Here is a 43,927-nt window from a genome sequence, read left to right as displayed (position 1 = left end):
TCTCGCAGCGGGTGTACGTGATGGGTCACGGCGCGATCGTGTTCGAAGGCACGCCCGACGAGCTGCGCGCGAATGCGGCCATCCGCAAGGAATGGCTGGAAGTGTGAGAATCCGACGTGCTCTACGCTGCTGAATCCGGATTGCTCAAGGTGTCGCAGGCAGTTCGGATACTTCAACGGCAAGGTTTGCCGGTGTGATTGGCAGGGCTCTCGAACCGGTTGTTCATGCCAGCCAAACGAAAGGGCTTTCCCTGACGAGGATTGCCCACAAAAACGAAAAGGGCTGAACTCGCGCTGTCGCAAGTTGAGCCCTCCTCTGAATACGGTACCACGCTCGGATTGTACATTTACAATCAGAAAATTAACAAGGCTCTATCGCAGTATTTGTTCGCGCGATTGAAAATTTTTTCGCCGAACAGGGAATCGGGAAACTTCGAGGTCTCACTGCCACAGCTCGGCGTGGATGCTCGTCACGTGCCGGGTATCGACGGCCCCATTTTTTGCCAAACCTCAAATTCACGCGGGACTCCGCGCAAGTGCCTTTTTCAGGAACGGTCCGGTCCGGCTTTGCTTCGATGCCGCGATTTTTTCAGGCGGACCTGCAGCCACGACGCGGCCACCTTCATCGCCCGCACCCGGCCCGATGTCAATGACCCAGTCGCTCGCCGCCAGCACACGCATGTCGTGTTCCACGACAATGACCGTGTTGCCCGACTCGACCAGGCGGTCGAGCTGCAGGATCAGCCTGTCGACATCCGCCGGATGCAAGCCTGTCGTAGGTTCATCGAGGACATAAAGCGTCTTTCCGCGCGAGGCACGCTGCAGTTCAGTTGCCAGCTTGATGCGCTGCGCTTCTCCGCCCGACAGTTCGGTTGCCGGCTGACCAAGGCGCAAATAGCCTAAGCCGACTTCACGCAAGGTGTTCAAGGGGCGCTGTATAGCCGGTTCGTCCGTGAAAAATTCATGCGCGGCGTCCACCGTCATGGCCAGAATGTCTGCGATGCTCTTGTCACGGTATTTGATCTCCAGCGTTTTGGCATTGAAACGCGTTCCATGACAGGTCGGGCAGGGCGCATACACGCTGGGCAGGAAAAGCAGTTCGACCATGACGAAACCTTCGCCTTCGCAATTCTCGCAGCGGCCCTTAGCCACGTTGAAGGAAAATCTGCCTGCGTCATAGTGCCGCGCGCGCGCGGCGCGAGTGGAAGCAAACAATTTCCGGACATGATCGAACAGACCGGTGTAGGTGGCGAGATTGGAGCGCGGCGTCCTTCCGATTGGCTTTTGGTCGACCGTGACAAGCCGTTTGATCTCTTCCATTCCTTCCGTTATCCGGCCGTCCAACGTGACGGGAAGCGCATCCTCCAAGGCGTCGCCGTCCACGGATTCGGACGCAGGCTCGTGCCCCAGTTGCCCCGCAACCAGGTCGACCAGCACCTGGCTGACCAGACTGGATTTTCCGGAGCCGGACACGCCGCTCACGCTGGTTAGCACGCCCAGGGGAAACGCGACATCGAGTTTCTCAAGGTTGTTGCGGGTTACCCCGGACATGCGCAGCCAGCCTTTTGGAGCACGGACGCTGCGCGGATCAGGGGCGCCGTCCGCGAACAGATATCGCCGCGTATGCGATTCACTGACTTTCGCCAAGCCCGCCGGAGGTCCGCTGTACAGGAGCCGGCCGCCATGTTCGCCCGCCTCCGGGCCGACATCGACGATCCAGTCGGCCTGGCGGATAACCCCTAGCGCATGTTCGACGACGAACAGGGAATTCCCCGCCTGCTTCAAGCGGCCGAGCGCTTCGAGCAATGCCTGCGTATCCGCCGGATGAAGTCCTGCCGAGGGCTCGTCCAGCACATACACCACTCCGAACAGATTGGAATGGACCTGAGTCGCCAGCCGCAGCCGCTGCAATTCGCCGGGAGACAGGGTCGGCGTGCTCCTTTCCAGGTTCAGGTAGCCAAGCCCCATTGCGAGAAGGACCGACAGTCGCGCGACAAGGTCCGCGGCAATACGCTGGGTCACGATGGCCTTTTCCGGGTTCATTGCAGCCATCTTTTCCCGGCCAGCGTTTCTTCCTTCCGCATAGGCGCCGAGTATCGCCACCAGGTTCTTGAGCGGGATCCTGGAGAATTCGGCGATGTCATAGCCGGCAAACTTCACGGAGAGCGATTCGGGCCGGAGCCGTTTTCCCTTGCACAAGGAACACTCGGTGCCCACCATGTATTGCGACACCCGTTTCTTCCTTGCCGGGCTTTCCGTGTTGGCAAAGGTGTCGAGCACATACTTCCTGGCGCCGGTGAACGTTCCCTGGTAGCTCGGCGTATCCTTGCGCTTCAGGGCGCGCCGCACTTCCTCCAGGCTGAATCCCGCATACACCGGCACGACAGGCTGTTCATCGGTAAACAATATCCAGTCGCGATCCTTCTTTGAGAGTTCGCGCCAGGGACGATCGATGTCGAATCCCAGCGTGGTCAGGATATCGCGCAGGTTCTGTCCATGCCAGGCGGTCGGCCATGCCGCAACCGCGCGTTCGCGTATGGTCAGCGAATCGTCCGGCACCATCGAGCGTTCCGTCACCTCATAAACCCGCCCAAGCCCATGGCAGGTGGGGCAGGCCCCTTCCGGCGTATTGGGCGAAAACGATTCGGCGTAGAGAAGCGCTTGCTGCCGGGGATAGTCGCCGGCGCGCGAGTACAGCATACGCAGCGAGTTCGACAGGGTGGTGACGCTGCCCACCGAGGACCTCGTGGTTGGAGCGCCGCGCTGCTGCTGCAGCGCAATCGCCGGGGGCAATCCGTCAATGCTGTCCACTTCCGGGACGGGCATCTGGTGAAAGAGACGGCGGGCGTAAGGGGATACGGATTCGAGATAGCGTCTCTGGGCCTCGGCATAGAGAGTTCCGAATGCCAGCGAGGACTTGCCCGATCCCGATATGCCGGTGAAGACCACGAGCGAATTTCTGGGAATGTCCAGATCGATGTTCTTGAGATTGTGCTCGCGCGCTCCCCGCACGCGAACATGGCCGGATATTTCACTTCCGGCAGGCGTAACTTCAATCTGACTATCCTTTTTGCGCATGCAAGTTAATCCTGATGCTGATGTAAAGCTGACAATGAAAATGGGACTGTTGAAGCCGTGAATTAGTTCTTGGCTATACCGGTACCTTCCGAAGGCTGCCGGACGGTTACGCAGGAGTAAACATGACAAAGTGTGCGGCATTGCACTTTATACAGACCGGCGCTCCGCTTAAGCCCGACGTCCGCCATTCAGCGATGGTCCTCCCGCGCCACAATTAGCGCATGTCTGGGAGCGTTCTAATTTGGCCTGGATTTTGCTCTGTCCATTCCTGTACTTGAACGCTATCTCATGCATTTTTCACAGGAGCAATAGATGGGACTGATTTCGACAATTCTTATCGGCTTTATTGTAGGTTTGCTTGCTCGGGCCCTCACTCCAGGCAAGGACCCGGGCGGCTTCATCGTCACGACTCTCATCGGAATCGCCGGCTCTTTGCTTGCAACGTTTCTTGGAAGATCGCTCGGCTGGTATCAGATTGGGCAATCCGCAGGTTTCTTCGCAGCTCTGATCGGAGCGATCATCCTGCTCGTCGTGTATAGAATGTTCCGTCGAAAATCGTACTGATTCTTGCTCGCTGTCGATCCGCATCCGCGCGGACTGATCCTCAAGCGCGTTCGGCGTTTTCGCTGCGCCGGATTATGTATCAATAGAAGTGCATTCGACTCCTTATCGGCTTGGCTGAAGGCATGGCCGATATTCGGCGGCGGCGTCTAATACATGCTACGCAAGGAGGGACTGCCCATTGAGCGTGGCGTCGTTGTGGAGCATGTAAGGTTTGCATTTGCCGGGTGCGGATATTGAGCTGCGATTTCCAGCGTGGCGGGAACTGACATGCAAACAAAGAAATTCATCGACCGGAACGGCGATGAACCCGGAATCCCCGTTCCTACTGCAATGGAGGCACTCCAGATGCTGCGCGTGATCATACGTGCGGCACAGCGCCATTCCTCCCTGATCGAACAGCATTGCGGGGTATCGGGTGCTCAGTTGTGGGTGCTGCAGGAAGTGCATGAACGGCCCGGCTTGAGAATAAGGGACGTCGCGGAGCGGCTCGCCATCCAACAGGCGACCGCAAGCAACCTGGTGGATGGCCTGGTCAAAAAGGCGTGCATCGACAAGCTGCGCGATCCCGATGATCTCCGCGCTACCAAGCTGGTGCTGACCAAACACGGCAAGACGGTGTTGGAGTGCGCTCCTGTTCACCAAAAAGGCTTGCTTCCCGATGCACTTGCGAAGCTCAACGATGATCAGTTGCTACATCTTGTCAAGGGACTGCACGCGTTGCTGCTTACCATCGACGACCAGGACTACAGCACCGCGCTAATGCCGCTTCCGTTTACACTTTGACTTGCAGCGTGCGGTAAAGGCTTTTGCATGGCCATGTATTCCAATAAGGAGCCGAAGTTTGGTTGCGGCATGCTGAAACAACGGATTTCCGCTCAGCCGGCCACCGCGACTTGTCGGAACTATAGGCTTTGTCCGCACCGATGTCGTGCTTATTCGATGAGCACGATCGATGCAGCAATAATGGCGGGCTTGCCCGTGTATCGTTCGGCCAGTCCGGTTCCTGAATCCCGGGATGCCTCGTGCCTGAAGTCCTCCGCTTGCAGGATACGCACCGTCCCTGTGACTTTCACTGTCCGGTCGCGCCATGCGCGATCAAAACCCAACAATGCCAGAGGCTCATTGGAAACCACGAGAATGTCGTTGTCTATTCCTCCGGCAAAAAGCTGTTGCTCGTCCAACCGAATGGACCAGGGCGAATAGATTTCTTCCACCTTGCTGTTGACCGCAACGTTTCGTCCTTCATATCCTCGCGGGTTACGCGCGATATCGGCCACCGTGGTGTTGATCGCCGTATCGACAGGATCGGGAGACGTCTTTTGGGAAACGTGGAGGCTGGTTCTCTCGGATTGCGCACTGGAAGGTTCCACGCGGGCGCCTGTCCGGGCCTGCGCACTTAGCGGTTGTCCCGCGAATGCGAGGGCAAGATAGGCTGCCATCGCGTTAAAGACAACCGCATGCCTGTGTGGGGACTGAAACATGGATTTCTCCGGCTTTTCAGGTTCGTATCGAATTGGACATGTGATTTGCGCGGCGAAGTCGGGGCGGGGCCCTGCATCGGTCCTCGCTTCATCCATCACTCCCTGTCTTCTTGCACGGAGGCAGGCAATGTTTTGCTGCAAGACAGGAATCCGCGTTACAACCGTTTGATGACAAGAACGAGTGTATGAGTGTATAGAGACCGAATTAAGCGAAAGTTAAACGGTAATGATGCTCCGCGCGCGTTGCCCTGTTGCCCTGGGCTCGATCAGCCCCCTACGGCAGGCAGCAATATCTTCAGACGCGCAAACGCCTTAATTTTCATTTAACGGAGCATTCGTATGCTCTTACCGTGCAGCTTGGTTGAAACCCGATGCCGGCCGCAATCGCATTACTTGCCGTACTCGCGATACATGCAAGGTCCTGCCTGCACAGGACCCCGGCAAAATTTTCCTGAACCGTTCATTGATCTAGGAGGATGTCATGAGCAAGTCATTCAAACACCGACGCTTCTCGTTGCCTGCTTCATTGGCCGCACTCGCACTATCCCTTGTGTCCGTGCCGGGGTGGGCGCAGGGCAGCGGGGCGTCGGGCGCGAACTCCGGCGCTGCGGGCGGGTCCGCAGCGGTTTCAGGCACGCTGGTCTATCCAGCTTCACAGCCCGATCCATTACTGAACAATGGCTGCTGGGTGCAACTGATGGATAATGTCGACAAGCCGAAAGGCCGCGAGTACCTGACGATCGTCGGCGGCAAATATATGCCGGCGCTGGAGACTGCATCGGGTAAGAACTGGGCCGGACGCGCCGACGGAATCAGCGTCGGCCCCAATGCAACTGCCAAGGTCTATGCGGGACACGCCTATACGGGCCTGTCCGTGGTGCTTGAGCCAAACCAGATAGTCCAGGACTTGCGTGCCGACCTTGGTCCGGTGGATTCGATCGATTCCATGCAGATCGAGTGCCAAAACTCCTAGCGGGGTGAGTTGGAAATTTGTTGAAGGCAAATTTGACGGAATCGCGTCGAGACAGGGAAACAGGCGCAGCAAGGCCGAGGCCTTGAGCGCATTGTTGACGCCGTATCGACGCGATTCTCGTTCATCATCTGATCAAGAAATTCATAATTCGCGCCGCTAGAGCGTTTTCGCCCTGACCGGCCTAGCCGAGGCCGAGGCAGATTGCCGCTGGAACAGGGCGTGACGACGCGACATGGCCAAGCCATGGCAAGGAGTCACAACGCAGTACCGGCGGCAATCTTTGCGGGATCGGCAGGCAGCTCAGGATGAAAACGCTCTAAGGTTTCAAACGACTTTCTTCCGTCGACTTCCCGCTGGCGGCCGACGGCACCGATCTTCTCTCGCCAAGCGAATCGAAACGCCGGTTGTAGAACAGGTTGAGTCCCGCCACCGTGCCGCCGCGCAGCACGATCTGCCAGTATCTAGTCAATTCGTAAGTAAGCTTGAGCACGCTCTCCGCACCCGATAGGCTTTGTTCATAGCCGATGAACAGGCGATCGGTGAGTTCCTTCCCCAGATTGACGACCTGATCGGAGCCGAGACCCGACTCGCTGGCGCCAATGGAAAATTCGTCCAGTCCGAAGCCCTTGGCGATGCGCGCTCCGCCGAACTTGTTGAGCAGGCCGAGTGCGGCACCTTTCGCGGCACTCTGGGCCTGGCCTTGCGCACCGCTCCCGCCGCTGCGGCCGAAGATGAGCCAGGAAAGCTTTTCTTCCTCTGCAACGTTGGGTTCGGATACCAGCTGCACCCGGGGTTGCGAGACGGTGCCGGTGACCTGCACCCCGGCGGCGACCTCCTGATTGCGCCGCATGGCGAGAATGTTGAGGTTGGGATTGGCGAGCGGCCCCTGGAAAGTGATGATGCCCTGCTCGACTTCAAGCTCGGTGCCGAACGCCTCGTAGGTTCCCTCGACGATACGCACCGTTCCAAATGCCTGCGGCGACTCGCTCGGCTCGCCGACTACCCGCACCGTTCCCACCAGACGAAGGTCGGCTCCCGCGCCGGCGAAACGGAAGTTGTCGCCCAAACCGACAGTCACATCGATGCGGGGCGCATAAGGACTGGCCTTCGGCGCTTCCCCGGCCACGGGTTTTTCCGGCGGGGGCTCGTCGCCGCGAATCACGACGACGTCTCCATCAAGCTTGGGAGCGGATTTTTCCGGGAGGCTGAACAATGCGCGGTCGACGATAAATTTGCCGGTAACCTGCATCTGCTCGTTGAGCCGTGCTGCAGTGGCTTGCCCCGAGAGGGTCAGCTGGCCCGATGGGCTGGCCAGCAGCTGCAGCTTGTCGGCGGTAATGTTGGCTTGCAGGCCCTGGCTTTCATCGAAAAGGGGAATGCGCCCGGTCATGGTCAGCGTGCCGTCGCCGCCGCGGAATAGCACCTGCTTCAGGTCGATCACATTGTCGTCCACCACGATGCGTGCGATACCGTCACTCAGGCTCACGCCCTGCTCATACAAGTTCAACGCCAGCTGATCGCCGTTGATGGTGCCCGACAATCGAGGCTCGGCCAGCGACCCCTTGATGCCGATATCGAAGCCGACCTGGCCGTTGAGCGCGATCCGCGGGCCGGCCAACGCGGCGATATCCGACAGCTTCGGAATCGATGCGGTGACACGGCCTTCGACCGCGGCGTCGGGTGCCACGGTCCAGCTTCCGTCCTGCTGCTGCAGTGCGATCGTGCCATTGCCTTCCAGCGAACCGATCCGGCGCGCCCTGGCTTGCGTCGTCAGGGCGACTTTCTGTCCCTGCAGGTCGGCGCGCAAGGACAGTGCTTCCAGTCCCAGCGTGCGGCCGGCAACCGGCCCTGGCAGGTTGATGTCGCCGCTGCGCCGCTCGATTCGCAGATAGCCGCTGGCCGTATCTGCCAGGGCGAGATCCCAGCTGCCGTCAAGAACAAGATTGGTCTGCAGAGGCGGCTTGTTGCCGGTAATCTGCTGCTGCAGCGCGAGCACGCGTCCCACGTCCAGCGCGGAAAAACCGCCTTCGCTGCGCAGGCGGCCATTGGCGTAATCGAGGCCCTGCAGGTCGATGCGGGCCTGGGCGAACGTCAGGCGGGCGGCACCGACCGTAACGCGGCCTGGCGCGACGCTGAGTGTCACCGGCGACTCGAGCAGGAGCGCGGGCAGTCCGCGGTTTTCCATGGTACGGACCGTGCCGTCCCACAGGTAACCCTGATTCCCCCGCTGAAGATTTCCCTGCGCCGCCAATGTCATGTCGAGCCGCGCTCCGCGCATGCGGCCGTCAGCCTCCAGCCGCGCCGTGTGCTGCGTATAGCGGCCATTGACGGCGGCATTGATACTGTCGAGACGGAGTTCGCCGCTGCGCAGGTCACGCGCCGTAAGGTCGAGCACGATGCCGGCATCCGGCGCCGATCCGGGAAGCCCGTTGACCTTCGCGCTGCCGTCCAGCAGGGCCAGCCTGTGCGCTCCGGCAGTCAAACCCTCGGCGTGATAGCGGGCGTCGACACGGGGATTCTCGATTGTGCCGCCCAACTCGCCGCTGGCGCGCAGCGACCCCGACAAGCCATAGCCCAGCCGTCCGAGATGCGGCGCATCGGCATTGAAGGCAAGCCGGTCCGATGGCTGCCCGAAACTGCCTTTGAGGCTGACGTCATTGCCCGCGATCGATATCCGTGCATCGCTGGGCAGGATACGCTTGCCCTCGAATTGCACCAGTCCGCCGCCGGTGAGGGGCAGGCCTGCGTAGCGGCTATCCTGTACATCGAAGCTGACCTTGGCCGCCGGTTCCGGCGACAGGCGGCCGTCGGCCTTGAACTGCATATTGATGTTGGCATCGATTTCCGCTACCCGGGCGCGGGTCTTCGCGTCGATCTGCGCAGGCCGGACATTGGCCAGCACCAGAGCCGGATCGAACTTGCTGAGCGAGCCGGTGAACGAGAACGTCGAGGGCTCGCTGCGGGCCAGGCTGCCCTTGATCGCCAGCGCGGCCGGACCGGTGCCCAGCCGTGCGGAGTGAAGCGTGACAGTACCCGGATCGAGCGTCGCGTCGGCGCGTGCCGACAGCTTGGGCCCGACGAGGTCGAGCCGGACTGTCTGGGTTTCGTCCTTGAGCCCGATATCGATGGGCCCGGACATCGCCGTGGTGACGAGGGCGCCGTGCAAGGCATGCAGATCCAGTCCCGAAGCGCGGAATGCGAATTCGCCGTTGCCGCCGCTGCGCAGTTCGCCGCTGCCCTCCAGCGTGGCATCGCCGGACAGGCTGGCCTGGAAACGCTCCAGCCTTTGCCGTTCGGCGTCCAACCGGACGTCGGCGCGCAGGGACTTGAGTGGCACGCGCGCTGCATCGATCGGTCCCGCTTCGGAATTCCTTACCTCGACCGGCCCCGCCACCACGAGTCCGGATTGATTGCCGCTATCCGCCGCTGGCTTTAGCGCGGCGTCGACATCAATCTTCGCCTGCGGCCATTCCGGATTCAGCGCGCGCGGGTCGAAACCCCGGATGCGAACCTGCGCCTGCCGCAGCGGCACATCGGCAAACGGGGTTGCCTGAATGTCGGCATTGCCGTCAAGCCCCGCGCCGTTGGCAGTCAGCCTGACCGCGAGGTCCTGCAGGCTGCCATCGAGATTGGTGTTGACTGTCACCGGCTGGTCACGGTATTGGGTAGCAAGGCTTGCCGTACCCTTGATCGGAAACGGCTGTTCCCCGGTCAGCTGGAATTCGCCTTTTGCCGTGCCGTAGGGCGTGACGGCATTCCGCAGCCGCAACTGATGGTGCACCTTGTCGGAACTGGCGCTGAGGCGGATATCCGCATAGCGGCTGTCCGTGCCTCCCTGGTGCAGCAGCACTTGCTGTATCGCTGCCTGTTCGAGTTCGAGCCTGACCGGCAAGGCGATCCGGGCAGGGAGTTTCGTGGGTTCCGTATCGGGAGGAGAGGGCGCCAGCGTCGCGTCCACCGTACCGATCTCCAAGGAGCGGATGTGCAGCCCGGCCGGCGACCAGCTAAAGCGCCATGCGGCGTCGACGCGATCGATTTTTATCTGCTTGCTTTCGTCTCGATAAGCGACATTGCGCAGCCGCAAGCCATCCGACAGCGTGCCTCCCTGGAATTCGCCGCTGAGTTCGCCCGGCACGAACCGCCCGGCGTTCTCCCACAGCGTGCGGGCACCCCATTCGGTGCGCAGCAGCACGAAGGCCGTCGCGGCAAGCAGCACGGCCAGCAGGGCCAGGATCGCCACTATCCAGGTGAAGATGCGGCGCGCGCGTCCGGGGGAAGGTGCTGGCTTTTGCTGGTTGGCGGAAGGAGGATTTGCCGTCGATGACGTGTCTTGGATGCTCATGGTTGGAGGTCAGAAGGCGACGCCGAGCGACAGATGCGGGCGCAGGCGGTTTTCCTGGATGCCGTACGCGAGGTCCACGTTGACCCGCCCGACCGGGCTGCGCCAACGGGCGCCGATACCTACCCCGTGGAAAAAGGAGCGGTCGCTCCAGCGGTCGCTGGCCATGCCGACGTCATAGAACACGGCGCCGCCCCATTGCTCGCTCAACCAATGGACATACTCGACCCCGCCCGTCGCCACGTACCGGGTCGGATAGACGGTGCCGTTGCGCACGTTGCCGATGCTCTGGTAGCCATACCCCCGCACCGACTCGGTGCCGCCCGCACGGAACAGCAAGGAAGCGGGGATGGCGGCATTGCCGCCCTTGGTGATGACGGCGCCGACTTCGGCGCGCAGGATGACGAGATCGCGCTTTCCGATGGGAATGAATTCGCGCCCTCTGGCATAGAGACGGATGAAGGTCTGGTCGGTGAGCAATCCCTTCACCGCTGCACCGGCCTGCCAGGAAACGATGCGGCCCTTGCGTGGATTGAGCGCGTTGTCAACGTCGCGCCTGGTCTTGCCGATGCCAGCGACGAGCGCCTGGTGGTTGCCGGGCTGGACCACGACGTCGGCCGGTACTGGCGCACCGTCGATCTGCCTGAGTTGATCGCGGTAGTAGTCGATGCTGTATGCGGTATCGCGCTTGTCGGTATTGCGCGAACGGCGCACACCCACGCGACGGGTACGCAGATCCACGCCCTCAAGGGTAGTGCGCTCGGCCGACGCCAGCGCGCTGTCCACCCATGCCCCCGGCCTGGGCGGCAAGGCAAGTTCCAGCGAACCAAGCTGCCTGCGCTGCTCGATCCGCGCCTGCGCATTCAGCACCCAGGCGCGCCCGAACAGGTTGTAATGCGAATAGAGGCCGTCGAGATGGGCTCCCGTATCGGTGGTATAGCCGACGCCGCCGCGAATCTGCTGTGTCGGGAATTCGGTAACGCGCACCCGGACCGGGGCCAGATTTGCGCGGGCCGGATCGTTGTCGATGTTGACGACGGCATTGCTGAAGTAGGGCGTCCGCAGGATTTGCCTCTGGAATTCCAGCAATCGCTCCGTCCGGTATTCCTCGCCTGGTTGAAGCGGATTGACATTGCGGATAATGCTTTCCGGATATCGTTCGTTGCCCTCGACTTCCGTATTTCCCAGCGTGAAGACGGGACCGCTGTCATAGCTTATGTCCAGTTCGGCTTGCTGCTTGTCCGCAATAATGCGGGCCTCCGAGCGGGTGATGCGGGCGGCGGCGTAGCGATCCTGCTGCAGGATTTGCAGGCCCGCCTGCTTGGCATCCGCCCATTCTTCCTGGCGAAACGGGTCGCTCGGACGCAAGGGCCATGCATTCCGCAACGCATCCACTTGCTCAGGAGAGCGCTCGGGCGCTGCTCCCGTCACATCGATATTCAGATCCGATACTGTCGTCCGCGGGCCGGGGTCGACCGAGACATGAACAACCTGCGTCCCGCCATCGTCCTTGACGCTGACACGGGTCACAGGGGAAAAGTAGCCTTCGGTTGCCGCGAGACGTTCGACCTGGTCCGGGGTCGTGGCAACCATGAAGTTGAGCTGCGCCTCGTTGATATCATCACGCTCGCGAAAGCGAAACAACTCCAGAAACTCACGCAGCAAGCCCTCCAATGGCCGCGGTGCCTCCAGTTCCACGCGATAGGTCGGTGCGGCAGCCGCGGGCAGTGCGATGCAGGCTGCGCATGCCGCCAGAATCGCTGGCTTGGCGATCATGAAGGCGGTTGATTGCCAGGTAGGGAGATTCGACATGTTCCTCTGATATTGTAGGCTGCCATCGATGCGCGAAACGTGATGGAGCCCTGATTGTTCGAGAATGATGGACGTCATCCCAATAGGACCACGACAGTGCTCGTTGTGTTTAGTGAATTTGCAAGCATCGTTTGAGAAATTCCAAAAGCAATGAAGTTAAAGGCCTGCCGCCGTTCAGGACACGCGGGATGGCTGGCCGCCTGCGTTATCCGGTTCGGTGCGCTCATTTGACGGCCCACGCTTGGCACGAGGTCCCGGAAAAGTACGCGCGTGCGGCAATTGTCCGGCGCATTATTATCATCTGTATCGAAAACAGGCACCTCGGCGATGAGTATAAAGATAGCTGTTTCGGCTTGAACAGCGTCACCGTGGATTGCAAATGCCGAATTCGAGCAGAGGCGGGTGGCCGCATGCGGGCAGCCGGACGCGGTACGCGCAGCACCGTGGAATAGCATGCAACATGCGTAGCGTGCAATACAATGAGGTACATGCAAAATTCGCTGCACGCGGATTGAAACGGCTGCAGCTGCGCATGGTACTGCCCATTATTGAACGAATGCCTGCCAGCTCGGTTGGAGGCCTAGTACGGACGACAGCTGCATCGAACACGGCCAGCGCATACCCGAGCTAGCCATGGAGGTTGAAGTCGTCCAGAACATTTGGAAGGCATGGGCGCCTGGCCCGGAGCGACGATTCATTGCGCCGACGGAAGTGGCTGATTCCTTTGCGCTGCCTTCCCATTCGGCATCTAATCCCTATTGCCGGCGCGCCGGACCGGTCAAGGCCGTTTCTTGAGCTGCAGGTTGTTGACGACTCTGCTAACTCCAGGCACTTCCATTGCCGCCTTTGCCGCAGTATTTCTTTGCTGTTCGGAATCGACAAAGCCCGCAAGCGAAACGACGCCGCGATAGGTATCCACATTGATCATTGCGGCATCGGTAATCCCCGATGCTTTGGCGACTTCCGTCTTGACACGCGCTGTAATGGCCGCATCGTCGAGTGTTTGTCCGGTGGAACGCGAAGTCTGGCTAGGTGCACAGGCGGCCATCAGCATGGCCAGCAGCAATGCAATGAGCGGTTTGAGCATGTACATGTCGGTGTCCTTTAAAAATGGTGAGTGGTTTGGATACACGAAGCTTTTGGTACGCATCCAGCGTCTTGTTTCTTGTTATCGGCCGACACGGCGTTGCACTTTTCGTACCATCCAAACCTGCAGCGGTAACATGCCGATTCATTCCCCTGGTCGTCTCACTGAAGAAAATAGCACGTCGGCATTCAGCTGCGGTCGGCTGCAAGCGCCTTTGACGCTTATAAATTTTACAAAAACATGTAAATTACATCGGACCGAATCTGTTTATCCATTGAAATGTTCGGCAGCGGCAGTTTTCCAACTGGAAGAAGTAAAGCCGTTGCGCACGATGCAACGGGCCGCCGATAAGGTTTCTGTCCAGCGCTTGCGAAAAAAGTCTCGCTCTTATTCTTAATATTCGCTTAATCAAGACAGCGAAAAATTCAGCAATGATCTACTTGGTCAATCGATAGCAAAGCAGGTCATCCTGAAGTACGCCACACTGCCTTGGGCGATTCCGCCAAAGCTTCCGGATTGCGGAACGGTGTACAGCATGGCTCGTTCTAACGCTTTGCCCGAAGCGGCTGACAAGTACATCTATCCGGTAACGACATGGAGAACAGTATGCGGATTTTTCTCGTTGAGGATGACGCCATGATCGGCGATAGCATCCGGACCGCTCTTATACGGGAGAACTACATTGTCGACTGGGTCCGCGACGGGAAAATGGTGGAGACCGCCCTGTCGACCGAGCATTTTGATGTGGTTCTTCTGGACCTCGGCTTGCCAGGCAAGTCCGGCCTCGAAATACTGCGGAACCTGCGCATGAAGAAGAACAGCGTACCTGTAATCATCGTCACGGCGAGAGACGCGGTAGACGACCGCATCCGGGGGCTTGATGCCGGTGCCGACGACTATGTCATAAAGCCGTTCGACATGAACGAACTGGGAGCACGCATCAGGTCAGCCATGCGCCGCAGTAGCGGCAGGGCTGAACCCGATATCACCATCGGTGGCATTACGCTTTCACCGGCATCCCGGGAGATCTGGCGCGATGATGAACAGATTCATCTTTCCGGTAAAGAATACGCGATTGTCGAAGCTCTGATGCTTCGGCCGGGGAACATTCTCTCGAAGGCTCAGCTGGAAGAGCGCATCAATGGATGGGGCGATGAAGTCGAAAGCAATGCCTTGGAAGTGCATATCCATTCCATACGCCGAAAGCTTGGCAGCGAATTCATCAGGAATGTGCGCGGAGTCGGATATTTCATACCAAGGGCAAAATGCACCGCTTGAATTCACTCCGAGCGCAGCTATCCGTGTTTCTGGTCCTCGCTGCGATTGCAACGGCCGTGGCAATCGGCTATCTCACGTATCGCGAAACGCTGGAGCAGAACAAGCGCCTGATCGATTATCAGCTTCGCCAAACGGCCCTGTCCCTGCGCGATCAGGGCTCCGTCGACGATTGGCAGCCGGATTTCCTCGATGACGAGAAAAACGACGTGGTGGTCCAGATCTGGACGATCAAGGGGAATGTGCTTTACATGTCGCATCCTGGGATTGCTCTTCCGGACCGGGCCATTATCGGTTTCGAAAACGTGCAGGCGGGCGGGCAGCATTGGCGTGTTTACAGCATGAGGGGACGCGACCGCATCATCCAAGTCGCGCAGCCCTATCAGATCCGCCACGATCTTGCGGCAAGCGCGGCCCTGCATAGCTTGCGGCCTCTGATCGCATTCGCCCCCCTGATGGCCTTACTGGTCTGGCTGACGGTAGGCAAGGCGATGAGGCCGTTGAGGCGGCTCGAGAGGGAAGTTACGTCCAGGGGCGCGCGTTCGCTCGATCCGGTGTCGGAAAAGGACTTGCCCAGCGAAATTGTCCCGGTCGTGCAGGCGCTCAACAGCCTTCTTGCCAAACTCAAACAGGCATTCGACGGTCAACGCGCATTCGTAGCGGATGCCGCGCATGAATTGAGGTCGCCCCTGACTGCGTTGAAGCTACAACTTCATCTGCTGGCGAGCGCCCGGAACGAAGCAGATAAAGCCAGCGCCCTTTGCACCTTGAACGAGGGAGTGGACAGGGCGAGCCGCCTGATCGAACAACTCCTGACGGCGGCGCGCACCGAATATAGCGAAAACTCCTATCAGGAGGAATCGGTGAACCTGGCAGAGATGATGCGCCGGGTGATCGCGGAGCTGTTCGTGCTTGCGCAAAACAGGAATATCGACATCGGCATGGATGCCCCGGACACGCTAGACGTCCGCGGAGACGCCGGGCAAATATATATTCTGATACGCAATCTGCTCGATAATGCCGTCAGGTATACGCCCGAGAACGGCAGCGTTCAGGCAAAGGTGGAAACTAGCGGGGATAAGGCATGCCTGACGGTGGACGATAGCGGCCCCGGGATTCCGGCTGAAGAAAGAAAACGCGTGTTCAGACGTTTCTACCGCAGTCAGGGTACGGCCCAGAGCGGCAACGGGCTTGGTCTTTCGATTGTAAAGAACATCGTGCATCAGCATCGGGCGACGATCGAATTCGGCGATTCTGCGCTTGGCGGTCTGCAGGTAAAAGTATGCTTTCGCGCGATCACGTACTCGCAGGGCGGTGCCGCTAAGCCGCCTGTGCAGCAAATTGTTCATGAAACCCGGTGACCGTACCGTCGCTGCAAGGCTAATGTTAATTTTCACTTAATTCAGCTTATCTATGCTGCTCGTTGGCGGAATCGCCGATCGACCGACAGAGGAATACCATGCTTTCAAAGTCACTGTCTGCCATGCTGATCGGGGCAGGTCTTCTTGCTTCAAGCGCAGGTAACGCGGCTGACTGGAATCCATCCGAATGGTTTAGCAAGAAGACGGAACAGGCCAACGATGCCGGCTCGGGATCCAGGACTTCTCCGAAGGATCCGGTTGCAATGATTGCCGCGCCAAACTACAGGGCCATCGTCGAGCAATTCGGTCCGGCTGTCGTTGGTATCAGTACCGAGGCACGCGTCGATGCGGCTGAAAGCCGCATGCAGGAAGGGCGGCAGAACGACCCATTCTCCAAGTTCTTTCAAGCAATACCAGGGACGCCCGGCCGCATTCCCGACCCCGGCGGGTCGGTCCGCGGACAAGGCTCCGGCTTTATCGTGGAAAGCGACGGTCTCATTCTCACCAATGCGCAACTCGTGCGCGATTCGAAAGTCGTGACTGTGAGGCTGAGCGACCGGCGAGAACTCAAGGCCAAGGTATTGGGCAACGATCCGACGACAGACGTCGCAGTCCTTAAGATTGAGGCGACCCGCCTGCCGGTCGTTAATATCGGCAACCCGGAACGGCTGGGTGTCGGCGACTATGTGCTTGCAATCGGATCGCCGTTCGGCTTCGAGCAAAGCGCCGCGTCGGGCATTGTGAGCGCAAAGGGAAGAACGCTGCCCGGCGACAGTTATGTTCCGTTTATCCAGACTGACGTCGCGCTGAGTCCCGGCAACTCCGGAGGACCGTTGTTCGACGCCCATGGCAACGTCGTAGGCGTCAATAGCCAGTTTTACAGCCGTACCGGCGGTTTCCAGGGGCTAGCTTTGGCGATACCGATCGATGTCGCTCTAAAGATCAAGGAGCAGATTGTTGCCACCGGCAAAGTCAGCCACGCAAGACTCGGCGTGACGGTACAGGAAGTGACCCAGGCGCTGGCGGACTCGTTCGGCCTCGAGAAGCTGCAAGGTGCGCTCGTGTCAAGCGTGGCGCCGGAAAGCGCTGCACAAAAGGCCGGGCTGCAGCCGGGTGACGTAATTCTGAAATATAACGGAACGCCAATCAACCGGTCGAGCGACCTGACTGCGCAGATCGGAACCGCCAGGCCGGGCGATAAGGCGCAATTCGAAATCTGGCGCAACGGCAAGCGCCAGGCGATATCCACCACGCTACTGGCGGCGACAGGCGCGATAGATCAAAAAAGCACGCCAGAGAGCAGCAAGGCATCTCCCGAAGGCAGACTCGGCTTGACCGTCAGGCCGCTGACCCAGGACGAGCAAAAGGAAAGAGGAGTAAGCGGTGGTCTCATCGTCCAGCGGAGCGAAGGTCCTGCTGCCCGGGCCGGCATTCAGTCTGGAGACATTATCGTCTCGGTGAATGGCAACCCGGTCAGCTCGGTTGAACAGGTAAAGAAATTCGTCGACGACGACAGGAAAAATATCTCTGTTCTGATCAAGCGTGCCGGCCAGAATATATTTGTTCCGGTTCCGCTGGGATAGGCGGGCTTCAGGTAAGAACGCGCAACGAGATCCCTTGCCTTGCGCCGCCGGCATGAACCGGACTGCAGCCAGCGCAACGCCCGTGCGGCATCAATGAATGAATCAATCAATCAGGACCGCAACTTCACTCGAAACCCTCCCGTCATTCCGAAAGGAGACAGCATGCAACCTGAACCACGGCATAAACAAAGGATGCCTCAGCTACTGGCGATCCTCATCGCGTCGGTATTCTGTGCCGGATGGGAAACCGGCGCTCATGCAATGGACACCGAAAGCCCTGGCACCCCTTCGCAGGGGCGCGCCAAACCCACCCTCGAATCCGGTACGGGCAGAATGGCGAGCAATGAAGCAAACCGAGGCGGGAAGCCGCAAGCGCCGCAATCCGAAACACCCAGTGGAGGTATGCCCTCCTCTTATCTGATCATGCCATCCGAAACACTGGATGAGCAACCGGTGATAAAAAGCGGATGTTGGGCACGCATTTATGATGATCGGAATTTCACCGGCGGCGCGCTCACCTTGAGCGGTCCATTGTCGATGCCAAACATGCTTGGACCGTTTGGCATCAACTGGAAGAACCGCGTCAAAAGCATCGAACTGGGGAAAACCGCAGTCGTGACGATTTTCGATAATGTCGATTTCAGTCAGCAGATCGCATTGCTCGACGCAGGTAAGCGTATTCCCGACCTAAGCAAGGAAATGGGCTATTTCGACGACTTTTCATCGTTGAAACTGTCCTGCAGGACTTAGGGAAGCGTTTCCAGGACCGATTTTGCCGTGTTATACGAAGATGCCGATAACTCAAGCCGCCGGAAAGGATGTGTACTGCGCAAATCGCGGTTTTCGCGATCATCGTCGAAATCTTAATTTTCGCTTAATTCTAAGGCCCGACAATTCAGGAACTGCCTCTTGAGTGAAGCAGCGCGAAGCGGACGGCACCCGGCTTTCTGCCACTTGAAAGCCGAACCGGATCTTCGTATGCCCCACCTTTCTTCAGCCCCGCGAATGTGCGGGGTTTTTTTTTCCCTTTGGCACGTCGGGCGTGTCGGGATTCGGGCCGGCTCTTTGCTTCTTCCTTGTCACGCAGTACGGTGCAATTCCCTTATGAGTTATGGGAACTAACTGCTTAATTCTCGCTTAACTCTCCGTCGGTATTCTCTTCCCATACGCTTGCAGTCACGCTGTGCAGCGCTCGAGGAAGATGCCACGCATTGCGACTGGTATCGGAATCGGAAATTTGATGATCCGAAAATTTAAGGAGCACGAAGATGAATTCAGATAGAAGAAGTTGGACGTGTACCTTGTGTGCAATTGCGATTTCCGCAGTCGGTGCATCCGCGTCCACGATCGCCGCATCGCCATCATCCGCCTCAGACTCGTCGAAGTCGCAAACTCAGGTATTGTTGACCGACACGCAGCAGCAGGTCGCCGCCGCTACCCGGGTGGTTGACAAACTCGAATCGGATCCGAAAATGAGGAATCTGCTCGGCAAGGCCAAGGGCGTCTTCATCGTTCCGACCTATGCACGTGGCGGCTGGGGTATAGGCGCCCGTGGAGGAGAGGGGGTCATGCTGGTCAATAATAACGGGCAGTGGAGCTCTCCCGTTTTCTACAATTATGGGGGGCTGAGCGCGGGAGTACAGGCGGGGGCGGAAGTCGGCTCGGTCGCCATGCTGCTGATGAACGACAAGGCAGTCAATGAATTTACTAAAGAGAATAACTTTGCGCTCAACGCCGGTGCCGGGCTTACAATAGTCAACTATACGGGAAAGGCACAGGCGACCGTTGACAATGGCGATGTCGTGGTCTGGTCCGATACCAAAGGGGCGTTTGCGAATGCCACCATTGGCGTTACCGATATCCATTACGACGATGGCGACAATCGGGAATTCTACCGGACACAGGTATCGGCAAAGGACATCATTTCCGGAAAAATCGGAGAGTCAAAGGGCAAATCTCTCAAACAGGCGTTGTCCAATCTGGAGCCCAGCCCGATGAAATCGTCGGGTGATTCCGGGAATACCGGATCGGTCGACTCAGCAGCACCGGCGAAATGACGGGCAAGGCGCACGGGATATGGCGCACGGGATATGTGAACTGCTTGTCCCGGGCGCCATCCGACAAAACTCAAGTCAAGCTTGTCCAAAGTCGGTATAGAACGGGCAGGTTGGAGCCACAATTTCGGAGAGAGAATCATGTTTATATCGAAACTGGCGGCGGCCGCCGCGTTCGTGGCGGTGATCGGTGCCGCGAACTCACATGCATCGCCCGCCTCGGAAGGCGCTTCACATTCCAGTCAGGCGGGTGGCAGGCACGAGAACACCGATACCGCAGGCGGGCAGGAACGCTCGATGGCGACCGGAACGCTCGCTGAGTGCCGTCCATCCAGCGTGAACTGCCCCGCGGCCGATTCAAGCGGATCCTCGGTGATCACGACGGATTCGATGCCCATCGGCAGTACCGGTGACCGCGGGAAGACCATCAGCGAGTCGGATTATCCGACCAGCGTGGGTTCGGGCTCAATGGGCAGCGGCGTTACCGGTTCACCGGTTGGCCCTGCCCCCGGACCGACAAACGGTATTGGCAGGTAGCGGAAGGACCGGCGTACATCGATATGTACGCCAGTCTGCCAGGCAAATGCCTCGATACACAGCGGATTCTATGAGTGCCAACAATGATGCTGTCACTAGAATCAGGGGGCAGGTATGAAAACTGGCCGGATATGTTATTGCAATTGCGTTTGCGTGCGCGTTTGCGGTCGACATCTATTTGGCCACGTCTCGTTGGAGGAAGAATTATGAAAATCTTGCTTTGGTTGGTAGTTGTTATCTTCCTTATCGGGGTACTGGTCATCAGCGGTGTGCTGAAGTTGATTTTCTAGCCGGGCGAGGAAAGTCCGGCGCCGGGCTTGCATGGCTTCATCGGACCCTTCAAACAAACGGGTACTCATGGGTCTTTGTTAAATTTGCGTCCGCGAATGCGGTAGTGATGTCACGTTAAGGATGGATAGCATGCGACTCCGACTCTTCTATTCAGTGCAGAGAGCACTTGCAGTGTTTTTGCTTGCCACGTTTGGCTTGCTGTGCTGGCGTGAAGCGGCGGCAGCCGAAGCGCCCGATGAACTTGTGCGCCGAATCAGCAGCCAGGTAGTCGATATTGCTAGGACGGATGAGGCGGTCCTGCGGGGCAATCAGCAGCGGATCCTCGCACTTGTACGGCAACATTTGCTGCCTCATATCGATTTCGAACGCATGACCTCCCTGGCGGTAGGACGTTACTGGCGCAATGCGACTCCGCAGCAGCGAGATCGCCTGACCGAGGAATTCCGTGACTTGCTCGTACATGTGTACTCCGGCGCCATTGCGCAGGTGAAGGACAAGAAACTTGTGTTCAAACCCCTGCGCGGCGATCCTCGCAGCGGTGAGGTCATAGTCCGCTCCGAAGTGATCCAGAAGAGCGGCGCGGAGCCGATTGAACTGAACTATCGACTCGCCAGCGGGCCGTCCGGCTGGAAGATCTATGACGTCAGCGTGCTGGATGTATGGCTGGTTCAATCTTATCGCGGCACCTTTGCCAGTGAGATCGGCCGCGACGGAATCGATGGCTTGATCAGGACGCTGGACGCGAAGAATGCCCAGCTTGCCAGCAAGAGTCGCGTAACCACGAAAGAGTCGACGGCAAGCGGTTCCTGAATGGGCTGCATGATGTGCCTAATGTTGTTCTAAGCTTCAGAGGTTAGAATTCGCTGACAAACAATAGGGCCGCACCCCGGATTTCCGTCGTGCGGCGAATTGAGTGCCCGCCGAACGCACGGCGCTGGACAGGCGAATGCCTCTCGGTCAGCCGGGGTAAGCGTTACCCGTTTTTCTCGCTGAACGGCTTATGCCCGGACGAGAAAAGCGCAGGCACGCGGCGCTTCGTTTTCGGAGACAACATGTCAGTCTTGCTAACACTAGCCAGGATCATTGACCGCATCAATGAGGCTATCGGTCGATTCATAAGCTGGGCGCTCCTGCTGGCGGTACTGATCTGCAGCGGAAATGCCATCATGCGTTATGCATTTGACACCAGTTCGAATGCCTGGCTCGAAATCCAGTGGTACCTGTTCTCGGCAGTCTTTTTGCTGGCGGCGCCTTACACCTTGCGCCGCAACGAACACGTACGCATCGACGTTATCGCGGGCAAGTTCTCCAGGCGAACGCAGATCGGGATCGATATCTTCGGCATTCTCGCCTTCCTGATGCCCATGGCGCTGATCATGCTGAATTTCGCGCTGCCGTATGCATGGCTGTCGTTCCAGAATCAGGAAATGTCGAGCAATGCGGGTGGGCTGATCGTGTGGCCGGCGAAAATGCTTATTCCGTTCGGCTTTGCTCTGCTTGCGCTGCAAGGGGTATCTGAGTTGATTAAGCGAATCGGCTACTTCAGGGGAAGGGTGCCCGAAAGCGAATTCGAGAAACATGTGGCGGAACCAGTCGCGGAAAGAGCTGGTGAATGATGGCCGAATTCCTGACCGCCAATATTGCGCCTGTCATGTTCGGGTGCCTGGTATTCTTCCTTCTGACCGGTTTCCCGGTCGCGTTTTCGCTTGCGGCAAACGGCCTCTTCTTCGGCTATATCGGGATCGAACTTGGACTCCTGGATTTCAGCTTGCTTCAGGCATTCCCCAATCGCCTGTTCGGAATCATGTCCAACGATACCCTTCTTGCGATTCCCTTCTTTACATTCATGGGACTTGTCCTTGAACGGTCGGGAATGGCGGAAGATCTACTCGACACCATCGGTCAACTGTTCGGATCGGTGCGGGGCGGGGTGGCATATGCCGTGTTATTCGTCGGAGCATTGCTGGCGGCGACCACCGGCGTAGTCGCCGCATCCGTGATTTCGATGGGCCTGATTTCCTTGCCCGTGATGTTGCGGTATAACTACGACAAGAAAATGGCAACGGGCATCATCGCCGCCTCGGGTACGCTGGCGCAGATCGTTCCACCGTCGCTGGTGCTGATCGTGATGGCCGATCAGCTCGGGCGCTCGGTCGGCGACATGTACAAGGCTGCGCTCGTACCCGCGCTGCTGCTGATGGCGTTGTATGCCGGCTATATACTGGCGGTCTCCGTATTCAAACCGCGGTCCCTGCCGGCGCTGCCACCCGAGACGCGCAATCTTCGCGAGCCCGACGGCAGCAGCGGCATCCCTTCACTGCTGGTGCTGACCGCGGCGGCAATTGCCGCCTACTATGGCGCGACCGCGTATTTCGGCGGATCGGATACGGCATTCATCATGGCGCTGTCGATTGCAGTCGGCGGTGCGTTTCTACTGGCGCTGATTAACCGCTTCCTGAAAATCGGCCTGCTCTCCCGCATGGCTGAAAAAGTGGTATTCGTACTGGTCCCGCCGCTAGCGCTGATCTTCCTTGTGCTCGGCACTATCTTTCTCGGCATTGCGACACCGACGGAAGGGGGCGGCATGGGGGCGCTGGGTGCCCTGGTGCTGTCCATGCTGAACCGCCGAATGTCAGGAAGCCTGCTCAAGCAGGCGCTCGACTCCACTGCGAGGCTGTCGGCATTCGTCCTCTTTATCCTGATAGGTTCCAGTGTGTTCGCACTGGTGTTTCGCGCGATCAACGGCGACTTGTGGGTGGAGCATTTGCTGACGTCTCTGCCGGGCGGCCAGCTGGGATTTCTCATCGCAGTCAACCTGCTGTTTTTCGTCCTTGGATTCTTCCTGGATTTCTTCGAACTCGCTTTCATTCTCATTCCGCTTGTCGGCCCGGTCGCGGAAAAAATCGGCATCGATCTGATTTGGTTCGGTGTTCTACTCAGCATTAACCTACAAACATCTTTTCTGACGCCTCCGTTCGGCTTCGCCTTGTTCTATCTGCGCTCCGTAGCGCCCAAAGAAGTGAAGACCTCTGATATTTATTGGGGCATGCTGCCTTTTGTTTTGATCCAGGCCTTCATGGTGTTCCTGATCATTTATTTTCCGGCCCTGATTTCATCAGACGCCGCGACGGACATGAAGGAAAAACTCGAACTGCGTATCGAAACGCCAGGACCCAAGATGGACTACGGTGTGCCGGAGCTGAATTTCTCGACCGATGCATACGAGGGCGACAGCGAAGCTCCGTCGCCACGATTCTCAAGCGAGCCGGAAGAATGAAATAGTGTTCGGGACAGGGCTATGCCGTTGAGTCGCCAGTGTTAGGTTTCGCGGAAATCGGCACCTGCTTTTCGCGATCATGTTGCTGAGGGAAAAGCAAAATGAACTATTACCTCAATCCGCAGTCGGCTTAAGAGCAGGCAAGTCTATCTGAACGAGCCTGTCTCTCGGCAAATGAATAACACGCAAGGCCAGTCGGCTCCATCTGTTGGTGTATAGCGTCGCAATCCGAAAAGGAGGCATCATGTTGCATAGTCTGAAAGCAGTGGACGGCTTCCCTATCATGACACCCGATGGATTGATCGGGAAAGTGAAAGACCTGTATTTCGACGATTTCAGATGGGCGATTCGCTACCTGGAAGTCGATACCGGCGGATGGTTGAGTGGACGCCGGGTTCTCATTTCTCCAGCGTCGATAGTAGGCATCGATTGGGATCGCGAGGAGGTCATGGTGCGTCTCAGCCGCAAGCAGGTCGAGGAAAGCCCGGGAATCGAAACGGCGGCGACTGTGTCGCGTCAGCAAGAGGCGGCGTTGGCCAGCCACTATGGTTATCCGCACTACTGGGCGGGGCCGTATATCTGGGGATACACCGTTTTTCCCATGATGATGGAGCCGGCGACAACCGGCCCTGCCGCGGCACAAAACCCTGAGGAGCCGCCGCAGTCCGCTCTGCGGCACAGCGACCCTCATCTCCGCAGTAAGGATGAAGTCATCGGATATAACATCGAGGCGTCCGACGATGAAATCGGACATGTCGATGATTTTCTGTTCGACGATGAAAACTGGGCGATTTCCCACATGGTGATCGATACGCGCAAATGGTGGCCCGGAAGACGGGTTCTTGTATCGCCGACACGGATTTCCGGCGTCAGTTGGGAAGGCAAGCGGGTTAGCATCAATCTCTCCCGCGAGGAGGTCGAGCAAAGTGCAGCCTACGATGAAGCGCATTCTCCGGCAGCGCGGTATGACGAAGTTTATCGTCATGCCTCCGGTTTTTCGGAAATGCCGCCCTTTACTCCTGCCGATGCGATTGAACGGCACCGCAACCGAAAGCTGTGACTATGTTTTTCGAAAGCTGGAACAATTTATCGCGGGTGATCCTCATAGGATCGCTCGCCTATGCCGGACTGATCGTTCTCTTGCGGATAAGCGGTAACAGAACGCTTTCGAAAATGAATTCGTTCGATCTGGTGGTAACTGTGGCCTTCGGATCCACGCTGTCTACTATCCTGGTCAACCGCAATATCACTCTTGCGGAAGGATTGACCGCGGTTGCATTGCTTGTAGCGCTGCAATATGCCATCACCTGGTTGTCGGTCAGGTCGGCGCAGTTCAGTGGCATCATCAAAACCACACCGACCTTGCTCGTGAAAGACGGCAGATTGCTCGATGACGCGTTGAAAAAGGTGAGAGTAACGAAAGATGAAATTCATGCCGCGATCCGGCAGAACGGTATGGGCTCGGTGGACCAGGTGGGTGCCATCATCATGGAAACTGACGGAAGCCTGTCGGTGATCAGCCAGAGGAATGCAGGTGATCTGTCCGTACTTGAAGGTGTGAACGGCATATCCGATCGATAGGAAAGCCCTTCGAACATCGTGCAGATATTTTCACGCGTGCCGATGCGCCTCAATCCCGGTCGGCATGCGGGAATAGGATGCATCGGAGGGTTCGTGGATTGCCACCGGCTTTAAAGAAGCAAAATCGCTGCGGCGGTATGAGTTACCCATACTGCATGTCAGCTATGCAAAGAATTTTTACTTCGTCAAATGACAGTTTTCTGCCCAATCCCGTGCGGTGCAGATTCCTGTGTTTGTACGTATTGCCGTTGTGGCGCGAACCGGTATTCGATGATGCGAAATCCAACAACGCCTGAGTCAGGATTTGCAGGCCCAATGCGCGATTCAATTCGACCTGAAAGCATCATGACTTTGCTGGTCGTCGTATTTCTTGCTGACCTTGCATCTCTTTATGCATGGTGGCATGACCCGTCGGTTGCCAAGGAAAATCATGCTCTCGAAGTAGCGCAGGCAGCAATGCTTTTGGCTGCCTGCAGCATGCATGGCGGCCATGCGTATCGCATGAGACAAACACGGATATCGTTTCTCATGCATGCGGGCCTGGCTCTGCTGACGCTTTCATTTGCATTGCGTGAGCTGGATATTGATCGATTCGGCGATGCAAGCGTGTGGAGTGTTGTCCAGAGTACGCTTCGTACGCTTGCTGCAATGCTTTGGTTCGTCTTTTTTTCGCTGGTGATCAGGTATAGGAAAATCGTATTTGGAAGGCTTTTTTCCATCCTGTTAAAACCGCCGATGTCGTTTGCCATTCTGGCCGGCGTCTTTTTCATAGCCGGCTGGCCGTTCGATAAAGGCCTTGTCTTGCATAATGTCGCAATCTCCGAGCTGGCCGAAGAGACTTTGGAGCTTAGTGGCTGCGTTATCTTACTGGCTTCATCGTGTTTCCATCAAATGGCGCCGCGTCGTTGCAGTTTTCAATGGATAGAGTAACCCAGGGCCTCCTTCAATACCTTAGCGGAGACGATACGTGTTCGAAAGCATTGAAGAACAAGTGCAAACAAGCGTCGAATGGCTAAGCTTGTTTGTTGAAGCCTTAGGCGCGCTGGTAATCGCATTCGGCGTTGTGATTGTAGTGCTGCACCTGATACGGCATGCCTACGCGGCGCGGGGAACAAGCTTTACGTCGATACGCCTTGCATTTGCCCGGTACCTGACCCTGGCGCTTGAACTCCAACTGGCGGCCGACATTCTTTCCACCTCAGTCGCCCCTACCTGGGACCGTATAGGCAAGCTGGCCGCCATCGCCGTTATCCGAACTGCACTCAACTATTTCTTGAACAAGGAAATGAGGGACGAAGTGGCTAGCGAGGAGCCGGCACTGAAAAACATTCCGTCGCGGCCCGCCCCAGGTGAAGGTAATAAGGAGCGTCAGCCATGACTGAATCATCTCATCAGCGACAACTGCGGATCATCACTGAACCGATTCCCGCACTATGCCGAAGATGACCAGCCTGCCTGAAATTGCGCTGTTTATCATACCCCCTCTGGATCCACCGAAGGCGGAAGGTCCTGCCGCCGGAAGTCATGCGTCTCCGACGCTCTCATTGGCTTATCAATTGACGCAGCCGATGGCGCAGTTCGCGCTCCTTGCGCTGTTCTTCCTGCCAGTCTTCCCGCACTGCACGCCATAGCGATATCACCATCAGGAAAATCACAATGGTAAACGGCAGGGCAAAGACAATGGTCGCGGTTTGCACTGCCTTGATGCCACCGGCCAGCAGCAGGCTGATCGCGATGCCGGCAACCAGGGAGCCCCATATGATCTTGATACGGGGTGAAGGATCGGGATTTCCGCGCGTGCTCATCATGCCCAGTACCAGGGTTGCGGAATCGCCGGATGTGATAAAGAACACCAGTACCAGCAGCGTTGCGATGATCGACATCGCCATGCCCATCGGCATAGCTCCGAACATGGTGAACAGGGCCGTGGACACGTCCGCTTTCACTGCGGCGGCGATAGGTACGCTCTGCCATATCTCCATGTGAAGGGCCGTTCCGCCGAATACGGAGAACCAGATGAACGCAAGCAGCGACGGCGCCAGCACGGTTCCGATGATGAACTCTCGGATGGTCCGCCCCCGCGATACACGGGCAATGAACAAGCCGACGAACGGCGACCATGACACCCACCATGCCCAGTAGAACACCGTCCAGCCGCCGATCCAGCTGCTTTCCCGGAACGGAGTCATGCGCAGGCTCATGCGCACGAAATCACTGAGGTAGCTTCCCAAGGTATTGGTGAAGGTATCCATGATGGCGACCGTGGGGCCCAGCACGAAGACGGTCAGTGTCAATACCGCGGCGACCATCATGTTGAAGTTCGATAGCCACTTGACGCCCTTGCTGACGCCAGTCACGGCCGATGCGACGAACATTGCGGTGGTGATGACGATGATGATTACCTGCGCGGTTTTGCCGACTTCCAGTCCGAATAACACTCCCAGGCCGCTATTGATCTGCAGCGCGCCCATGCCAAGCGAGGCTGCGACACCGAATGCCGTGGCGACTACCGCCAGGCTGTCGAACAGGCCGGAAAGGCGACGTATCGGGCGCCAGGGCAGGGCGCAGATGGACTCGCTGACCAGCGCCGGACGTTGCCGCCGATATTGGAAGAAAGCGATGCACAGGGCAACGATGCTATACACCGACCAAGGATGCAGGCCCCAATGGAAAAAGCTGTAGCGGATCGCTGCATTCGCGGCTTCCGGCGTGGCTGACGCAATTCCGGGCGGCGCGGCGCTGTAATGCGATATCGGCTCCGCAACGCCCCAGAACACAAGTCCGATTCCCATGCCGGCGGCGAACAGCATTGCAAACCAGGCGCCCAGGGAAAATTCAGGTTCGTCTTCGTCGTTTCCCAGCTTGAGGCCGCCATAGCGGCTGCAGGCCAGGTAAGCGGCGAAGATGACGAGTGCCAGGACTGCCCAAAGATACAGCCAGCCAAAGTTCTTCGTAATCGATGCGAGCGCCGTTTCGAATACCGCGGCGAGCGAGGCCGGGGACAGGATACCCCATAGCACGATGCCGAAAATGAATCCGACGGATAGAATGAGCTGCATGTAATCTCCTGTTGCGAACGAGTCGCGCAATGTGCGCAGCCCGTGATGAAATGGCTTGCATCGGCTCCCAATGATGCATTCGCGCGTGGTGGGCAACCGTGGACGGCGCAGGGCTGCCGTGATGCGGATCGCCGTTAATCTGAATGAATAGTCTTCTTTGCCACGCGATGCGATGGCTGGAATGCATGGCCGAGCCCCTGAGCGCTACCGACTACGCCGGTAGCCACTATTTCAGGATACTGCGACCATGTTGGATGTATTCCACCGGTAATGCCGATGGCCAGACGAGCCGGAAATGCCAAGGCAAAACCACAGGGTTGAGCTTGGCTGCTCTTGTAAAAAGCAGGCCGCGACTGTAACGCGATTCCCTTAGGCGAAACTTAAACGCTGGAAGTTTGGTGGAAGCATGGAATACTGGAAGAGGCGCAGACAGTCGTGGAGGCAGTAATGCACAGGCATGCACCACTGCGCCAGGCATGTCCGGCCTGAACGCTCCAAGCCGCGAGCGTGTGTTTCGATGGCCGGAGATGCCTTCGCTCAGCGAGTCGATCCAATCCGCAGATCAAACCACGGCTTCCTTCAGGTTTCCCGCAGCCGAGGCCCGTCTGAGTTGCATGATTTCGTTCGACAGCTTTTGGGTATCGAACTGTGCGTGACAAACCTGGCATGCGGTATGCGGATGTCCGGGAACGAGGCCGACACCGCAGCATGTCGGAAGTTTGTTGTGGTCAAAGGAAAGGGCCATGTTATCTCCTATCTGTTGCGCCAAGCACGCGGGCCAGTCCAACACCTGAAGAAGTGAAGAGCTGATCAGCTTGAGGTGCCCGTCCACGAAAATACGTGACTCGCGATGGAGTTGAATATACGCAAGTAAACTTAGGTAGACCTTAATGCGGTGGAAATAGGCTGTCCAACGCTAGACAACAGGGGTACGGTTTCGTCCGGAGAGCGCGCCCGATCAGGATTGCGACTTCCGGCTGCGCGATCACCGCGCCGGTTGGAGATGTAGATAAGGTCCGCCCGTAGAAGCCAGTGCGCATCCGGGAGCAGCACGAAGTCGATGCATTTTGGCAACACTGTCTTAAGTTGAGCCTAAGAAAACTTGGGTATAGTGCATTCACCTCAAGCGAGGCGCAAGACACATGCGATAACACGGCGGTGTGATAACTCGTCATTGACGGGAAGGAAGCCGACCTTCGCGTACCACGCCGGAATACGACGTGGACTAGTGCCGCATGCTTGCTCGAACTGTTGCTCAAGGCTGCGTTCTTGGTAATGGCCAAAATCACCAGCTGCCGTTTCGGTCATTCGAACACGCGCTGCAAACAAGGAAGCACGGCTTTCCTTGCAAACCATAGACCGTGGATCACTGGAAGACTGGCGTCCCGCCAGGCCCGTTGATCTGATACCTACCAATAAATTCCAGACGCCAGCCATCTTCGCCGTTGCGTCTGCCTGTTTCAGGAGTTTAGGTGAGCCATCTTGATTTCGTTTCCTACGATGCTGCCCTTGCCATCATCGTTTGCCTGGCAATGCTGTCGGCATTGCTTTTGTTGAAGGGCTTCATAGTCCGCTATCTCAGGAAGATTGCGCACGAAAGGCCCATCCCCATGTTGAAGTACGCTGAGCAGATTGCCGCGGGCACGCGTCTGCCATTCTTCGCGGGCATTGCCCTCCTGGCCGGTGTCAGCCAGATAGAACTGTCGCCGGCAAACGCGCGATGGCTTGGCTATGGCTGGATCATTATCCTGGTGTCGCAGATCGCGCTTTGGGGCAACCGGATCATTACGGTGGCGATACAAAATGCCTTCGTCAAGCAGCGCGATACGGATCCCGCAAGCGCTACGCATCTGATGATTGCCGGGCTGGTCGGAAGGATCGTCCTGTGGTCCACTGCGGCCCTGGCGATTCTCGACAATCTCGGCTTCAACATCACGACTGTCGTGGCCAGCCTTGGCATCGGCGGTATCGCCGTCGCGCTTGCCGTGCAAAATATTCTGGGCGACATCTTCTCATCCGTTTCGATCGCCATGGACAAGCCATTCGTCATCGGCGACTTCATCGTGGTCGACTCCTATATGGGCACCGTCGAGTACGTCGGCATGAAGACGACGCGCCTGCGCAGCCTGGGCGGCGAGCAAATCATATTCTCCAATGCCGAACTACTGAAAAACCGGATCCGCAACTACAAGCGCATGCAGGAACGGCGCGTACTTTTCGAATTCGGCATCGCCTACGAAACACCGCTGGAGGAGATCGAAAGACTTCCGCAGACCTTGATGGAGATTATCTCGGCAAGTTACCTCGAGACTCGCTTCGACAGGGCGCATTTCAAGGGATATGGCGACAGCGCTCTGCAGTTCGAGGTTGTCTATTACGTACTTGATCCCGACTACAACAAATATATGGATATACAGCAGGAAATCAATCTGGCGCTGCTGGCTGCGCTTCGCGAGCGCAACATCGAGTTTGCCTATCCGACGCGGACCCTGCATATCGCGTCCGCGCCGAAAGACGCAATTGCGTCACGCATTGCGGAGAAACTGGTCGCGTAATCGGCCACCCTGAAAGGAGCAAAAAGGATGAAACTTCAATGGGCACGCCTGTCGCTGCGTTTCGTCGTACCGCTCGCACTGGTGCTGGCACTATGCGCCTACGTCGTTGTGCCACTGCTCGACAACCTGACGCTGCGCTGGTTCGTTCGCGACCTTGACATCCGTTCCAAGATGCTTGCCAGCACGCTCGAGGAACCCCTTCTCGACCATGTTCCGGCAAGGTCGCGGGCAAGGATCAACCAGTTGTTCAACAAGGCGATCGAGGATGAGCGCCTGTATGCATTGGCATTCTGCGATGTGAACGGCAACCGAATTTATTCCACGTCGACCTATCCGGCCGCGGTGGGCTGCCGCGACGAAGGGGAAGGCGTTGAGGGAGGCGACAAGGCGTTGGTTCACCTGCCCCGCGGACCGGTACATGTCGCCCGAAGTCTATTGATGCGCGATGGAGAGGTTCTCGGCAGGCTGGTGCTCGTGCACGACATGAGTTTCATTGAACGGCGCAGCAGCGACACCAGAAAGTTCGCGATCGTCTTTTTCATCCTGCTGGGCACCGTGATTTCCATGATTACCGTGGCGGTCGCGCACTTGAGCTGGCGCGGCTGGATCAACGGTGTCCGGGGCCTGCTGCGGGGAGAACTATTGCCCGCATCGCACTCCCGTCCGCCCCCGGAAGTCAAGCCGCTCGTCGGCGATCTGCGCGCGCTGCTGCATGAGTATCACCTCGAACGACAAAATCATCGCGACAGCGCCCAGGAATGGACGCCTGAACGGCTGCGGGAGCTGCTACGCGGAGAACTGGCGGGCGACGAGGTGCTCGTTGTATCGAACCGCGAACCTTATATCCATCAGCAGACCGCCAACGGCATTGAGGTTGCCCGTCCGGCGAGCGGATTGGTCACCGCCGTCGAGGCGGTAATGCGGGCCTGTTCCGGCACATGGATCGCGCATGGCAGCGGCAACGCCGACCGGGAAGTCGTAGACAAGCATGACCGCGTGCCTGTTCCGCCGGAATGTCCGGAGTACACGCTGCGTCGCGTCTGGCTGTCCAAGGAGGAAGAGCAGGGCTACTACTATGGTTTTGCCAATGAAGGACTGTGGCCGCTCTGCCATATCGCGCATGTTCGCCCAGTCTTCCGGTCATCGGATTGGGAGCAGTATGTGAAGGTCAATCGTCGCTTCGCCGATGCGGTGATTGCGGAGGCGCGTACCGACGACCCGGTCATCCTGGTGCAGGACTATCATTTCGCGCTGCTGCCGCGCATGGTGCGCGAAGCCTTGCCCCGCGCCACCGTCATTACGTTCTGGCACATACCCTGGCCCAATCCCGAATCATTCGGCATTTGCCCCTGGCGCGAAGAAATTCTGGCCGGTATGCTGGGCAGCACCATCATCGGCTTTCATACGCCGTTCCACCGCAAGAATTTTCTTGAAACGGTAGACCGCTACCTTGAAACGCGAATCGAGTCCGAAGCCTCAACCATCTCCTACGGCGGTAAGCTGACGCAGGTCGAACCCTATCCTATCTCCATTGCATGGCCCGGGACAACCGAGGTCAGCTCCGAAAGCCAAAGCGAATGCCGCGCCAATATTCGCAAGGCATTGGCCTTGCCGGCCGATCATCTGCTGGGCATCGGGGTGGATCGCCTCGACTATACGAAGGGGATCATCGAGCGCTTCCAGGCGGTCGAACGCATGCTTGAACTCAATCCTTCGATGGTGGGCCGGTTTACCTTCGTGCAGATTGCCGCGCCCACCCGTTCGTCGCTCGACGAGTACCAGAGTTTCGAGGCGCGGGTGAGGGCGCTGGCACTGCGGATCAATCAGCGGTTCTCGAACGGCAATTACATGCCGATCCTGCTGAAGGCCGAACATCATGATCAATACCAGCTCAACCGCTACTACCGGGCGGCCGATGTCTGCATGGTGACGAGCCTGCACGACGGCATGAACCTCGTGGCGAAGGAATTCATTGCGGCGCGCTCTGATGAGAAGGGGGTCCTGTTGCTGAGCCAGTTCACCGGCGCGGCCCGCGAACTTCACGAGGCTCTCATCGTCAATCCCTACCATATCGAACAAAGCGCCGATGCGCTGTATCGCGCAATCACGATGCCTGAAGCCGAACAAAGAGAAAGGATGCGCAGCATGCGAACACTGGTCAAGGATTTCAACGTCTACCGATGGGCAGGTCACATGCTGCTGGATGCGGCGCGCCTGCGCAAGCGGGAGCGGGTGATGCAAAGGATCGATGCCCACCACCGTCCGCCGCTGCGCCGGGTGGTATAGACATGGCGGTTTCATTTCTTGAACATGGCACCGGTCGTCTGCTCGACATCGTCCGGCCCGGAATGCTCTGCGCGTTCGACTTCGACGGCACGATTGCTCCCATCGTCGACGACCCTGCCGCGGCGCGGGTTGCGCCATCGGTGCTGCGGCGACTGGCGGTGCTGGCCGAATTCACACCGGTGGCGATCATTACCGGACGATCGCTGGAAGATATCAGCCTGCGCCTGGACTTCTTCCCGGAATTCGTGATCGGCAACCATGGAATGGAAGGCTTGCCCGGCGAGGAATGGAACGAAGAACGTTATCGGCTAAGCTGCCGCGCCTGGCTGCATGACCTGCAAGGCGCACTCGGCCGCGCCGGTCTCGATCCGGCTATCTGGATCGAAGACAAGATCTATTCCCTCTCGGTCCACTATCGCCTGGCACAGGATCCCCAGGCAATGGAAAGCAAGCTGCGCCGCCTGCTTGAAGACACACTCCCGGGCGTAAAGATCGTGGACGGAAAATTCGTATTCAATCTTTTGCCCGCCGATGCGCCTGACAAGGGGCAGGCCCTGGAGATGCTTCGCGATCTCGTCCGCGCTCCTAGCGCGCTTTACGTCGGTGACGATGTCACCGACGAGTCGGTATTCCATCTGCCGCACGACGATTTGCTGACGCTGCGCATAGAAAACCGCCCGGACACCGCTGCCGAATTCTTCCTTCCCGATCTTGCAGGAATGCCACAGTTTCTCGATATGTTGCTGGAGCGCCTGAGCGGGATACTGCATGCGGAGGCGGCTTCCAGCATGCGGCGCCATCGCTGAGAATCGCGTGCTCCGGCCGGCGATACGCCAGCACCGCGGACCGACTCGTCGAGCAGGCGGGCGGGTCCAACCGGTGCGATTTCACTAATAAATGCGAACTGCCTGTTTGAACATGAGGACCAACATATTACCCATGACGATGTTTCCAACCAATGGCAAGCCTGGCGGCGTGCCAGCGACCTTCGCGCCTGATCGGAGCAACCGGATGTTGCAAAGACCTTCCATGAACGGCTGGATCTGCAGCGGTAAAACCAGGCTACGCTGGTAGCCTGTTGCCGCCCTTGAACATCCGGTTGACTGAAATCTCCTGAAGAAACGCGGCGTTATTCGCCGTGAATCAAGCAATGAAATCTGATGCTATTCCGGACGCAGTGCAGCGCTTTGTACTGACGTCGATTCCCTCCGTACCGTTTCTGGAGGCGCTCCTGCTTCTTCAAGGCACGCCCGCTCTACGCTGGGATGCCGCCGGGCTGGCTCGCCGCCTGTATCTATCCGAGCGCGCCAGTGCAACGCTGCTTGAAGAGCTGCATGCAGCCGGTTTCGTCGGCTGCGATGCACCCGGTGTTTATTACTATGCTCCCCGCTCCGGCGATATCAGGGAGCTCATCGAGAATGTGAAAGTGGTATACGCAAAAAATCTGGTGGGCATCAGCAATCTGATCCACGCCAAGACAAACAGAAAGGCACTTCAGTTCGCTGATGCCTTCAAGCTGAGGAAGGATTCCTGACATGGGAGCGATAATCTATTCGCTGTGCGCATTGACCTCGCTGCTGTGCGCCGTTCTGCTGTTCCGCAGTTATGCGAGCTTCAGGCACCGGATTCTGCTCTGGAGCGGTTTATCCTTTTCAATCCTGTTCATCAATAACGGACTCGTCGTCATCGATAAAGTGCTCGTCCCGACTGTCGACTTGTCCATCTGGCGGCTGGTCTGCGCGCTCGTTGCGCTGATGCCGCTTCTTTACGGCCTGATCTGGGAGGAGGATTAATGGAAGACATTCTGACCGGTGCAATCGCAACCGCATCTTTTGTCGTTGCGCTCTATTTCTTTCGTTTCTGGAAAAGTACGCGCGACAAGCTGTTCCTTTACTTCGCCCTGGCGTTCGTCATCGAAGGAGGAAATCGGCTCGTACTGAGCGGATTGTTGCAAATGAGTGTCGGCAGTCTGGAGGAGTACTCTGTTTATCTACTTCGGCTAGCCTCCTATTCGCTCATTCTGATGGGAATCTGGGTCAAGAACCGGGGCTCCCGCCACAAGACACGCTGAACGGCGCGGCGATGCTCCCCAGTCGCAGGGAAGCTATCCGAACTGGCGGACCAAGTCGCCTGCGCCGCTGGCGTGCGGCCAAAAGCGCTTTCAGTGGCGGAGCAGCATGCACTACTTCATTCTTCACGCAAGACTCAATGAGCCGTAGCGCCTGTAGCCATGTCCTGCTGCTGGGCGCCCGCACCTCCGGCCATGCGACGGCATTCGTCAGCGCAACGGCGGCATGCTTGCGCGCACTCCTGGCAATGCCCCATCTGATGCTGTGCGCATTCATCCCCGCAAGCTTCACAGACATCGGCGCATACCCGGCAAAGCGCTGATGCCAGTTCGCTTCCGCGCGCCATATACGCCGCCGCCATGCGGCAGATCTCGGCGCAATCCATGTCGAGTGCGATGCAACGCGCCATCATTTTTACATCCTGCTCCTGCAGACAAGCTGCAGCGCAATGGTCGCACGCGGCTGCGCACGCATAACATGCGTCGATACAGGATTGGAATTGCTGGTTTGGCATGACTTTACTCCTTGAGGTTAAGAATGAATTGCAATGGCCATCACTGCATCGCGAGCCAAAGGAACTGCGGCCACCGCAGCCATCCGCTGCCTGGCGGCGGCATCCAATGCCTAACTACCTGCTGCCTGCATTGCTTTGCGCAGACCCGGAAGTTAGATCGGTTTTGCCGTGGGGCTGTAGCGTGTATTGTCTCGAGTCGAGGATTTGAAAATGCCCTACGCATCCACTGCTCCTTTATCTTTTCAACGAATGCTTGATCCGCCGTACCGATAATTTCTACGGAGCGCTTTTCAACCTGAGGCTGTTCACGACTTTGTCGACTCCGGGCACCGCCGACGCTGCCGCCACCGCGGTATCGATCTGCTGTTTGCTATCGACAAATCCCGCCAGCAATACAACCCCGCGATAAGTATCGACATTGATGGTTGCCGCTTCGGAAAAACCCTGACTTTTGGCAATGTTGGTTTTGACACGGGCCGTAATTGCGGTGTCGTCCAGCGCTTGACCCGTTGCCCTTGAATCGGGCGTCGCACTACATGCGCTCAGTATCGTAGCGAGTAGGGCCGCCGCCGCAATGTTTGCCTTGCTCATTGAAAATTCCTTTCAGAGAATGATGAACTTTGGTGATGCACCATTCTCGACAAGATAGCCAAGCCTTATTAAGCCGAAATTAAGGAAGCTTCGGTTTCCTGGAAAGACGGTGCACGGAATGGACTTGCGACGTGTATCGCCTGAATTGGCTACGGTCCTTAATTTTCATTTAAGTCGGTGTCTCTAGGCTCAGAAGCACGCACGAATCATGGACGAAGTTGCGTGCAAGCTTTCCTTCCGAGTATCAACCGACTTTTAGGAGATAGTCATGAAAAAAGGATCTCGACAATGGTTAGCCGTTGCCGCTATATCGGTGTCCGGCTTGATATGGAACACGGTGCCTGCAAGCGCGCAGGACAAGGGCGGCGCTACTAATGCGAAAGAAGCCTCGACGTCTAAGGCAGAAAGCAGTGCCGGGAGCATGCCAAACTCACAGCCAGGCACCACAAACTCTAGCGTTCGGTCTGACAACACCAGCGGTGGTGAATCAGCGAATGGAGCAAAGGCGGGCACAAGTGCAGGACAAGGCAAGTCATCCGCAAAGGACTCCACCGGTGCGCCGCCCGCTGGCCATCCGGCCGTCGGCTATCTGATGGTGCCGGTCACTGCGCCGGAAAGCAAGAACTGGATGAAGAAAGGCTGCTGGGCAAAATTCCATGACAACGAAAATTTCTCTGGTGACATGCTGACCTTGATGGGACCGGTGGATATGCCGGACATGAAGGGACCCTTTGGTATTGACTGGAAAGGAAAGATCTCGAGCGTTGAAACCGGTCCAAAAGCCCGCGTCATGGTCTATGACAACGAGAATTACAACGATCTTGTTGCAACATTCAAGCCTGGTCAGAAGTCAAAGGAAGTCAGCAAGAAGCTTGGATTCTTTGACGAGTTCTCTTCATTGAAGATCTTGTGTCCCGGTGCTTGAACGCGAGCGATAGCAAGGCAAGGCGGAAAGGTCGTCTTGCCGCAGTTTGATCGTCATGTATCTCATGCATCTAAAGCTAAATTTTCAATGTTGCAAGGACTTGGGGAATAGGCCCACCAGCGGAAGGTGGACGCACATCTAGCATCCGTCGAGAAGGATGTATCCGGATGCGACGATCTATGAAGGAGTTAAACCATGAAAAGAAAATTCGGTCTCGTCGTCGCCTTCGCTTTCTTCTGCGTACCGCCTGCGTTCTCGCAGGAGAAAACGGTCGTTAATAATTGTTGGGTTCGTCCGGGCACCTTGTGCGCGGATATGAATCTGAATTCTGTGGATATGAGCATGGCTGATTTGTCGAATTCACAGTTTTCAGGTTCAAACATGGAAGGGGCGACTCTTGCTGGCACTATTCTGACCGGGGCCAATCTGACTCGCACCGATTTGACGCGTGCCAATCTGCGCAAGGCAAACTTGAGCAATGCCGACCTCAGGGCAGCCAATCTCACAGCCGCAAGCCTTGGCGGCGCCAATCTGAGTAACGTCAATCTCGAGAATCTGATCGGTACCAGCGCGGACTTTACAAACGCGGTAATGCGCGGCGCGGATCTGGCAGGCGCCGAAATGCGGGGCGCGACGCTTCAGGATGCGGATGCACAGCGGGCAAATTTCCGTTCCGCGAATCTGACCGCAGCGGATTTCAGAGGGGCAAATCTGGAAGGCGCAAACTTCACCAACGCTACGTTGCGCAATGCCAACCTGACTGGAACAAGGCTGGACCGTACGATGTTCAATGGAGCCGACATGACAGGATGTATCGGATGTCCCCCATCGCAGAATCGATCCCCGCGCTAAGTTGTGCTTGATAGGCCGCTGCACGGTCCATGTCCGCGCGCGTAGTGCCCGGCCGTCGTCCGTACGCGTGCGCTCTTCAGCGAGGCTCCGAACCGTTCGCTGCACTTATCAAGCACAAATTCAAGGAGGACGTTTTCATATTGTCCTGATATGTCGCCGGGATGTCGGCACTGGATGATGGAACCTGGAGAATAGCAGCCAAGGCAGACTCAGATAGCCGGAGATGAAATTGCATGCCACGCACTGATGACAACGGGCCAACGCATCCTCAGTTCGCGATCACTCGTGAACGTCTTCAAATACTCCATCGTATCGAAGCGGTGCTGGAAACGCCGCTGGCGATATGCGGCCTGTTGTGGCTCGCCTTGATGGTCATTGAACTGGTGCGGGGCCTTGGTCCTTGGGGAAGCAGGGCCGTGACCGTCATCTGGGTCATATTCGTTCTCGACTTCCTGCTGCGATTCGTACTTGCCCCGCGCAAGCTTGCCTATGTCCGGCGCAACTGGCTCACGACGATCGCACTGGTGTTGCCGGCGTTGCGGGTATTCCGCTTCGTAAGGGCATTTCGGTTCCTTGGGCAATTGCGTGGATTGCGGCTCGTCCGTATCCTGAGTTCGGTCAATCGCAGTATGAAGGCGCTGGGCAAGACGATCCGGCGGCGTGGTTTCGGCTATGTCTCTGCGTTGACGCTTCTTGTAACGTTGTCGGGCGCGGCCGGCATGATGTCGTTCGAAAACAATATTGCCGAAGGAGGCGGGCTGAATGATTTTTCGACCGCACTCTGGTGGACGGCAATGCTGATGACGACGATGGGAAGCGAGTATTGGCCGAAGACAGCGGAAGGCCGGCTGCTCTGCCTGGCTCTGGCGATCTATGCATTTGCTGTATTCGGCTATGTGACGGGAACGATTGCAACTTACTTTATCGGACAGGATGCGGAGGCTGAACGTTCGTCGGCGAAGCAAGAGGAGAAGGTGGATCGCCTGATCACGGAGGTGGCAGCACTCAGGAGCGAGATTCAGAATCTTAAAACGAGAAAGGATTAGCGCGCCGCCCGGAAAAACGGATCGCGGACCGAAGTTTGAGTTTGGAATAAATCATCTGAATGAAAACGAAATAAGCTCGGACAGGTCGAACTCGGAAGTCTTTTCCGATCACAGCGATAGACGTTGCCGGAACCGGGTCTGAACCGTTACTTGAGACGCTACCCGAACCATTGACCACAGGATACGGTAGAGACGGCGTCATCTCACACCCGGCATAGCGTTACCGAATACTTCTTGAAAAAGCGAGCGAACGCATGAATTTTCAATGGTCAGAAGCGACGCAATCAGTGCAGACAATGGCAAATGGGTTCATCGAGCGCCTTCCCCACTTTGCCATAGCCGTTGCGGTATTCGTCTTGTTTGTGATTGCCGGCCGGATCGTGCGCAAGCTCATCCGCGCGTTCTCCGAGAACCACCGCAAGCATCGCAATATCGGCATGGTGCTTGGGCGGCTTGGCTTCGGCATCAGTATCTTCATTGGCCTGCTGATTGCCCTTGTGATTGCGATCCCGGGTTTTACGCCGGGACAGCTGGTCAATCTCCTCGGTCTGTCCAGCGTGGCAATCGGCTTTGCGTTTCGCGATATCCTGCAAAACTTCCTGGCCGGGATTCTGATTCTGCTGACCCAACCCTTTCGCATTGGAGACCAGATCATTCTCTCGTCCTTTGAAGGCACGGTCGAAAACATCGAGACGCGCGCCACTTTCCTGCGTACTTACGATGGGCGTCGCATTGTCATTCCCAACTCCGAACTGTTCACCAACGCGGTGACGGTCAATACCGCATACGACAAGCGCCGGCTTGAATACGATATCGGCATCGGTTACGGGGATGACATTGCGAATGCCAAGCGAATCATCATGGATGCAATAAAAGGCGCTCCCGATGTGCTCGACGACCCGGCCCCTGATGTGCTTGTGGTCGACCTTGCGGAAAGTTCGGTCAATCTTCGCGCGCGCTGGTGGGTGCACCCGCCGCGTCAGATGGATGTACTCAATGTGCGCGATACGGTACTGGAACGGGTCAAGAATGCATTGATGGCGGCTGGTGTCGATCTTCCATTTCCTACGACGCAGGTCCTGTTTCATGACCAGACCGAGGAAACAGACGGCGACCGCGCGCGTCAGCGAGAGGGATGGCCGCGGGGCAGGGAGGCGGTTCCTCGACAGGCGCGCATCAGCAAGATCCTGTCCACCCTTGCGGAACGTCGTGCCGGTTCCGACGAACCTAAGCGTTCATAGCGCGTTCACTTATTCGGTTCATGCCCCCCTGGCCAAGCCGGGACGAGCGCACGCCGGCCCGCAATCCACATCGGTAGCAGCTGATGGAAAGGCAACGCGAAGCTCCGTGGTGAAGGCAGCTTCGCGTCCCGATCCGGCTACTTGCTCTTGCTACATATTTGAACCGGTGTTTGAGGTCGAGTCCTGGTTGCTGGCGCCGGCCTTGCCCGTGCTTGTAGCTGCGCCGCTGTTGCCGGCGCTCCCGCCCAGATCCACAGTATTGGCACCCGGACGGCCTGTGACCGCCGCACTTCCTGTCATAGGTGGCTTGCCGCTGTCGGTATTGCTTGCCGTACCGGAGTCGCCGCTTGATGAGCTGCGCGTCGGTCCCGACTTGTCGTTGGCCGCGTAGAGCTGCAAGCCGGTCAGCATTGCTTCATTTGTCTGCAGCAGGGCCTGGTTAATCTGCTTGACGGCGTCGTTGCGCGCTTTTCCCGCTGGCTGGTTCGCGAGGGCATCCGCTGCTGAATAAAGACGGTCACTGGCTGTTTTCATTTTGTCGAGCGATTTCTTGTAGTTGCTTTCGTTTGCGTTTGCCGTCAGCAGTTCCGGGGGCAGGGCCGCCATTGCGCTCTGGACTCTAAACAGTGCTTCGTTTCCTTCCTTGATGGCCTCGGTGCGCTTTTCACCCGCCGGCATGCGTGCGAGTGTTTGGATGGATTCGCGCAGAGCCTGGGCCGCACTGCGCAGGTTCTGGATCGCCTTGTCATCGTTGGTGGCATCAGCACCCGATGTGTCCGACCGGCTTGATTGTCCCGACTGACTCGATGCGCCGCTACCGCCGTTTCCGGCTACGGGACTGGTCTGCGCGGTTGTCGTCTGCGCGATTGCGACAGGGTATGCTCCCGCCAGGATACCGGCCAGCATAGCGGCCAGAAGATTTCGTTGTGTGTTCAGCTTCAAGATAACCTCCGTTTAGGTAGAAGAGGCCAGATGCTTTTCGCAAGGGCCGAAAACATAAAGACGGTTTTTTCAGACCATACCCGACCACTCGGGAGCAACCACGCTCGTCCACTCGGCTTCCCGAGAAGGGATTTGTCCATAGCGCTTAATCTAAAGCGCTTGAATTAAGCAGAAATTAACCTGTTGGTTTTCCTAACTACCAAGTCGGGATGCGATTGACTGAGGTTTATGTTTGATGTAACCGATAATCCTCCGACGAGCGAAACGCCGGGGAAGATACCTGTAATGACCGACTTTGTTATGGAAACAGTCATCGCTACCCTGAACACGATGAAACCAATGCTTGGGGGGGAAGAATGGAGGCGATAATGCCAGGCGATGCGATCAGTCCCGGCGGACGAGCCGTATCGCGTCCGGCCGCGATGGAGGAGCATCACTATGTCCGCACTGGCTCGACATGAGTCTCTGGTCAACGAATCAGCAATGGCGGCTCATGGGCATATAGCAACCGCATACATGTGAACCCCTCGTCCCGTCTCAGAGGGAAAAGGGAATTCAATAAAAGACATTCGAGCGATAATGTCACTTATTACTGCCAAGTAATCGGTGTAAGGTGAGACTTTAGGGGAACGTTTCACCATTGCGTACGACGGTTCATCGTAAGCACCTTACACGGTTGGCTGTCCGCAACCGTTTCGGAGCTTCGGCTTCACCAGTTGCGACATCGTAAGCATGGATGGCAGCATTGAACAGTCTCGACAGCGTTAGGAAGTCCGGTTTGTCGCCTCAAGCTGTCGTTCGCAAATGAAGATTGACTGACAGCAATCGGCCAGTAGCGGTCATTCGATGAGATATACTTCCTGCCATGACTATTGGACTTCCAGAAGCCATTACGAAACAGGTGTTCGATACACTTTCGGTTTTGAAGCATCATCTTGGTGAAGCCATTCAGGCGATTTACCTGTTTGGTTCGGCCATTCATGGAGGTTTAAAGCCATTTAGTGATATCGACCTGCTAGTTACAATAAATGCTCCCTTGGATGACACAACTAGAGCGGCGTTGATGTCCGAATTGTTATCGGTATCTGCCCCCCCGGGCACCGACCTCATCCGCCGTGCGCTTGAAGTAACCGTCCTGGCACAAGAAGACGTGCTGCCATGGCGATATCCAGCAAAACGCCAGATGCAATTTGGCGAATGGCTGCGTGACGATATTAACTTGGGAATTTATGAGCCGGCCATGACAGACCATGATTTGGCTATCTTGTTGACAAAGGTACGGCGGCATAGCCTTGCTTTGTACGGTCCCGCAGCCCAGGAATATTTCAACGAAATTCCTGCCATTGATATCCAGCGTTCGCTTCTGGACACGTTAGCGCTCTGGAATACAGAGTCAGACTGGGAAGGAGATGAGAGAAACATTATCCTCGCCCTCGTACGCATCTGGTACACGGCTACAACAGAAGACATTGCTTCCAAGGATGACGCCGCAAATTGGGCTTTGGGGCGGCTGCCTGTGGAATGCCAACAAATTGTTGCAGCTGCAAGAGATGGGTACCTGGGGCTAGAGGTGCCAGACCTAGTGGGTTTTCCAAAAGAGCGGGAAATGCTTCTGAATCACATTCGGTCCAACGTAATAGCGATTCTGCGGCAAAAAATTTAGAGATGAGCGGGCAAACGTCGGCTTCGGGTCGCCTGTTGTCTGTCGCTGCTGAATAGCCAAGGTCTGGAACGTGGCCCATAGCAGCCGGCCTTGCGATGTCCCGGAATCATTGCGTGCGGCCAGGGACTATGATTAACAGCTTGTCTCGACGCTTAGAACCAGACATCGGGTACACGTGGCTTCGCGCAATAATTGGTCATTGCTCCCATGTGCATGGGATTGAAGCGGAATTGAGTTGTGTCAGGATACCTCTATTGAGTAAAAGTAGGTTGGCATGATCGGACATATGCAAATCCTGATGTTTCTCAATGTTTATTGGCAACACCTCGGCATAGTCATTTCCCATCTTCAATCGCTGTCTCTTTTTCTTTCATGGCAAATTCCTGCATATTTTTTAAGACCAAGTTGCTGGCTCCGCTAGTCCTATTCATGATGCTTAGCATGCTTGGAGGCTGTGGCGGATCGAATAAGGAAACAGTTCCCGCTCAGCTGGGTAGTGAACAACCATCGGCAGGTGCTCCGGTTCTGCCGCAGCTGACGCTGATTGCAGGGAATACCGGTGGCGCAGGCTTTACAGATGGAATCGGAGCCTCCGCCCGATTCAATGCGCCAAGTAGCATTGCGGTGGGTGCGGATGGTGCCGTGTATATTGCAGATACTGGAAACAACGCCATCCGCAAGATGGTAGACGGCTCCGTAACGACGTTGGCTGGTTTTCCCGGAGCAGGCGGACATGCTGATGGAAACGGAAATGCAGCAAGGTTCAAAAGCCCGAAAGCGATAACGGTGGACACGCTGCATAATGTCTTTATTGGTAAGCACTTGGTGAACTCACCTTGTCACGGAAGTGACGTATAAGGATGATCGTGCCCACTTATCTTAAGTGGATCCT

38 protein-coding genes and 1 pseudogene are annotated in these 43,927 nt (G+C 57.3%); 29 read left to right on the top strand and 10 right to left on the bottom strand.

Annotated features, from left to right (window positions below):
* Nucleotides 1-107 (top strand): annotated as a pseudogene (locus RY831_RS28985) (ABC transporter ATP-binding protein); the annotation flags it as partial.
* A 408-nt stretch (nucleotides 108-515) separates the two neighbouring features.
* Here the strand turns inward: RY831_RS28985 and uvrA are convergent.
* Entirely contained in the window at nucleotides 516-3,077 is a 2,562-nt protein-coding gene (uvrA, locus tag RY831_RS28980; protein WP_326509812.1) for an excinuclease ABC subunit UvrA, read from the bottom strand.
* Nucleotides 3,078-3,389: 312 nt separating this feature from the next.
* On the opposite strand from uvrA, the gene RY831_RS28975 reads away from it, so the two are divergent.
* On the top strand, nucleotides 3,390-3,641 hold the full coding sequence (locus RY831_RS28975; RefSeq protein ID WP_326509811.1) for a GlsB/YeaQ/YmgE family stress response membrane protein: 252 nt from the start codon (nucleotides 3,390-3,392) through the stop codon (nucleotides 3,639-3,641).
* Between the two features lie 267 nt (nucleotides 3,642-3,908).
* Complete coding sequence (locus RY831_RS28970) at nucleotides 3,909-4,424, top strand: MarR family winged helix-turn-helix transcriptional regulator (RefSeq protein ID WP_326509810.1); 516 nt, start codon at nucleotides 3,909-3,911, stop codon at nucleotides 4,422-4,424.
* Between the two features lie 149 nt (nucleotides 4,425-4,573).
* On the opposite strand, the gene RY831_RS28965 is transcribed toward RY831_RS28970, so the two are convergent.
* On the bottom strand, nucleotides 4,574-5,122 hold the full coding sequence (locus RY831_RS28965; RefSeq protein ID WP_326509809.1) for a hypothetical protein: 549 nt from the start codon (nucleotides 5,120-5,122) through the stop codon (nucleotides 4,574-4,576).
* 481 nt (nucleotides 5,123-5,603) lie between these two features.
* Between RY831_RS28965 and RY831_RS28960 the strand changes: the two genes are divergently transcribed.
* Nucleotides 5,604-6,095, top strand: a complete 492-nt coding sequence (locus RY831_RS28960; RefSeq protein ID WP_326509808.1) for a hypothetical protein — start codon at nucleotides 5,604-5,606, stop codon at nucleotides 6,093-6,095.
* A gap of 316 nt (nucleotides 6,096-6,411) precedes the next feature.
* Here RY831_RS28960 and RY831_RS28955 read toward each other — a convergent pair whose 3' ends face one another.
* The 3 genes from RY831_RS28955 to RY831_RS28945 all read right to left on the bottom strand — a co-directional run bounded on the left by RY831_RS28955 (nucleotide 6,412) and on the right by RY831_RS28945 (nucleotide 13,339).
* Nucleotides 6,412-10,437, bottom strand: a complete 4,026-nt coding sequence (locus RY831_RS28955; protein WP_326509807.1) for a translocation/assembly module TamB domain-containing protein — start codon at nucleotides 10,435-10,437, stop codon at nucleotides 6,412-6,414.
* 9 nt (nucleotides 10,438-10,446) lie between these two features.
* Entirely contained in the window at nucleotides 10,447-12,246 is a 1,800-nt protein-coding gene (locus tag RY831_RS28950; RefSeq protein ID WP_326509806.1) for an autotransporter assembly complex protein TamA, read from the bottom strand.
* A 778-nt stretch (nucleotides 12,247-13,024) separates the two neighbouring features.
* Nucleotides 13,025-13,339, bottom strand: a complete 315-nt coding sequence (locus RY831_RS28945) for a BON domain-containing protein (protein ID WP_326509805.1) — start codon at nucleotides 13,337-13,339, stop codon at nucleotides 13,025-13,027.
* A 600-nt stretch (nucleotides 13,340-13,939) separates the two neighbouring features.
* Here RY831_RS28945 and RY831_RS28940 point away from each other — a divergent pair.
* The 13 genes from RY831_RS28940 to RY831_RS28880 all read left to right on the top strand — a co-directional run bounded on the left by RY831_RS28940 (nucleotide 13,940) and on the right by RY831_RS28880 (nucleotide 26,670).
* A complete protein-coding gene (locus RY831_RS28940) occupies nucleotides 13,940-14,611 on the top strand; it encodes a response regulator (protein WP_326509804.1) in 672 nt (223 codons plus the stop codon).
* A gap of 23 nt (nucleotides 14,612-14,634) precedes the next feature.
* Nucleotides 14,635-15,969: an ATP-binding protein gene (locus RY831_RS28935; protein ID WP_326509803.1), complete on the top strand. Its 1,335-nt coding sequence runs from the start codon at nucleotides 14,635-14,637 to the stop codon at nucleotides 15,967-15,969.
* A 98-nt stretch (nucleotides 15,970-16,067) separates the two neighbouring features.
* Nucleotides 16,068-17,552 carry a Do family serine endopeptidase gene (locus RY831_RS28930; RefSeq protein ID WP_326509802.1) on the top strand — a complete coding sequence of 495 codons (1,485 nt, stop codon included), beginning with the start codon at nucleotides 16,068-16,070 and terminating at the stop codon, nucleotides 17,550-17,552.
* Between the two features lie 162 nt (nucleotides 17,553-17,714).
* A complete protein-coding gene (locus tag RY831_RS28925; protein WP_326509801.1) occupies nucleotides 17,715-18,302 on the top strand; it encodes a beta/gamma crystallin domain-containing protein in 588 nt (195 codons plus the stop codon).
* A 518-nt stretch (nucleotides 18,303-18,820) separates the two neighbouring features.
* The gene (locus RY831_RS28920) at nucleotides 18,821-19,609 is read left to right on the top strand and encodes a lipid-binding SYLF domain-containing protein (protein WP_326509800.1); all 789 of its coding nucleotides are present in this window, start codon (nucleotides 18,821-18,823) and stop codon (nucleotides 19,607-19,609) included.
* A gap of 138 nt (nucleotides 19,610-19,747) precedes the next feature.
* The gene (locus RY831_RS28915) at nucleotides 19,748-20,143 is read left to right on the top strand and encodes a hypothetical protein (RefSeq protein ID WP_326509799.1); all 396 of its coding nucleotides are present in this window, start codon (nucleotides 19,748-19,750) and stop codon (nucleotides 20,141-20,143) included.
* Nucleotides 20,144-20,563: 420 nt separating this feature from the next.
* On the top strand, nucleotides 20,564-21,244 hold the full coding sequence (locus RY831_RS28910) for an MlaC/ttg2D family ABC transporter substrate-binding protein (RefSeq protein WP_326509798.1): 681 nt from the start codon (nucleotides 20,564-20,566) through the stop codon (nucleotides 21,242-21,244).
* Nucleotides 21,245-21,486: 242 nt separating this feature from the next.
* Nucleotides 21,487-22,050: a TRAP transporter small permease subunit gene (locus RY831_RS28905; RefSeq protein ID WP_326509797.1), complete on the top strand. Its 564-nt coding sequence runs from the start codon at nucleotides 21,487-21,489 to the stop codon at nucleotides 22,048-22,050.
* Nucleotides 22,050-23,711, top strand: a complete 1,662-nt coding sequence (locus RY831_RS28900) for a TRAP transporter large permease (protein ID WP_326509814.1) — start codon at nucleotides 22,050-22,052, stop codon at nucleotides 23,709-23,711. The genes RY831_RS28905 and RY831_RS28900 overlap by 1 nt, the downstream gene beginning before the upstream one ends.
* Before the next feature lie 211 nt (nucleotides 23,712-23,922).
* Complete coding sequence (locus RY831_RS28895) at nucleotides 23,923-24,771, top strand: PRC-barrel domain-containing protein (RefSeq protein WP_326509796.1); 849 nt, start codon at nucleotides 23,923-23,925, stop codon at nucleotides 24,769-24,771.
* Between the two features lie 2 nt (nucleotides 24,772-24,773).
* Nucleotides 24,774-25,292, top strand: coding sequence for a DUF421 domain-containing protein (locus tag RY831_RS28890; RefSeq protein ID WP_326509795.1), 519 nt, complete (start codon nucleotides 24,774-24,776; stop codon nucleotides 25,290-25,292).
* A gap of 345 nt (nucleotides 25,293-25,637) precedes the next feature.
* Nucleotides 25,638-26,222 carry a hypothetical protein gene (locus RY831_RS28885; RefSeq protein WP_326509794.1) on the top strand — a complete coding sequence of 195 codons (585 nt, stop codon included), beginning with the start codon at nucleotides 25,638-25,640 and terminating at the stop codon, nucleotides 26,220-26,222.
* A 37-nt stretch (nucleotides 26,223-26,259) separates the two neighbouring features.
* On the top strand, nucleotides 26,260-26,670 hold the full coding sequence (locus tag RY831_RS28880) for a DUF1622 domain-containing protein (protein WP_326509793.1): 411 nt from the start codon (nucleotides 26,260-26,262) through the stop codon (nucleotides 26,668-26,670).
* A gap of 163 nt (nucleotides 26,671-26,833) precedes the next feature.
* On the opposite strand, the gene RY831_RS28875 is transcribed toward RY831_RS28880, so the two are convergent.
* Nucleotides 26,834-28,351: a BCCT family transporter gene (locus tag RY831_RS28875; RefSeq protein ID WP_326509792.1), complete on the bottom strand. Its 1,518-nt coding sequence runs from the start codon at nucleotides 28,349-28,351 to the stop codon at nucleotides 26,834-26,836.
* Between the two features lie 562 nt (nucleotides 28,352-28,913).
* Entirely contained in the window at nucleotides 28,914-29,096 is a 183-nt protein-coding gene (locus RY831_RS28870; RefSeq protein ID WP_326509791.1) for a hypothetical protein, read from the bottom strand.
* Nucleotides 29,097-29,823: 727 nt separating this feature from the next.
* Between RY831_RS28870 and RY831_RS28865 the strand changes: the two genes are divergently transcribed.
* The 6 genes from RY831_RS28865 to RY831_RS28840 all read left to right on the top strand — a co-directional run bounded on the left by RY831_RS28865 (nucleotide 29,824) and on the right by RY831_RS28840 (nucleotide 35,263).
* Nucleotides 29,824-30,906: a mechanosensitive ion channel family protein gene (locus RY831_RS28865; protein WP_326509790.1), complete on the top strand. Its 1,083-nt coding sequence runs from the start codon at nucleotides 29,824-29,826 to the stop codon at nucleotides 30,904-30,906.
* Between the two features lie 27 nt (nucleotides 30,907-30,933).
* Nucleotides 30,934-33,192: an alpha,alpha-trehalose-phosphate synthase (UDP-forming) gene (locus tag RY831_RS28860; RefSeq protein ID WP_326509789.1), complete on the top strand. Its 2,259-nt coding sequence runs from the start codon at nucleotides 30,934-30,936 to the stop codon at nucleotides 33,190-33,192.
* Between the two features lie 2 nt (nucleotides 33,193-33,194).
* Nucleotides 33,195-33,998 (top strand): trehalose-phosphatase, encoded by an 804-nt coding sequence (gene otsB / locus RY831_RS28855; protein ID WP_326509788.1) that lies wholly within the window; start codon nucleotides 33,195-33,197, stop codon nucleotides 33,996-33,998.
* A 332-nt stretch (nucleotides 33,999-34,330) separates the two neighbouring features.
* On the top strand, nucleotides 34,331-34,726 hold the full coding sequence (locus RY831_RS28850) for a hypothetical protein (RefSeq protein ID WP_326509787.1): 396 nt from the start codon (nucleotides 34,331-34,333) through the stop codon (nucleotides 34,724-34,726).
* 1 nt (nucleotide 34,727) lies between these two features.
* Nucleotides 34,728-34,985, top strand: coding sequence for a DUF5985 family protein (locus RY831_RS28845; RefSeq protein ID WP_326509786.1), 258 nt, complete (start codon nucleotides 34,728-34,730; stop codon nucleotides 34,983-34,985).
* Nucleotides 34,985-35,263 (top strand): DUF5985 family protein, encoded by a 279-nt coding sequence (locus RY831_RS28840; RefSeq protein WP_326509785.1) that lies wholly within the window; start codon nucleotides 34,985-34,987, stop codon nucleotides 35,261-35,263. Before RY831_RS28845 ends, RY831_RS28840 begins: the two co-directional genes overlap by 1 nt.
* A 134-nt stretch (nucleotides 35,264-35,397) precedes the next feature.
* On the opposite strand, the gene RY831_RS33545 is transcribed toward RY831_RS28840, so the two are convergent.
* Both RY831_RS33545 and RY831_RS28830 read right to left on the bottom strand, forming a co-directional pair.
* Nucleotides 35,398-35,775 carry a four-helix bundle copper-binding protein gene (locus RY831_RS33545; RefSeq protein ID WP_496196648.1) on the bottom strand — a complete coding sequence of 126 codons (378 nt, stop codon included), beginning with the start codon at nucleotides 35,773-35,775 and terminating at the stop codon, nucleotides 35,398-35,400.
* A 276-nt stretch (nucleotides 35,776-36,051) separates the two neighbouring features.
* Nucleotides 36,052-36,366: a BON domain-containing protein gene (locus RY831_RS28830; RefSeq protein WP_326509784.1), complete on the bottom strand. Its 315-nt coding sequence runs from the start codon at nucleotides 36,364-36,366 to the stop codon at nucleotides 36,052-36,054.
* Between the two features lie 268 nt (nucleotides 36,367-36,634).
* Between RY831_RS28830 and RY831_RS28825 the strand changes: the two genes are divergently transcribed.
* From RY831_RS28825 to RY831_RS28810, 4 genes are all read left to right on the top strand, one after another.
* Nucleotides 36,635-37,291, top strand: coding sequence for a beta/gamma crystallin domain-containing protein (locus tag RY831_RS28825; protein ID WP_326509783.1), 657 nt, complete (start codon nucleotides 36,635-36,637; stop codon nucleotides 37,289-37,291).
* 195 nt (nucleotides 37,292-37,486) lie between these two features.
* Nucleotides 37,487-38,143 (top strand): pentapeptide repeat-containing protein, encoded by a 657-nt coding sequence (locus RY831_RS28820; RefSeq protein ID WP_326509782.1) that lies wholly within the window; start codon nucleotides 37,487-37,489, stop codon nucleotides 38,141-38,143.
* 233 nt (nucleotides 38,144-38,376) lie between these two features.
* Nucleotides 38,377-39,189 (top strand): ion transporter, encoded by an 813-nt coding sequence (locus RY831_RS28815; RefSeq protein ID WP_326509781.1) that lies wholly within the window; start codon nucleotides 38,377-38,379, stop codon nucleotides 39,187-39,189.
* A 296-nt stretch (nucleotides 39,190-39,485) separates the two neighbouring features.
* Nucleotides 39,486-40,430, top strand: a complete 945-nt coding sequence (locus RY831_RS28810; RefSeq protein WP_326509780.1) for a mechanosensitive ion channel family protein — start codon at nucleotides 39,486-39,488, stop codon at nucleotides 40,428-40,430.
* 150 nt (nucleotides 40,431-40,580) lie between these two features.
* Here the strand turns inward: RY831_RS28810 and RY831_RS28805 are convergent, their stop codons facing one another.
* Entirely contained in the window at nucleotides 40,581-41,372 is a 792-nt protein-coding gene (locus RY831_RS28805; protein WP_326509779.1) for a hypothetical protein, read from the bottom strand.
* A gap of 865 nt (nucleotides 41,373-42,237) precedes the next feature.
* Between RY831_RS28805 and RY831_RS28800 the strand changes: the two genes are divergently transcribed.
* Both RY831_RS28800 and RY831_RS28795 read left to right on the top strand, forming a co-directional pair.
* Nucleotides 42,238-43,035: an AadA family aminoglycoside 3''-O-nucleotidyltransferase gene (locus RY831_RS28800; protein ID WP_326509778.1), complete on the top strand. Its 798-nt coding sequence runs from the start codon at nucleotides 42,238-42,240 to the stop codon at nucleotides 43,033-43,035.
* A 441-nt stretch (nucleotides 43,036-43,476) separates the two neighbouring features.
* The gene (locus RY831_RS28795) at nucleotides 43,477-43,893 is read left to right on the top strand and encodes an NHL domain-containing protein (RefSeq protein WP_326509777.1); all 417 of its coding nucleotides are present in this window, start codon (nucleotides 43,477-43,479) and stop codon (nucleotides 43,891-43,893) included.
* Nucleotides 43,894-43,927 lie beyond the last annotated feature (34 nt).

Source organism: Noviherbaspirillum album (assembly GCF_035916955.1).
GTDB classification, from domain to species: Bacteria; Pseudomonadota; Gammaproteobacteria; order Burkholderiales; family Burkholderiaceae_D; genus Noviherbaspirillum; species Noviherbaspirillum album.
The sequence above is the reverse complement of the archived record's forward strand: the minus strand, read 5'-3'. Positions and strand labels throughout refer to the sequence as shown.

What these genes read in the sequence shown, in the direction of transcription:
- RY831_RS28875 (WP_326509792.1), bottom strand. Translation starts at nt 28,351, where the DNA reads ATGCAGCTCATTCTATCCGTCGGATTCATTTTCGGCATCGTGCTATGG.
- RY831_RS28830 (WP_326509784.1), bottom strand. Translation starts at nt 36,366, where the DNA reads ATGAGCAAGGCAAACATTGCGGCGGCGGCCCTACTCGCTACGATACTG.
- RY831_RS28890 (WP_326509795.1), top strand. Translation starts at nt 24,774, where the DNA reads ATGTTTTTCGAAAGCTGGAACAATTTATCGCGGGTGATCCTCATAGGA.
- RY831_RS28860 (WP_326509789.1), top strand. Translation starts at nt 30,934, where the DNA reads ATGAAACTTCAATGGGCACGCCTGTCGCTGCGTTTCGTCGTACCGCTC.
- RY831_RS28810 (WP_326509780.1), top strand. Translation starts at nt 39,486, where the DNA reads ATGGCAAATGGGTTCATCGAGCGCCTTCCCCACTTTGCCATAGCCGTT.
- uvrA (WP_326509812.1), bottom strand. Translation starts at nt 3,077, where the DNA reads ATGCGCAAAAAGGATAGTCAGATTGAAGTTACGCCTGCCGGAAGTGAA.
- RY831_RS28970 (WP_326509810.1), top strand. Translation starts at nt 3,909, where the DNA reads ATGCAAACAAAGAAATTCATCGACCGGAACGGCGATGAACCCGGAATC.
- RY831_RS28905 (WP_326509797.1), top strand. Translation starts at nt 21,487, where the DNA reads ATGTCAGTCTTGCTAACACTAGCCAGGATCATTGACCGCATCAATGAG.
- RY831_RS33545 (WP_496196648.1), bottom strand. Translation starts at nt 35,775, where the DNA reads ATGCCAAACCAGCAATTCCAATCCTGTATCGACGCATGTTATGCGTGC.
- otsB (WP_326509788.1), top strand. Translation starts at nt 33,195, where the DNA reads ATGGCGGTTTCATTTCTTGAACATGGCACCGGTCGTCTGCTCGACATC.
- RY831_RS28920 (WP_326509800.1), top strand. Translation starts at nt 18,821, where the DNA reads ATGAATTCAGATAGAAGAAGTTGGACGTGTACCTTGTGTGCAATTGCG.
- RY831_RS28885 (WP_326509794.1), top strand. Translation starts at nt 25,638, where the DNA reads ATGACTTTGCTGGTCGTCGTATTTCTTGCTGACCTTGCATCTCTTTAT.
- RY831_RS28820 (WP_326509782.1), top strand. Translation starts at nt 37,487, where the DNA reads ATGAAAAGAAAATTCGGTCTCGTCGTCGCCTTCGCTTTCTTCTGCGTA.
- RY831_RS28925 (WP_326509801.1), top strand. Translation starts at nt 17,715, where the DNA reads ATGCAACCTGAACCACGGCATAAACAAAGGATGCCTCAGCTACTGGCG.
- RY831_RS28965 (WP_326509809.1), bottom strand. Translation starts at nt 5,122, where the DNA reads ATGTTTCAGTCCCCACACAGGCATGCGGTTGTCTTTAACGCGATGGCA.
- RY831_RS28915 (WP_326509799.1), top strand. Translation starts at nt 19,748, where the DNA reads ATGTTTATATCGAAACTGGCGGCGGCCGCCGCGTTCGTGGCGGTGATC.
- RY831_RS28840 (WP_326509785.1), top strand. Translation starts at nt 34,985, where the DNA reads ATGGAAGACATTCTGACCGGTGCAATCGCAACCGCATCTTTTGTCGTT.
- RY831_RS28825 (WP_326509783.1), top strand. Translation starts at nt 36,635, where the DNA reads ATGAAAAAAGGATCTCGACAATGGTTAGCCGTTGCCGCTATATCGGTG.
- RY831_RS28950 (WP_326509806.1), bottom strand. Translation starts at nt 12,246, where the DNA reads ATGTCGAATCTCCCTACCTGGCAATCAACCGCCTTCATGATCGCCAAG.
- RY831_RS28955 (WP_326509807.1), bottom strand. Translation starts at nt 10,437, where the DNA reads ATGAGCATCCAAGACACGTCATCGACGGCAAATCCTCCTTCCGCCAAC.
- RY831_RS28930 (WP_326509802.1), top strand. Translation starts at nt 16,068, where the DNA reads ATGCTTTCAAAGTCACTGTCTGCCATGCTGATCGGGGCAGGTCTTCTT.
- RY831_RS28800 (WP_326509778.1), top strand. Translation starts at nt 42,238, where the DNA reads ATGACTATTGGACTTCCAGAAGCCATTACGAAACAGGTGTTCGATACA.
- RY831_RS28845 (WP_326509786.1), top strand. Translation starts at nt 34,728, where the DNA reads ATGGGAGCGATAATCTATTCGCTGTGCGCATTGACCTCGCTGCTGTGC.
- RY831_RS28815 (WP_326509781.1), top strand. Translation starts at nt 38,377, where the DNA reads ATGCCACGCACTGATGACAACGGGCCAACGCATCCTCAGTTCGCGATC.
- RY831_RS28870 (WP_326509791.1), bottom strand. Translation starts at nt 29,096, where the DNA reads ATGGCCCTTTCCTTTGACCACAACAAACTTCCGACATGCTGCGGTGTC.
- RY831_RS28900 (WP_326509814.1), top strand. Translation starts at nt 22,050, where the DNA reads ATGGCCGAATTCCTGACCGCCAATATTGCGCCTGTCATGTTCGGGTGC.
- RY831_RS28945 (WP_326509805.1), bottom strand. Translation starts at nt 13,339, where the DNA reads ATGTACATGCTCAAACCGCTCATTGCATTGCTGCTGGCCATGCTGATG.
- RY831_RS28940 (WP_326509804.1), top strand. Translation starts at nt 13,940, where the DNA reads ATGCGGATTTTTCTCGTTGAGGATGACGCCATGATCGGCGATAGCATC.
- RY831_RS28795 (WP_326509777.1), top strand. Translation starts at nt 43,477, where the DNA reads ATGCTTGGAGGCTGTGGCGGATCGAATAAGGAAACAGTTCCCGCTCAG.
- RY831_RS28975 (WP_326509811.1), top strand. Translation starts at nt 3,390, where the DNA reads ATGGGACTGATTTCGACAATTCTTATCGGCTTTATTGTAGGTTTGCTT.
- RY831_RS28910 (WP_326509798.1), top strand. Translation starts at nt 20,564, where the DNA reads ATGCGACTCCGACTCTTCTATTCAGTGCAGAGAGCACTTGCAGTGTTT.
- RY831_RS28960 (WP_326509808.1), top strand. Translation starts at nt 5,604, where the DNA reads ATGAGCAAGTCATTCAAACACCGACGCTTCTCGTTGCCTGCTTCATTG.